The organism is Flavobacterium sp., assembly GCF_046153165.1.
Lineage (GTDB): Bacteria > Bacteroidota > Bacteroidia > Flavobacteriales > Flavobacteriaceae > Flavobacterium.
Map to the genome: position 1 here is coordinate 57,672 of NZ_JBJXEN010000001.1, position 44,405 is coordinate 102,076.

Below are 44,405 nucleotides of genomic sequence, written 5' to 3' on the forward strand. Positions count from 1 at the left end.
CCTAAGTCCAGATTGAAGAATAAGTATTATACAAATTATCCGAATATATCTTTTCCTAATAACATCACTGTTTGCAAAACTACCGTAAAGTTTTGAGTATATATTACCTAATATAAGTGTGAAAAATATAACTATTAAATTAAATATCATTATTTATAAGTATGTTAGATTGTTTCCTACAAAAAACTTAATATCATAATATTAATTTCTAGGGTGGTCTTTGTTCTCTCTTTAAATCTTAAAATAATCTTCATTAAAACGATATTCATCATTAATCTCACCAAATAAATAATCCGACATTACTAATAATTTAGAACCTTTCTCTAAAGACTGAATACTAGTAACATACCCTTTTGAAATATGAAGCAAATCAAATTTTTTATCACTTATAACAATAGAGATTATATCTAGATCCTTTGATGGATTATCCCAATTATCTATTTTAATTAATTTTATTTGGAAACTTCCTTTAGCAACAGAAAACCATCTCTGCTCAACCTTATGTCCTTGCCATGCTCGTATAAAATCTGTATCTATATTTTCAATAAAATACAACCTTTTTATTACAGTAGCATCAAAGTCGTTATTATAAGATAAAATTCCTCTACCGTCTAGGCTTGAACTTCCATTAATTATTTTAGGAGTCATAAAATTACTTATCCTAGATATTCTATTACCTCTTCATCAAAAACTTCTTTCCTAATAAGCGGTAAGTTAACTAATAAACGTTTCATCCCTTCAATATCTTGTTGCGAAGTATTATGTGAATTATAGTCTTCTATTTCTGATAGATCTTCTTCCCCCTCCGAATAATATTTTGCATAATTTAAATCTCTATTATCAGCTGGGATACGATAAAAGTCACCCATATCTTCAGCTTTCACCATTTCTTCTCTAGTACATAATGTTTCATAGAGTTTTTCACCATGTCTGGTTCCAATAATTTTTATTTCACAATCTGACTTACAAATTTCTTTTAATGCTTGAGCTAAATCTCCTATAGTTCCCGCAGGAGCTTTATTTACAAATAGATCTCCTGAATTCCCATTTTGAAAAGCGAATAACACTAATTCTACTGCTTCTTCTAATGACATTAAGAAGCGAGTCATTTTGGGGTCTGTAATTGTAATAGCCTCATTATTTTTAATTTGTTTTAAAAATAATGGTATAACAGAACCTCTAGAAGCCATTACGTTTCCATAACGTGTCAAACAAACTGTAGTTTCCACAACATTTCTAGAAGCAGCAATGGCGACTTTTTCCATCAATGCTTTAGATATTCCCATAGCATTAATAGGATATGCTGCTTTATCTGTACTCAAACAAATTACTTTTTTTACTTTACTTGCAATGGCCGCATCAATAACATTTTGAGTACCAAAAACATTGGTTTTTGTAGCCTCAATAGGGAAAAATTCACACGAAGGCACTTGTTTTAATGCAGCAGCATGAAATACATAATCGACACCACGCATAGCAGTTTCAATGCTTTTATAATCTCTTACATCACCAATATAAAATTTTAGTTTATCATTTTTTAATTGATTACGCATATCATCTTGTTTCTTCTCATCGCGAGAAAAAATTCTGATTTCTTTAAAATGTTCGCTATTAAGAAACCGTTGTAAAACTGCATTCCCAAATGAACCTGTACCACCAGTAATTAAAAGCACTTTATCTTTAAACATTTTGCCCTTCTTTTTATTTTGCTATTTTTCTCAAATAATCTGCATAACTACTTTTTCCTAAATTGGTAGCAGTTGCTGCAAATTGTTCTTTATTTATAAAACCTTTTCTGTATGCTACTTCTTCTATACAAGCAATTTTAAGACCTGTTCTTTTTTCGACAGCTTTAACGAATTCCGTCGCTTCTGTAAGTGATTCGTGTGTTCCAGTATCTAACCAAGCAAATCCTCTACCCATGAGTTGTAGATTCAGTTTCTTATCCTCTAAATACACCTGATTTACAGTCGTGATTTCTAATTCTCCTCGATGAGATGGTTTTACGTTTTTAGCAATATTTACAACTGAATTTGGGTAAAAATACAAACCAATTACTGCAAAATTAGATTTAGGTTCTGAAGGTTTTTCTTCAATACTTAAAACTTTTCCGTTTTCGTCAAATTCAGCTACACCATAACGTTCTGGATCATCTACATAATAACCAAAAACGGTAGCTTCTTTTTTCTCTGTTACGATACTTACAGCATTGTTCAATAAAGTTTGCAAACCAGCTCCATAAAAAATATTATCTCCAAGCACAAGACAAACATCGTCATTACCAATGAAATCTTTTCCTAGAATAAAGGCTTGTGCTAATCCATCTGGTGATGGCTGCTCTACATAACTCAATTTTAATCCAATTTGACTTCCATCACCAAACAACCGTTTGAAATTAGGTAAATCTTGTGGTGTAGAAATGATTAAAATTTCTTTTATTCCTGCTAACATTAATACTGATAGCGGATAATAAATCATGGGCTTATCATATATTGGCAACAATTGTTTGGATACCACTTGAGTTAATGGGTGCAAACGAGTTCCTGATCCTCCTGCTAATATTATTCCTTTCATAATTTTAAAGGTTTGAATTTTAAGGCTTAAGATTTTAACAAATGTAAAAGTGCATATTGCATAAAACTTAAACCATAAAACTAATTATATTGTTTTTCGTAATACTTTGCGTATTCTCCAGATGTTACATTATTCAACCAATCGGTATTACTTAAATACCAATCGATGGTTTGTTCCAACCCTTCTTCAAAAGTTACAGTTGGTTTCCACCCTAGTTCTTTGTTTATCTTAGAAGCATCGATGGCATAACGTAAATCATGGCCTGGACGGTCTTTTACGTACGTAATCAAATTAGCTGATTCTCCTATATTTCTACCAAGTTTTTCATCCATCACTTTACAAAGTAACTTCACTAAATCGATATTTTTCCATTCGTTGAAACCGCCAATATTATACGTTTCATGGTTTTTCCCTTCGTGAAAAACTAAATCTATTGCAATGGCATGATCTTTTACAAACAACCAATCACGGGTATAATTTCCGTCACCATATACTGGCAATGGTTTGTTGTTAATGATATTATTAATGAATAATGGTATCAGTTTTTCCGGAAAATGATAGGGTCCGTAATTATTAGAGCAATTTGTTAAAACATAAGGTAAACCATACGTTTCACCATAAGCTCGTACAAAATGATCCGAACTTGCTTTTGATGCTGAATAAGGCGAATTTGGGTCATACGAGGTAGTTTCGGTAAATAAACCTTCTGCACCAAGCGAACCATATACTTCATCTGTTGAAATATGGTAAAAACGCTTACCTCCCATCTTTCCTTTCCAAAGATTTTTGGCTGCATTTAGCAAATTCATAGTACCAATCACATTTGTTTTTACAAATGACAACGGATCTTCGATAGATCGATCTACATGAGATTCGGCTGCAAGATGCAACACTCCTTCAAAATTATATTTTGCAAACAAATCATTTATAAAGGTTTCATCTACAATATCTCCTTTTACAAAAGTATAATTTGATTCGTTTTCTATATCTTTTATATTCTCTAGATTTCCCGCATAAGTTAATGCATCTAAATTATATATATGATAATTTGGATAGTTTTGTACAAAGCGTCTAACAACGTGTGAACCTATAAATCCAGCTCCTCCTGTAATTAATATATTTTTCATTTTCTTTTATAAATTTGAACTTCCTACTGCAATATAAGTAAATCCTATTTCTATCATCTGTTTTTTATCTAGAAGATTTCTTCCGTCGAAGACAAACGCAGGTTTTAACATATTATTATATATTTTTTTCCAATCGTAAGTATTAAATTCGTCCCATTCTGTGAGGATAGCAATTGCGTGAGAATTAGAACAAGCTTCGTATGGATCTTGGCTTACATTTATTAGGTCCATTTGTTTCTCATCTAAATCTAATAGATCTAATTTAATTTGTTTTTCGGAAACTTTAGGATCGTAAACGGCAATGTTAGCTTGTTCACTAATTAAATTTTGAGCAATATTTATTGCTGCTGATTCTCTTGTATCGTTAGTATCTTTTTTGAAAGCCCAACCCAAAAGCGCAATTTTTTTTCCTGAAACGGTATTATATAATGTCTTTATAATATTCTGAGAAAAGCGATTTTTCTGGTGGTCATTCATAATGATTACTTGTTCCCAATAATCTGCAACTTCATGTAAACCGTAAGATTTTGCTATATAAACTAGATTAAGAATATCTTTTTGAAAACAAGAACCTCCAAAACCTACTGAAGCTTTGAGGAATTTTGACCCAATTCTGGCATCCATTCCAATTGCTTTTGCCACTTCCGAAACATCGGCACCAGTTTTTTCACACAATTCAGAAATTGAATTTATTGATGATACTCTTTGTGCTAAAAAAGCATTAGCTGTTAGTTTTGATAATTCTGATGACCATACATTTGTAGTTAATATTTTTTCTTTTGGAACCCAATTAGAATAAATATCAAACAAAGCACTTATTGCTTCTTCATTTTCTCCACCTATAAGTACTCTATCAGGATTATGCAAATCTTGGACAGCTGTCCCTTCGGCTAAAAATTCTGGATTAGACAAAATTTGAAATTGTACTCCATTTCCTGTATTATCTAATATATTTTTTATGGCTTCGGCGGTGCGAACTGGTAAAGTTGATTTTTCGACAACGATTTTATCATGTTTAGATACTCGCGCAATTTGACGTGCACAAAGTTCAATATATTTTAAATCGGCCGCCATTCCTTTTCCTACTCCATAGTTTTTAGTAGGTGTATTTACCGAAATAAAAATCATTTGAGCCTCATCGATTGCTTTATCAACATCAGTCGAAAAAAATAAATTTCTTCCCCGTGCATCTGTTATAACATCTGCTAATCCTGGTTCATAAATAGGTAAATTCTCTAAGTTACTATCGTTCCAAGCGGCAATTCTAGATTCGTTTAAATCGACAATTGTAACTTTTATATCTGGGCATTTTTGTGCAATAACAGCCATAGTTGGACCACCAACATATCCTGCTCCTATACAACAAATTGATTTTATTTTCATTTACTATATTATTCTAAAGTTTACAAAATTAAAGTTTTCCGTCGACATGATTGCCTAAAACACCTTTAACATCATATAATATTGAAGTTTCTTTTTGTAGAGATTTTAAATTTGCTGTTAAAAACTCTTTGTGTGCTACTCCTAAAACGATTGCATCAAACTTAATTGATGGTAACTCTCTTGTAGTTTGTAACTCATACTCATGCAAAACCTCAGCTGGATTTACCCAAGGATCGTATATTGTTACATTAATTCCATATTCTTTTAATGATGAAATTACATCGACAATTTTTGTGTTTCTTACATCAGGGCAATTTTCTTTGAAAGCAATTCCTAACATTAGTAATTCGGCATTATTTATAGTAATTCCTTTTTTACTCATTAATTTTACCACTTGCGATGCAACATACTCTCCCATACTATCATTAAGGCGTCTTCCTGCCAAAATAATTTCTGGATGATAACCCATTTCTTGGGCTTTTTGAGCTAAATAATAGGGATCAACCCCTATACAATGTCCTCCTACTAATCCTGGTTTGAATGGTAAGAAATTCCATTTTGTACCTGCAGCTTCTAAGACATCTTGTGTATCTATTCCTAGAACATTAAATATTTTAGCTAATTCATTTACAAAAGCAATATTAATATCTCTTTGAGAGTTTTCTATTACTTTAGCTGCTTCAGCAACTCTAATTGTGGGTGCCAAATGTGTTCCTGCTGTTATTACAGATTTATATAGCTCGTTTACTTTTATTCCAATTTCTGGTGTTGATCCTGAAGTAACTTTGAGAATTTTTTCGACAGTATGCTCTTTATCCCCAGGATTAATTCGTTCTGGTGAGTAGCCTGCAAAAAAATCTATATTAAATTTCAATCCACTTATTTTTTCTAAAACAGGAACACATTCTTCTTCTGTAACGCCTGGATAAACAGTAGATTCGTAAATAACAATATCTCCTTTCTTTAGAACTTTCGCCACTGTTTCACTCGACTTATAAAGTGGTGTTAAGTCTGGCTTATTATTCTTATCTACCGGAGTTGGAACTGTAACTATATAGTAATTACAATCTTTTATATCATCAATATTGGTTGAACAAAACAAACCATTTTTGATTGTATTATTTGTTTTTAAGACAGACTGAAGTAAATCTTTACTAATTTCTAAAGTAACATCTAAACCTGAATTAAGTTCCATTACTCGTTTCTGATTAATATCAAAACCTACTACATTGTATTTTGTAGCAAATAATCTTGCTAATGGCAAACCTACATATCCTAATCCTATTACTGCTATTTTCATTTTATTTAATCTGCCAATTATTTCAAATTTTCCCAATACCATTTTACAGATTCTTTCAAACCTTCTTGCATAGAGAATTTAGGATCATAACCTAAGAATTTTTTCGCTTTATCTATACTTGCGAGAGAATGCGGAATATCTCCAACACGATTTGGTCCATAAACAATTTCTACCTCTGCAATTTTTGGATCAAATTGGGACAATTCGAATTGTAGTTTTTTTATCAAATCGTTTAAAGTTGTTCTATCTCCAAAAGCAGTATTAAACACTGTATTTATGGCTCTAGAATCTTGAGTTAACATAGCTAATTCATTCATTTGAATCACATTGTCAATATATGTAAAATCCCGAGAGTAATTTCCATCTCCATTTATTATTGGACTTTCATGTTTCATGAACTGCATAACAAATTTTGGAATTACTGCTGCATAAGCGCCTTCAGGATCTTGTTTTCTTCCAAAGACGTTAAAGTATCTTAGTCCAATGGTTTCTATTCCGTATGTTTTGCTAAAAATATCAGCATACAATTCGTTTACGTACTTAGTTATTGCATAAGGAGAAAGTGGTTTTCCTATAATTTCTTCTATTTTAGGTAATGATTCAGAATCTCCATAAGTCGATGAACTTGCAGCAAATATAAATCGTTTTACATTAGCTTGTTTTGCTGCTGATAACACGTTTAAAAAACCCGAAACATTAACATCATTTGTAGTAATTGGGTCAATGATAGATCTTGGTACTGAACCTAATGCTGCTTGATGCAAAACATAATCCACTCCTTTTACAGCTTTTTGACAATCTGAAAAATCACGAATATCTCCTTCAATTAATGTATAATTAATATTATTTAATAAATGCTCTATATTATAACGATGACCCGTTGCAAAATTGTCAAGACATATTACTTCGTGTCCTTTATCTAAAAAATATTCAGATAAATTAGAACCAATGAATCCAGCTCCCCCAGTAATAAGTATTTTAAACTTTGGTGATTGCATTAGTTATCTATTAAATATTTTTTTTAATAATCTGGCAATAAAATTAGTCGATTTTTCAACTTCATGATAACCATTAGAATAATTTCCGTAACCATAACCATAACCGTAACCGTAGTTATAACCGTATTTTGCTTTGTTCTCAAAACCGTTAAAAACAATACTAATATTACTTAATTCTCCTCTTTTGTGTTTGTTATTTACTAAACTCAACATTTCTTTTCTTGTTACATTTTGCCTAACAACATACAATGTTGCATCACAATAAGGCGTAAGCTCCATTGCATCAGAAACTAAACCTACTGGAGGTGTATCTAAAATAATATAATCATATTTTAACTTTAACTCATCTATCATTTCCTTCATACTTTCTCCTTGTATTAATTCTCCAGGATTAGGAGGAACAGGTCCAGAAGGAATAAAATCCAGAAAAGGGACAAGCGTTTTATAAGTAATCTCTTCTAAAGTCTTTTGTCCAATTAAATAGTTTACTACTCCAACAGTATTTTCTACATGAAAATCTTGAAAAATCTTAGGCTTTCTTAAATCTAATCCTACAATGACTGTTTTCTTTTCGCTTAATGCAAAAATGGTAGCTATATTTATAGAACAAAATGTTTTTCCTTCTCCACTAATAGATGAAGTTAGCATTAATGTTTTTGCGCCAGCTTGTTGTTTTTTGTACAAAAACTGTAATGATGATCTAACTGCTCTAAAACTTTCTGCTAATGCTGATTTTGGCTTTTCAAAAACTGCTAAATTATTTTTTGATGTTTTCTTTCCTACAACTCCTAAAATAGGAATTTTAGTCATTTTAGTTATATCATCGGTATTTTTAATTGTGCTATCAAGAATAGTGACACTAAAAACCATAATAAGCGGAATTAGAAGTCCTAAAAACAATGCCAAAATATAATTTATATTAGTTTTTGGGCCTAATAAACCTCCTCCTGTATCTTTTGCAGGATCTATAAATTGTATGTCCGATAAATTTGCTGCTCTAACAATATCTGCTTCACTTCTTTTTTCGAGAAATGAATTATAAACGTTTTTGTTTAAATCGTATTTTCTATTAATTTTCACTAGTTCTTGTTGTTGTTCTGGTAGTTTTCTTATAGAATTTTCAGCAAGAGCAATTTTTTTATTAACCGTATTTAAATCATATTGTATTGCTCCTTTTGCAGAAGAAATGTTTTCTAACAAAACATTTCTCAAAGCGTCCATCTGACTATCAAAATCTTTAAATTTCTTGTCATTTTTAACTGCGTAAGACATCTCTGAGCGCTCTGCGGACAAAGTTGTTAATTTAGATACATTCAATACAATATTAGGATCTTCAATACCTGCAACTGACGGTGCTGGAAGTTTAGAATAATCTACACTATTTATTAGATATGCTTTTAGAGTATTGTAATAAGCAATTTTCCTTTCTATTAAATCTTTTTCAAGATCAAGATCACTTACTTTTTCAGTAATTTTTGCCCCACCCATTTCAACTTCAAAAATATTTTTGTCCTTACTGAAATTTTTCAATTCATCTTCAGTATTTTTCAGTTGACCTTCCATAGACACTAAAGTACTATCAATAAACCGAATTGTATTCGTTGCAAATTGATTTTTATCTCTCAATTGTCTATTAATCAGAGTTTTTATTGTTCCATTAAGATAGTCGACCATCCTAGCCTTATTTGTACCTTGCAAATTAAGAATCAAAATCGCACCTCCTTTGGCATCTGTTTCTATTTCAATACCCATAAAGTCTTTAACCGTTTGATTAAAATTAGCAAATCTTACTAAATGGCTAGAACCTTCGTATATTCCTGGATTATTTGTTAATTCAAGCTTCCAATGCAAAAAAGGCAATGAAACTTGTTCTCCTATTTTATATCTTTTTTTAAATTCCCCAACAGGAACATTTGTTTTACTAGCGACTTCTGTAGTATAATTTAATAATGCAACACTAGATTCTTCAAATTTTATTGAAATCTCGTATTCGTTTGGGGTGATAAATTTTATATTAATTAACTGTTCTGTTAATTGTGGAAGATTTTTATCGATATTAACATAAAAAGGAACCTCTCCGTAAGCATCTTCGAGATTGTATTTTCCTTGTCGTAAATACTCAACATAATAATTTAAATTTCTAACAACCATTTCGTTATGTGAACGAGACTTTATAGTTGTCATGAGTGTTTGAACCTGATCTGATGTGCCTCCCCAATTAAAAACTAAACTTGTATTTGCTGTAAAAAAAGGATTATTCTCTTCCTTATAAGCGATTGTTGTAGAGACTCCGTATATTTTTTGTTTTCTTACATTTATCTGATACGCAATCGTAAAAGCTATAATTAAACTTATTAAAAACCAGCTCCAATGTCCAAGTATTTTTGTAAAAAAAGCCTTGAAATCGAAATTATTTTGAGTCTCAAAAAATGAAAAATCTTTAGTATCAAGCATTATTGTAAGTTATTTTTTTAACAATAAAAATATCGTTAGTAGCAATGAAACAGATGACAATATTGTCGTAAACGACTGTAAACCATTAGTCCCTGTTCCCCATGATTTTTGTTTAAGTGGTTTTATATAAATAAAATCATTTGGCTGTATGTAATAATATGGTGATTTTAATGCTTCACTACTCGTTAAATCTATAGTATGCATTTCGGTTCCGTGAGGATATTGTCTAACTACCATAACATCTTTTCTATTTCCTGTAATTGTAATATCTCCACAATTTGCAATTGCTTCAAGAATAGTAACTTTATCTTGAAAAAGCACCTTTGTTCCTGGATTAACAATCTCTCCATTTACAGTATAACGCATACCTGCTAACTTTACTGTTACAAAAATATCTGCTGATTTATTAAAATATTCTTCTAGCAACTGCTTTTCTATTTTTAATCTAATTTCGTCTAATGTTAGTCCAATTACATTTACAATTCCTAAAACGGGTACGCGAATATCTCCGTGATCATTTACAGAAAACCCATCAAAATAAAGCGAATCTGTAGTATTCACTTGTGTTCCAGGAACAATAGCCGCATTAAACATCTCTACAAGTTTCTGATCTAATGCTTTTATTCTAATACTTAGAACATCATTTACTTGGGCTCGATAAGGTTTCAAAACTACTGGTGTTATCGCTGACTCTTGATCTGAGTTATTTTTATTTTGAAGGTAAAGCAAATCTTTATTTGGTATGCAAGAAGCAAACAAAAAAAGAACTGCAAAAGCACAAAATCTATATATTTTATTCATTTTTAAACATAATTTTTGAAACAAATATAGTTTTTCATTTGATAAAATAAAACCCTATATACTTTTTAATTCAATTAATTATTTTTAAAAGAATTTTCGAAAGGAATTCTGTTCAGAATACTCCTACCAAGCGTCACTTCATCGGCGTATTCTAGCTCATCTCCTACCGAAATCCCCCTGGCAATAGACGAGGTAATTATCTCACAATCTTTTATTTGTTTATAAATGTAAAAATTGGTTGTATCACCTTCCATTGTGGAGCTTAATGCAAAAATAATCTCACGAACACTTCCTGATTTTACCTTTTCTACCAATGATGTGATATTTAACTGACTTGGACCAACACCATCAATAGGAGAAATTTTCCCTCCTAAAACATGATAAATTCCTCGAAATTGCCCTGTATTTTCTATTGCCATGACATCACGAACATCTTCTACCACACAAACAATTTGATGGTTTCTATTATGATTGGAGCATATCTCACAAACTTCTAAATCGGAAATATTATGACAGTTTTTACAAAACCTAATTTCCTCACGCATAGTAAGCAACGATTGTGCTAAAAAATCTGTTCTTTCTTTGGGTTGTTTTAGCAAATGTAAAACCAATCGCAAGGCAGTTCTCTTACCAATACCTGGTAATTGGGCCATTTCGTTTACTGCTTTTTCTAATAATTTAGATGAAAATTCCATACCACAAAAGTAGTGTTTTTTGTTTATTTGGTAATTCCGTTATCTTTTAAAAAGACAATAATCTTATTGTTGTTTTCAAATAAACAAATAACAAATCTACAAATAAACATTTTTTTGTATTTTGCAACAAATAAAACTACCACAATGACGCCATTTGCCATTCTATCACTTATTATAGTTTACTTCGGAATCTTATTTTTTATCTCTCATGTAGTGAGTAAAAAAGACAGCGGGAATGATGCTTTTTTTAAAGCCAATAAAAACTCAAAATGGCATCTCGTTGCTTTCGGAATGATAGGAACAGCATTATCTGGCGTAACTTTTATATCGGTTCCGGGAGAAGTTGGAAATCCTGATTTGCAATTCAAATATTTTCAGTTTGTATTAGGAAATGCCATTGGGTTTATCATCATTGCAAAAGTATTGCTCCCATTATATTACCGAATGAATCTGACTTCTATTTACGGATATATAGAACAACGATTGGGTATTGTGAGTTATAAAACTGCCGCAACTATTTTCTTAATCAGTCGCACGATTGGTTCTTCTTTTAGATTGTATCTCGTTGTTATTGTTTTACAACGTTATGTGTTTGATTATTATAAAATTCCATTCGCTTTTACTGTTATGGTGTCGTTATTATTAATTTTTGCGTACACCTATCGTGGTGGACTAAAAACCATTATTATTACCGACACTTTACAAACTTTTTTCTTGGTTTCATCAGTATTTCTAACAATATTTTTTATTTGTAGAAGTTTAGATTTTAATGTTTTTACTGCTTTTGAAGAAGTAAAAAACAGTAATTATTCTAAAATATTTTTCTTTGACGATTACAATAAAGGCAACTATTTCTGGAAACAAATTCTTGGCGGAATTTTTGTAACTATTGCCATGGTTGGACTAGATCAGGATTTAATGCAAAAGAATTTAAGTTGCAAAAACATTGGTGAAGCACAAAAAAACATGTTTACTTTTACAGGCATTTTTGTCATCATAAATATTTTCTTTCTAAGTGTTGGTGCCTTACTTTATTTGTATGCCGAGAAAAACGGAATTGCCGTTCCTAATGATTTAATCACGGGAAAACCAAGAACCGATTTGTTATTTCCCGAAATTGCCTTTCATCATTTAAGTATTGTTCCCGCAGTTGTTTTTTTACTTGGACTCACAGCCGCAACATTTGCCACTACCGATTCTGCTCTAACTGCTTTAACAACTTCGTTTTGTGTCGATTTTTTAGGAATGGATAAAACCGAAAACTTAAACAAACCTAATATTGTAAGAACACGCCATTTGGTTCATATTGGATTTTCTTTTTTGATGTTTTTAGTGATTATCGTTTTCAATTCCTTAAACGACAAATCTGTAGTTACTATGATATTTAAGGTAGCCAGTTATACTTACGGACCGCTTTTAGGACTGTATACTTTTGGATTATTTATGAAAACAAAAACGGTTCATGACAAATTAGTTCCTTTTATTTGCGTCATTTCTCCCTTAATTTGTTTTTTTATTAGTACCAATTCCTCCCTATTATTTGGCGATTACGTGATAGACAATGAACTTATTATTATAAATGGATTAATCACTTTTATTGGATTATTATTAATTAGTAAACCGGCTACGAAGGAGACGAGATTTTAAACAAAAATACCTGTCAGGTTTTGAAAACCTGACAGGTATTTTTTATATACTGACTTTCTTAGAAATCAATTCAAACCTAAAACTATCGATAAACTTAGCCCTGATAGTAGTGGAAATACTTTTCCTTTTTTCTTTAAAAAGGAAAAGATTGCAACGGATAGCAGGAATAGCTCCTGAAAAAAATTAATACTGATTTGTAGCCAATAAAACTAACGTGCAAGCTTCCTCTACTTTGATCCCATTTGCTTTTAGCAACTGATAAAACTCAGGATTTTCGGTTCCTGGATTAAAAATAACACGCTTAGGTTTGGTTTCTAATATATAATTGTAATAATCGCGCTGACGTGTTGGATTAAGATAAAGTGTTACGGTATGAATATTGGCTAACGGAATATTTTTTGTCCTAATATTTATTCCCGCAACTTCTCCTGCATTCTGACCTATAGCCATTACCGAATGCCCTTTTTCGACCAACATCGTAATTGCCTTAAAAGCGTATCTATCTGGTTTTGTTGAAGCACCAAGTACCAATGTTTTTTTATTACTCATTTATATTTTTTTTTTACAAAAGTACTCAAAATTGTGGCTTTCCCTAAAAATATATACCTTTATACAATATTGATGTTTTCGTAATAACCGAAAAAATCTAAACATTTACCTTTACAAAAAAACAATGGAATTATTTATCTACCTCTTCTTCGCTTTATTTTCTGTACTAAATCCAATAGGAACAATACCCATTTTTGTAGGACTTACGCAACATGACGAGAAAAAAGAACGTTCTAGAATCTCTCTTTGGACATCGATAAATGTTTGTATTATTTTGATAATTTCTTTTTTTGTAGGTCAATATATTCTTTCCTTTTTTGGGATTACAATAAATGCGCTGCGAATTACTGGTGGAATTATAATTGCGAGTTCTGGTTTTTCTTTACTTTCTGGAAAATTTAGCAAAAAAAGAGGTATCGGCAAAAAAGTTAAATCTGATGTTGAAAATAGAAATGATATTGCACTAACACCTCTAGCCATGCCTATGCTTGCTGGTCCAGGATCTATATCATTATTAATAGCTTTTTACCAAGAGCATCACACAAGTAATGAAATGATTATCTCATCGATATCAATTATAGCAGTGTCCTTAAGTATTTATTTGGTTTTAAGAAGCGCACATTATCTTTCTAAAATACTAGGTGCATCAGGAATTGTAGCTATTTCTAGAATTGTAGGATTCTTAACTATTGCTATTGGAGTTCAATACATTATTAGTTCTATATTGAGTATCGTAAGAGGAATTTAGTTTAATTTTCAAATTACGAATTACGAGAAAATCATAATTCGTAATTTGAAACTCATAATTTACTTATTCTTTTGGCAAGAAAATTTCAGCCATCATGCAGCGTGCACTTCCTCCGCCACAAGCTTCAATAGTATCTAAACTTGAGCTAAGAATTGTAATATGTTCTTCTAATTGTGAAATTTGCTTTTTAGTTAAACTTTTATGTGCCGATGCGCTCATAATTAGATAACGACGTTCGTCTGCTCCTTGTAATTCGAGCATATTACCTGCAAAATTATTCATTTGATCTTCTGTGATTAGAATAATTTCTTTCCCATCAGATTTCAAACTATCAAGAACCATTTTTCGTTCTTTCTTGTCATCTATACAATCCGCACAAATAACTGCAAAAGTATCCGCTACACACATCATAACATTTGTATGATAAATGAGTTTTCTTTCGTTTCCTACTGTTTGAAAAGCTTCGAAAATAACAGGTGTATATTCGAAATCTTCACAAAATTCTATAAATAATTCCTCATCTGCACGAGGTGATAGCGCACAATACGCTTTGTCATTTTCTCTATCTAAAACAATACTACCTGTTCCTTCTAAGAAAAAACCATCTTCTTCTGCCGAAGAATAATCCATAATTTCATTAACTACAAAACCTTTATCTTCAAGAATATCTAAAATTTCTTCACGACGTTCTAATCTTCTGTTTTCGGCAAACATTGGATATAAAGCTACATCTCCATTTTCGTGAAAAGAAATCCAATTGTTTGGAAAAATTGAATCTGGAGTGCTTGGTTCTAGTGTATCATCAACCACAGTCACATCGACACCAACCATTCGTAATTTATTCACGAAAGTATCAAATTCTTCTTGTGCTTTTGTATTTACAGTTTCTGACGACAAACCATCTATTACTTTTTGGTAATAATTATTTACAGCCGTTTGTTCGTTCATACGAAACGCAACTGGGCGAATCATTAGTATGGAGTTTGTAGTTTGTTTCATTTTTATATTTTATTTAAAAGTTTAAAGTTTAAGGTCATTTTGTAAACCTTAATCTTTAAACAAAATCTAATCTCTAATTAATGGCAAAGTTGAGCAACGCAACAATCCTTCTTGTTTGGCAATTTCAGCATACGGAATTTCTTCGACCGTAAATCCGTTATCACGAAGCCAATTATTTAATCTTGTGAAGCTTTTCTCGGAAACAACAACATCCAGCGCAATAGAAAACACATTCGAATTCATACTATACATCTCATCTCGAGTGATATGAAATAGGTTTTCTTTTCCAAAAAGATTCACTAAAAACATATAATCTGCCTCTTCACGGAAACCGCTTTTATAAATAATCCCTTTGTTTTTTCCTACTGGCTGAAAACAACAATCTAAATGCAAAGCATTATCACGAGCTTCAATTTTAGATTTTACGAGGTCAAATTCTTTAACTATTTTATTTGGAAATAAATTTTTAATATAATTTACTCCAGCCATATTTGTACGTGCGGTAATGTAGTCTTTATAATCTGAACCCTTGTAAGTCCCTATAAAAATATAATCATTATACAATATAACATCACCACCTTCAATATGCACCTCTTCTGGTGGACGAACCACTTTTGCAGGATCTATTTGATCAATTATATACTGAATTGCATCTAACTCTCTTTCTCTATCAGGAAGAATATTGGCTTTAATAAAAATATCATCTATAACAAAACCTATATCTCTGGCAAAGATTTGATTATAGTTTTCAATCATTTCAGGGCGATACACTTTTACATCGTATTTTTGAAAAACCTGATTAAAAGCTTCCATTTCGGCAATCATATCTTTTTCAATAGGATATGTTCCTGCTAGAATATGCTCTAGCGATTTGGGATCATAAGCTTCATCAGCTGTTGGTGTTGGTCCATTATTTATTGCAGACCCTAATACAACTGTTCTTAATCTTGAAGATTCGTTTTTTACATTTAATTGTAGCATAAAATAGCTTTTGGCTTGTGAGCAAATATAAAAAAAGCTTCTCGATTAAGAGAAGCTTTTTATTTAAATTATTAAGAAATTATCGTTTTTCTACAGGAACAAAATCTCTTAATGGATGACCTGTATAAACTTGACGAGGACGACCAATAGGCTCTTTGTTTTCGCGCATTTCTTTCCATTGCGCTATCCAACCTGGAAGACGACCAATTGCGAATAATACTGTAAACATATCCGTAGGAATTCCTAAAGCTCTGTATATAATTCCAGAATAGAAATCGACATTTGGATATAATTTTCTTGATACAAAATATTCGTCTACTAGAGCTGCTTCTTCTAATTTTTTCGCAATTTGAAGAATTGGATCATCAACACCTAAAGTTCTTAAAACTTCATCGGCTGCTTTTTTGATAATTTTTGCTCTTGGGTCAAAATTTTTGTACACTCTATGTCCGAATCCCATCAAACGGAATGGATCTTCTTTATCTTTTGCTTTTGCTAAATATTTATCTGCATCACCTCCATCTTTCTGAATATCTTCTAACATTTCTAGCACAGCTTGATTTGCTCCACCATGAAGTGGCCCCCAAAGTGCCGAAACACCTGCTGATATTGAAGCAAATAATCCTGCATGTGAAGAACCTACCATTCTTACTGTTGAAGTAGAACAATTTTGTTCATGATCTGCATGAAGTATAAATAATTTATCTAATGCTGCTACCACAACTGGATTTGCAGAATAAGGTCCTGTAGGCAATCTAAACATTAATTGCATAAAATTCTCTACATATCCTATTGTATTATCATAATAATTTAAAGGATAACCCATACTTTTTCTAAATGTCCATGTTGCAAGAACTAAGAATTTACCCATAGTTTTACAAACAGCTTCGTACATTTCTTTTTCATTATCTACATTAACTACTTTTGGATTAAATGCTGTTAATGCGCTTGTTAATGAAGACAAAACACCCATTGGATGTGCTGTTTTAGGAAAACCATCTATGATGTTTTTCATTTCTTCATTTACCAAAGTATATTTATGAATATTAGTTTCAAAACGTTCTAACTCTGCTTTTGTAGGTAATTCACCAAAAATAACAAGGTAAGAAACTTCAAGAAAATCAGCTTTGTCAGCTAAATCTTCGATTGAATATCCTCTGTAACGAAGAATTCCTTCCTCTCCATCTAGGAAAGTTATTTCTGATTTACAAACACCCGAGTTTTTATAACCTGGATCCATAGTAATGGCTCCTGTTAAATCTCTTAGTTTGCTAATATCTATAGCTACTTCGTTTTCACTTCCTGTTATTGTTGGGAATTCGTACTTTTTGCCATCAATTTCTATTGTTGCTGTATTTGACATAATATAATTTGGGAATTTATCTAAAATATTTAATTTAACAAAGCTATGAAATTCCTTACTAAATAAAAAAGATTTACGGTAACGTTTTCGTTAAATAATTAATAAAAATCATTTTATTTTAAAATCGACAGCTTAATTAAACTGATTTTAGAAGATTTAGAACTCTAAAAGCTCATTTTTAGTTCATTTCATCTAGCCCAGATTGAGGCGGAAAGCTACGAAATGAAAAAAAACTAGTTTTTCTTGCAACAACAGAGCGACCATAGGAAGCTCCTGTTGTTGTTTAGAAAAATAGTTTTTTTTTTTAATGAGTACCTGAAGCGAAAAGCGGGATTAGCTTCAAATTGCAATAATTTTATTTTTTGAATGCTCTTTCTCCTGGGAAAAATGCCACTTCGTTTAACTCCTCTTCGATACGCAATAATTGATTGTATTTTGCCATACGATCAGAACGAGAAGCAGAACCTGTTTTTATTTGTCCGCAATTTAATGCTACTGCCAGATCAGCAATTGTGTTGTCTTCAGTTTCTCCAGAACGGTGAGACATTACTGAAGTATAACCAGCGTTGTGCGCCATATTTACTGCCGAAATAGTTTCTGTTAATGTTCCTATTTGATTTACTTTTACCAAGATAGAATTTGCAATTCCTTCTGAAATTCCTCTTGACAAACGAGTTACATTGGTTACAAATAAATCATCTCCAACGAGTTGTATTTTGTGTCCGATTTTTTCAGTTAGGTATTTCCAACCTTTCCAATCATCTTCGTACATTCCGTCTTCGATAGAAATAATTGGATATTTTGAAGCCAATTCGGCTAAATAATCTGCTTGTTCTTCTGATGTTCTGATTTTTCCTGTCGCTCCTTCAAACTTTGTATAATCATATTTTCCGTCTACATAAAATTCTGAAGCGGCACAGTCTAAAGCAATCATAACGTCGCTTCCAAAAGTATACCCTGCACTTTCAACAGCTTTTTTGATTGTATCTAAAGCGTCTTCGGTTCCACCAGCTAAATTAGGTGCAAAACCCCCTTCGTCACCTACTGCTGTAGATAAGCCACGATCATGAAGTACTTTCTTTAAATGATGAAAAATTTCTGTTCCCATTTGCATGGCTTGTGTAAAAGAAGTCGCTTTTACTGGTATGATCATAAATTCTTGGAATGCAATTGGTGCATCAGAATGCGAACCCCCATTGATGATATTCATCATAGGAACAGGTAATGTATTTGCAGAAACTCCACCTATATATCTATATAAAGGCAATCCTAATTCATTTGCAGCAGCTTTTGCAGCAGCAAGCGAAACTCCTAGAATAGCATTTGCTCCAAGATTAGATTTATTAGGCGTTCCGTCTAAATCGATCATTATTTTATCAATTAGATTTTGCTCAAAAACAGAAGTCCCAAGCAATTCTAATGCAATTTTTGTATTTACATTTTCAACTGCTTTCAAAACTCCTTTTCCAAGATATGCTTTTCCGCCATCACGCAATTCCATAGCTTCATGTTCGCCAGTTGATGCTCCAGATGGAACTGCTGCGCGTCCTAAAACACCATTTTCAGTTACTACATCAACCTCGATAGTTGGATTTCCTCTTGAATCGAAAATTTGTCTTGCGTGAATTTTGATAATTATGCTCATTATTTTTATTTTAAATGTTGAATTACAAATATATTCTAACTTTTATATTGATTTTAATAAAATAACTAATCTTATTAACGATAACGTTTTAGTTTTTTGAAAGTTTTATATTTTCGATAAAATCATCAAATAAATAACTAGAATCATGTGGTCCAGGACTTGCCTCTGGATGATATTGTACTGAAAAACAGTTTTTGCTTTTCATGCGCATACCTGCAACTGTTAAATCATTAATATGCAAATGTGTAATTTCTAAATCAGGATGATTATCTAATTCTTCTTTATTAACAGCAAATCCGTGGTTTTGAGAAGTTATTTCACCTTTACCTGTTACTAGATTTTTAACTGGATGATTTATACCTCTATGTCCGTTGAACATTTTATAAGTTGAAACACCATTTGCTAAGGCAATTACCTGATGTCCTAAACATATTCCGAAAAGCGGGTTGTTATTTGAAATAATTTCTTTAGCAACAGAAATTGCACTTTCAAGAGGATCTGGATCTCCAGGTCCATTAGATAAAAAATAACCATCTGGATTAAATTCCTTTAAATCTTGATAAGTTGCATTGTATGGAAATATTTTGATGTAACAATCTCTTTTAGCTAGATTACGGAGAATATTGGTTTTAATTCCTAAATCTAAAGCTGAGATTTTATATTTTGCATTTTCATTTCCATAAAAATAAGGAGTTGTAGTAGATACTTTTGAAGCTAATTCTAATCCTTTCATGTCAGGAATTTGCGCTAATTTCTTTTTTAGTTCTTCTACAGAAGTTCCGCCGGTAGATATTACAGCATTCATTGCTCCGTTGTCACGAATGTAACTTACAAGTGCTCGAGTATCGACATCGGAAATACAAACTAAATTTTGCTTTTTGAAATAATCAAATAAGTTACTTTCGGAATTTGGTCGAGAATGAAAATCAGAGAAATTTTTGCAAACCAATCCTGAAATCATGATTTTGTCTGATTCTGTTTCATCAATATTCACACCATAATTTCCTATGTGTGCATTAGTGGCAACCATTATTTGTCCAAAATAAGACGGATCAGTGAATATTTCTTGGTAGCCTGTTGTTCCTGTATTAAAGCATACTTCTCCAAACGTGGTACCGCTTATTCCGATAGATTTTCCGTGAAAGATAGTTCCATCACTTAGTAATAAAATTGCTGTTTGTTTTGTTGTGTGTTGCATTGTATTGTTTAGTTGTGGTGCAAAAATAAAGTTTTTTTTCTTAAACTGTATGGAATCGATTGAGGAAATATAATATTCAAGCATTCGAAAATTCTTTTAACTCTGATATCCCGATAGCTATCGGGAGTTAAAATCCTTTATATATCTTCAGGTTTATAAAACCTTCGAGACGTATAAAGATTATAACGTCAGTAGGAATGTGATTTGCTTGTAAGCTCAAAGAATTCAATCCAAAAAAAAAGGATAAACTAGTAAAAGTTTATCCTTAAATATTTATGAACTGAATGTCATATTATTCTGCACTATCAGTAGTTTCTTCAGCAGTTGCAACTGGAGCATCAGTAGCAGGCTCAGCTTTTTTAGCTTTTCCACCACGACGGCTTTTAGTTTTCACTTCTTCTTTCTTACCACCGTTGTATAGTTCGTTGAAGTCTACTAGTTCGATCATTGCCATATCAGCATTATCTCCTAAACGATTACCTAATTTGATAATACGTGTGTATCCTCCTGGACGATCACCTACTTTAGCTGCTACATCTCTGAACAAGTCAGTTACTGCATATTTGCTACGTAAGTAAGCGAAACATATACGACGATTGTGAGTTGTATCGTCTTTAGATTTTGTTATAAGCGGCTCAACAAATTGTTTAAGCGCTTTTGCTTTAGCAACAGTAGTGTTAATACGTTTGTGCTCTATTAGAGAACAAGCCATATTGGCTAACATAGCTTTTCTATGTCCAGTTTGTCTGCTTAAGTGATTGAATTTCTTTCCGTGTCTCATGACTATTTTTTTAAACCTTCATCTTGCTTCAATCCTCTTTGGAGAGCAAAATATGAAGTAATTTATTCTTTATCTAATTTGTATTTCGCTAAATCCATTCCGAAAGTTAAATTTTTAATAGCTACTAGTTCGTCTAGTTCTGTTAAAGATTTTTTACCAAAATTACGGAATTTCATTAAGTCATTTTTATTGAATGATACTAAGTCTCCTAATGTATCAACTTCAGCTGCTTTTAAGCAATTTAATGCTCTTACAGAAAGATCCATATCAACAAGCTTAGTTTTAAGCAATTGTCTCATATGCAATGACTCTTCGTCATAAGATTCTGTTTGAGCTATTTCATCAGCTTCAAGTGTAATTCTTTCGTCAGAAAACAACATGAAATGGTGAATTAGTACTTTTGCAGCTTCAGTAAGAGCGTCTTTAGGATTAATAGATCCGTCAGTTTTTATTTCAAAAACTAATTTTTCATAATCTGTTTTTTGCTCAACACGGAAGTTTTCAATTGCATACTTCACATTCTTTACTGGTGTAAAGATAGAATCGGTAAAAATTGTACCAATTGCAGCATTTTGTTTTTTGTTTTCCTCAGCTGGAACATATCCTCTACCTTTTTCGATAGTCATTTCCATGTTAAGGTTCACTTTACTGTCCAAGTTACAAATTACCAATTCTGGATTTAATACTTGAAAACCAGAAATATATTTTTGGAAATCACCAGCAGTAATTTGATTTTTTCCTGAGATTGCAAGTGTAACAGATTCGTTATCGATATCTTCAATTTGACGTTTGAAACGTACTTGTTTAAGATTAAGGATAATTTCTGTAACATCTTCAACAACTCCAGAAATAGTTGAGAATTCGTGATCTACACCTTCTATACGAATAGATGTGATTGCGTAACCTTCTAAAGCAGAAAGTAAAACTCTTCTAAGTGCGTTACCAACTGTCAATCCGTAACCAGGTTCTAAAGGTCTGAATTCAAACTTACCTTCAAAATCGGTTGAATCGATCATGATAACTTTATCGGGCTTCTGAAAATTAAATAATGCCATAAATTATAAGACTGATGTCAATTATTATTTGTTGTACAATTCGACGATTAGTTGTTCTTTAATATTTTCTGGAATTTGCAATCTTGCAGGAACAGAAACAAAAGTTCCTTCCATTTGAGCATTATTCCATGTAATCCACTCATAAACATGACTTGAATTTGATAAAGAACGGTCGATAGCTTCTAATGATTTAGATTTTTCACGAACAGCAACTTTGTCACCAGGTTTTAAATGGTATGAAGGTACATTTACAAGTTCACCATTTACAGTCACGTGTCTGTGAGAAACGATTTGTCTTGCTGCTCTTCTAGTTGGAGCAATACCCATTCTAAAAACTACGTTATCTAAACGCGCTTCACATAATTGCAAAAGGATTTCACCAGTTACACCTTTTGAAGCTGCAGCTTTTTTGAATAAACCTCTAAATTGTTTTTCTAAAATTCCGTAAGAATATTTAGCTTTTTGCTTTTCCATTAACTGGATAGCAAATTCAGATTTTTTTCCTCTTTTTTTAGCCATCCCGTGTTGTCCAGGTGGATAATTTCTTTTTTCGAATGATTTATCATCTCCGAAAATAGCTTCGCCAAATTTACGAGCTATTCTTGTACTTGGACCAGTATATCTTGCCATTTCTAAAAATTAATTAAGGTAGAGATTATGAATTCAGGTCATATCCTTCGATAATCTAAAATTCTACCTAGTTATACTTATTACTATAAAATTATACTCTACGTCTTTTAGGAGGACGACATCCGTTGTGAGGAAGAGGTGTAACATCGATAATCTCTGTTACTTCAATTCCAGCATTGTGTAAAGATCTGATAGCAGACTCACGTCCGTTTCCTGGTCCTTTTACATATACTTTCACTTTTTTCATCCCAGCTTCCATCGCTACTTTAGAACAATCTTCAGCAGCCATTTGAGCAGCATACGGAGTGTTCTTTTTAGAACCTCTAAAGCCCATTTTACCAGCTGACGACCAAGAAACAACTTCACCTTTTTTGTTTGTCAAAGAAATGATGATGTTATTAAAAGTTGCACTAATATGAGCTTCGCCTGTTGACTCTACTATAACTTTACGTTTTTTTGTACTTGCCTTAGCCATACTACTTATTATTTAGTTGCTTTTTTCTTGTTCGCAACAGTTTTTCTTTTACCTTTTCTAGTTCTAGAATTGTTCTTAGTTCTTTGACCTCTTAATGGAAGTCCAGATCTATGACGAATTCCTCTGTAACATCCAATATCCATTAAACGTTTAATGTTTAATGAAACTTCTGAACGCAATTCTCCTTCAATTTTGAAAAAAGATACTGCCTCACGGATACCACCGATCTCGTCATCATTCCAATCTTGTACTTTTTTGTCTTGACTAACTTGAGCTTTTTCTAAAATCTCAATAGCTCTGCTTCTACCTATTCCGAAGATATAAGTTAATGCAATGACACCTCTCTTATTTTTGGGAATATCTACCCCTGCTATTCTTGCCATAATTATCCTTGTCTTTGTTTAAATCTAGGATTCTTTTTGTTAATAACGTACAATCTCCCTTTTCTACGTACAATCTTGCACTCGGGGCTTCTCTTTTTTACTGATGCTCTTACTTTCATTTTTTAGTATCTATAAGTAATTCTTGCTTTTGACAAATCGTAAGGACTCATTTCAAGTTTCACTTTATCACCAGGTAATAATTTGATGTAATGCATTCGCATTTTTCCTGAAATGTGAGCGATAACGATATGCCCATTTTCTAATTCAACACGGAACATCGCATTTGATAATGCTTCGATGATAGCTCCGTCTTGCTCTATTGCTGATTGTTTTGCCATATTAAGCTATTGCTTTTCTGTTTTTACCACTTTTCATTAAACCATCATAATGCTTATTTAACAAATATGAATTAATTTGTTGAACTGTGTCTATTACAACACCAACCATAATTAATAATGATGTACCTCCAAAAAAATGTGCCCATTGCGACTGAACACCCATTAAACTTACCACAATAGCTGGGAACACAGCAAGTAAAGCAAGGCATAATGAACCTGGAAATGTTATCAAAGACATAATATGATCTAAAAAATCTGCAGTTTCAACACCTGGCTTAACACCCGGTATGAATCCACCACTTCTTTTTAAATCATCTGCCATTTTATTAGTAGGAACTGTAATTGCGGTGTAAAAGTACGTAAAAATAACGATTAACAAAGCAAATAATAAATTATACTCCCAACCAAATACATTTTGAAATCTTGAAGCTAATGATTGCGCAGTTTCAGATTTTGACAATCCTGCAACTGCAGCTGGTATAAACATAATTGCTTGCGCAAAAATGATTGGCATAACTCCCGAAGCATTTAGCTTTAATGGAATAAATTGTCTGTCCCCACCTAGTAAATCTTGTTCTAAATCTCCTGTTACAGAACGACGAGCGTATTGAACTGGAATTTTACGAACCGCCATAACTATAAGAATACAACCAATAATTACCAGTAACCAAAGAATAATTTCAAGAACAATTAACATTATTCCTCCAGTATTATTTGTTGTTACAGATGAAAACTCTTGAATAAATGCTTGAGGCATTCTAGCAAGAATTCCGGCCATAATCAGTAATGATATACCGTTACCTATTCCTTTATCAGTTATTTTTTCACCTAACCACATGGCAAATATTGTACCTGTAGTTAATATTACAACTGAAGAGAATAAAAATGAAAAAGAATTAAATCCTAATAAGAAAGCATCTGCTGGCAAAGTTCTGTACAAGTTATAAATATAACCTGGTCCTTGAACTAATGTAATTCCAATAGTTAACCATCTTGTAATTTGATTCATTTTTTTTCTTCCACTCTCTCCTTCTTTTTGAAGTTTTTGCAAATAAGGAATAGCAATTCCCATTAACTGAACTACAATAGAAGCTGAAATATAAGGCATAATTCCCAAAGCAAAAATTGATGCTTTAGAAAAAGAACCTCCTGTGAAAACATCAATTAACCAACCAATACCTTTATCAGTTTGTGATGTTAAATTAGCTAATTTAGCTACGTCAATTCCAGGTAATGGAATTTGTGCACCAAAACGATAAACTAACAGAAATCCTAATGTAATTAGGATTCTGTTTTTTAGTTCCTCAATTTTCCAAATGCTTTGAAACGATTCAATAAATTTTTTCATCGTTTAGAAAATTACAATTCTATAGCTTCTCCTCCAGCAGCTTCAATAGCAGCTTTTGCAGTAGCAGTAAATTTATGTGCACTAACTTTTAATTTTGCTTTGAGCTCACCTCTACCTAAAATTTTAACAACTTCAGTTTTAGTAGCTAAACGGTTTGTAATAAATACTGTCATATCAACAGTATCAGTGACAATACCATTATCAACAAGTAATTGAAGATTATCAAGATTCACACCTTGATATTCAATTCTGTTAATATTTGTGAAACCAAACTTAGGAACACGTCTTTGAAGTGGCATTTGCCCTCCTTCAAAACCAATCTTTTTAGAATACCCAGAACGAGATTTTGCTCCTTTGTGACCTCTTGCAGAAGTACCACCTTTTCCAGAACCTTCTCCTCTACCTAATCTTTTATTTTGATTATGTGTTGAACCTTCAGCTGGTTGTAAATTACTTAAATTCATAACAGTGTTTGGTTATTTAGCTTCTTCTACAGAAACTAAGTGTTTAACTTTGTTTATCATCCCAAGGATAGTTGGATTTGAATCATGCTCTACAACTTGACCCATTTTACGTAGACCCAAAGCTTCCAAACCTCTTTTTTGAGTAAGAGGACAGTTGATTTTGCTTCTAACTTGTTTTACTAATAATTTAGCCATAATTTCCTTGAATTAACCTTTAAATACTTTCTCTAATGAAATTCCTCTTTGTCTAGACACTGTATAAGCGCTTCTCATTTGCAATAATGCATCGAAAGTTGCTTTTACAACGTTGTGTGGATTAGAAGATCCTTGAGATTTTGATAATACATCGTGAATTCCTACAGATTCAAGTACCGAACGAACGGCACCACCTGCAATTACTCCAGTACCATGAGAAGCCGGCATTAAAAACACACGTGCTCCACCAAATTTACCTTTTTGTTCGTGAGGAACTGATTGTCCACTTAAAGGAATTTTCACTAGATTTTTCTTAGCATCTTCTACTGCTTTCGCAATTGCTTCAGAAACATCTTTAGATTTTCCCAATCCGTGTCCTACCACTCCATTTTCGTCTCCTACGACTACAATTGCAGAAAAACCGAAAGCTCTACCACCTTTTGTAACTTTAGTAACACGATTTACACTTACCAAACGATCTTTTAATTCAAGACCACTTGGTTTTACTAACTCTACGTTTTTGTATTTATGATACATAATTTCTTAGAATTTTAATCCGGCTGCTCTCGCACCTTCTGCTAATGATTTCACACGACCGTGGTATAAATAACCACCTCTATCGAAAGTAACTGTATCAATACCTGCTTTTAAAGCTGTTTCTCCAATTAGTTTCCCAACCGCAATTGCAACTTCAATTTTAGTACCTGTATTTACACCTTTTTCACGTGATGATGCTGTAGCCAGTGTTACACCGTTTACATCGTCAATAAGTTGAGCGTAAATTTCTTTGTTACTTCTGAATACAGATAAACGAGGTCTTGCAGCGGTTCCGCTAACAATTTTTCTAATTCTGTACTGTATTCTCTGTCTTCTATCAGATTTTGTTAATGACATAATCTTAATTTTTAAGCTGATTTACCTGCTTTTCTTCTTAATACTTCACCTACGAATTTAACACCTTTTCCTTTGTATGGTTCTGGTTTGCGGAAACCTCTGATTTTCGCAGCCACTTGACCTAAAAGTTGTTTATCGAATGAAGTTAATTTTACAATTGGGTTTTTACCTTTTTCAGATATTGTTTCTAAAGTAACTTCAGAAGCAATTTCTAAAACGATATTGTGAGAATATCCTAAAGCTAAATCAAGTTTTTGACCTTGATTAGATGCTCTATAACCTACTCCAACAAGTTCCAACTCTTTTGTAAAACCAGTAGATACACCAGCAACCATGTTATTGATTAAAGCTCTATACAATCCGTGTTGAGCTCTTTCTTGTTTGCTATCAGCAGCTCTTTCAACAATAACTTGACCTTCTTCAACTTTTACAGTTACATTGTTGGTATAGTTTTGTGTAAGTTGCCCTAATTTTCCTTTTACAGTAACGATAGAGTTATTAACTTCTACTGTTACTCCTGCTGGAATTGCAATTGGATTTTTACCTATTCTTGACATTTCTAGTAGTCTATTATTAGTATACGTAACAAATTACTTCTCCACCAACATTGAGTTGCTTAGCTTGTTTCCCAGTCATAAGACCTTTTGAAGTTGAAACTATAGCAATTCCTAATCCGTTAAGGATTCTTGGTATTGTAGAAGAACCTGAATACTTACGTAAACCTGGTTTACTAATTCTTTGGATATCTCTAATTACTGACTCTTTAGTAACTTTATCGTACTTTAGAGCAATTTTGATTGAACCCTGAACGGCGTTGTCTTCAAATTTGTAACTTAAGATATATCCTTGATCGAATAAAATCTTTGTGATTTCTTTTTTCATGTTAGATGCTGGAATCTCAACCACTTTGTGGTTTGCTTTCGTTGCATTTCTAACTCTCGTAAGATAATCTGCAATTGGATCTGTATACATTATGTATCAATTTGCGGTTATGGTTTTCACTTGACACTCATCAAACGAACCTTTAACCAGTTTATACTTGTTTAATTAAAAATCTCAAATTACAAATTTAAATAAATTTGTAATTTGAAACTCATAATTGAATTTTACCAAGAAGCTTTTTTAACTCCAGGTATCAATCCATTGTTTGCCATTTCACGAAATGTAACACGTGAAATACCGAATTGACGCATATACCCTCTTGGTCTTCCTGTTAATTTGCAACGATTATGCAAACGAACTGGTGAAGCATTCTTCGGTAATTTTTGCAAACCTACGAAATCTCCAGCTTCTAACAAAGCTTTTCTTTTCTCAGCGTATTTAGCTACCGTTTTTTCTCTTTTAACCTCGCGGGCTTTCATTGATTCTTTAGCCATGTCTTAATTCTTTTTAAAAGGTAAACCTAATTCAGTTAATAATGACTTTGCTTCTTTGTCTGTAGCAGCAGATGTTACGAAAGTAATATCCATACCTGAGATTTTATTCACTTTATCAATATCAATTTCTGGAAAGATAATTTGCTCAAGAACTCCTAAGTTATAATTTCCTCTTCCGTCGAAACCTGTAGCTTTAATTCCACTAAAATCTCTTACACGTGGTAAAGATGAAGTAACTAATCTATCTAAGAATTCATACATTCTTTCTCCACGAAGTGTTACTTTAGCTCCAATTGGCATTCCTTTTCTCAATTTGAAAGACGCAACGTCTTTCTTAGAGATAGTAGCTACCGCTTTTTGCCCAGTAATTTTCGTTAACTCTTCTACAGCATAATCGATCAATTTCTTGTCAGATACTGCTGCACCAACTCCTTTACTAATCACGATTTTTTCAAGTTTTGGAACTTGCATTACGTTTTTGTAACCGAATTCTTCCGTAAGAGCAGAGATAACTCTACTCTTATATTCTTCTTTTAGTCTAGGTATATAAGCCATTACTATAGTACTTGATTAGATTTTTTTGAAAATCTTACTTTCTTATCTCCTTCAACTCTAATTCCTACTCTTGTAGTTTCCTTAGTTTTAGGATCTATAAGAGAAATGTTAGATATTTGGATAGGAGCTTCTTTCTTAACGATACCACCTTGAGGGCTTTTCGCACTTGGTTTAGTATGTTTCGAAACCATGTTTACACCTTCAACTATCGCTTTATTTTTCTCACGATCTACCTTTACAACTTTACCTTCAGCACCTTTGTGGTCTCCAGCAATAACTCTAACGATATCTCCTGTTTTTATTTTTAACTTTATCATCTTAATAAATAATTAAAGCACCTCTGGCGCTAATGATACAATTTTCATGAATTGTTTTTCACGAAGCTCTCTTGCTACAGGACCAAAAACACGAGTTCCTCTCATTTCTCCAGCAGCATTTAACAATACACAAGCGTTATCGTCAAATCTGATGTAAGAACCGTCGGCTCTTCTCACTTCTTTTTTGGTACGTACAACAACTGCAGTTGAAACAGACCCTTTTTTAACGCTTCCGTTAGGGGTTGTATCTTTGATTGAAACTACAATTTTATCTCCAACAGATGCATACCTTCTTTTGGTACCACCTAATACACGGATAGTCAAAACTTCTTTTGCTCCTGTGTTATCTGCGACTCTTAGTCTTGATTCTTGTTGTACCATAATTATTTAGCTCTTTCAATGATTTCAACTAGTCTCCAACATTTAGATTTAGATAAAGGTCTTGTTTCCATGATCTTTACTGTATCTCCAACGTTACAGTCGTTTGTTTCGTCGTGCGCTACAAATTTCTTTGTTTTTAACACGAACTTACCGTATAATGGGTGTTTTACTTTGGTTACTTGTGCAACAACAATAGATTTATCCATTTTGTCTGAAGTAACAACACCAATTCTTTCTTTTCTTAAATTTCTTTTATCTTCCATCTTTCAGCAGAATACAATTTATAGTAGCTCTCTTTTGCTAATTTCAGTCGCAATTCTTGCTACTGAACGTCTTAAACTTCTTATTTGAAGTGGGTTCTCGATTGGCGAAATTGCATGAGCGATTTTTATATCGTTATACGTTTTCTTTAACTGAACTAATTTAGCTTGTAACTCAGCAGCAGATAGATCTTTAATTTCTGATTGTTTCATAATTATATTTATTATGCTTCGAAATCTCTAGCAACGACGAATTTAGTTTTACATGGAAGTTTTTGCGCTGCAAGACGTAACGCCTCTTTTGCAACTGACAAAGGTACTCCTCCAACTTCAAACATAATTCTTCCTGGTTTAACAACAGCAGCCCAGTATTCAACTGCACCTTTACCTTTACCCATACGTACTTCAAGAGGCTTCTTTGTTATTGGTTTGTCTGGGAATATTTTGATCCATAATTGACCTTCTCTTTTCATAAAACGAGTTGCAGCGATACGTGCAGCTTCGATTTGACGTGATGTTAAAAACATTCCATCTTCATGAACAGATTTAATTCCAAACATTCCATTTGAAAGTTCATGTCCTCTTTGAGAATTTCCTTTCATTTTACCTTTCTGTACCTTACGGTATTTTGTTCTTTTAGGCTGTAACATTTTTCTTTAATTTTAAAAATTACTTTCTTTTACGAGCGTCTGGTTTTCCACCTTTATTAAAAGGTTTTCTATCTCCTCTTGGAGAATCTCCACCTTTTCCACCACCAGTACCAGATTGTTTTTTATCCATACCTGCAAGCGGAGAAAGATCTCTTTTCCCATAAACTTCACCTTTCATGATCCATACTTTGATACCCATTCTACCATAAGTAGTATGTGCTTCAGCCAAAGCATAATCAATATCGGCTCTGAAAGTTGATAAAGGAACTCTTCCTTCTTTGAAACCCTCTGAACGTGCCATTTCAGCACCATTCAAACGACCAGAAATTAAAACTTTAATTCCTTCTGCATTCATACGCATAGAGGCTGCGATTGCCATTTTGATTGCTCTTCTGTATGAGATACGGCTTTCAATTTGACGACAAATGCTAGTAGCAACTAAAAATGCATCTAGTTCAGGTCTTTTGATTTCAAAGATGTTAATTTGAACCTCTTTGTCAGTAACTTTCTTAAGTTCTTCTTTCAACTTGTCTACCTCTTGTCCGCCTTTTCCAATAATAATACCAGGTCTAGCAGTAGTGATAGTAACGGTTACAAGTTTCAAAGTTCTCTCGATGATTACTTTTGATACACTAGCTTTTGATAAACGAGCGTGGATATACTTTCTGATTTTGTAGTCTTCAGCGATTTTATCACCGTAGTCATTACCACCATACCAGTTAGAGTCCCATCCTCTGATGATACCAAGTCTATTTCCAATTGGATTTGTCTTTTGTCCCATCTTTATTAATTTGCTTGTGTGTTATTAATAGATCCTAACACGATTGTTACGTGGTTAGAACGTTTTCTAATTCTGTGTGCTCTACCTTGTGGAGCTGGACGAAGTCTTTTCAACATCATTCCACCATCAACAGTGATAGTTTTTACAAATAAGCCTGCTTCTTCCATATTAGCATCAGGGTTTTTTGCTTGCCAGTTAGCAATAACAGATAAAACCAATTTTTCTAATTTTCTTGAAGCTTCTTTAGAGCTAAATCTTAATATATTAAGTGCTCTATCCACTTTCTGACCTCTTACCAAGTCCGCAACTAAGCGCATTTTTCTAGGTGAAGTAGGGCAGTTATTTAACTTTGCGAAGGCTAAAGACTTATTAGCCTCTTTTCTTGCGTCTGCTGTTTCTCTTTTACGAACTCCCATTGCTTCTTATTTTTTACCTTTATTTTTTGCTCCAGCGTGACCTCTAAACGATCTTGTTGGTGAAAATTCTCCTAATTTGTGACCTACCATATTTTCAGTAACATAAACAGGTACGAATTGACGACCGTTGTGAACTGCAATAGTTTGACCTACGAAATCTGGAGTAATCATAGATGCGCGAGACCAAGTCTTTACAACACCTTTGTTTCCACCTGCAATATTTTCTTGAACTTTCTTGTCTAATTTATAGTGTACGAAAGGTCCTTTTTTTAATGAACGTGCCATATCTTATTATTTCTTTCTACGTTCTACAATATACTTGTTACTTGGGTTTTTCTTAGAACGAGTTCTATAACCTTTAGCTGGGATACCATTTCTAGAACGTGGGTGACCTCCTGAAGAACGTCCTTCACCACCACCCATTGGGTGATCGACAGGGTTCATTGCAACTGGTCTTGTTCTTGGTCTTCTACCTAACCATCTTGTTCTACCTGCTTTACCAGATACAATTAATTGATGATCAGAGTTAGATACAGCTCCAATAGTTGCTGAACAAGTAAGCAAGATTAATCTTGTTTCACCTGAAGGCATTTTAATTGTTGCGTATTTCCCATCTCTTGCCATTAACTGAGCAAATGTTCCAGCTGAACGAGCAATAACTGCTCCTTGACCCGGACGTAACTCGATACAAGATATTACAGTTCCTAATGGAATTTTGCTTAATGGTAATGTATTTCCAATTTCTGGCGCTGAACCTTCTCCTGAAACTACTTTTTGACCAACTTGCAATCCATTTTGAGCAATAATATATGTTTTCTCTCCATCAGCGTAAGCTAATAAAGCGATAAATGCAGTTCTGTTTGGATCGTACTCGATAGATTTTACTGAAGCTGGAATTCCATCTTTAGTTCTTTTGAAATCGATAATACGATAACGCTGCTTGTGACCACCACCCGTATAACGCATGGTCATCTTTCCTTGACTATTTCTACCGCCTGAGTTTTTTATCGGTGCGATCAATGAACGCTCCGGCTTATCAGTCGTAATGGCGTCAAAACCATTAACAACTCTAAAACGCTGACCCGGGGTAATAGGTTTTAATTTTCTTACTGACATCTTATTTTATTAGATATTGTTGTAAAAATCGATTGTTTCTCCTTCTTGTACTTGAACAATAGCTTTTTTATAAGCATTTGTTTTACCAGTAATCAATCCACTTTTTGTGTATTTAGTAGATCTATCTGGACGCACATTCATTGTATTTATAGTAACAACTTTAACACCATAAGCAGCCTCAACAGCTTTCTTAATTTGTACTTTATTTGCTTTTTTGTCTACAACGAAGCCAAAACGGTTGAATACTTCACCTGCTTTGGTCATTTTTTCTGTTACGATAGGTTTAATTATGATACTCATGGCCTATTATTTGCTTAAATTTTCTTCAATTCCTTCTAAAGATCCTTCTAAAAGAACTAAATTATTTGCGTTTAATATCGCATAAGTACTTAATTCTGAGTTAGTTAACACATTAGACGCTTTTAAATTACGTGACGACAAATATACATTTTTATTTGAATCACCCAACACGAATAAAGATTTTTTATCTTCTAACCCTAACGCTTTCAAAACATTAATAAAATTTTTAGTGTTTGGAGCTTCAAATGTAAAGTCTTCTACTACTATAATATTTGCTTCTTGTGCTTTGATCGAGAAAGCTGATCTTCTGGCCAAACGTTTTACAGTTTTATTCAATTTGAATGAATAACTTCTTGGACGTGGACCAAAAACTCTACCTCCACCTTTAAACAATGGATTCTTTGCACTACCCGCACGAGCAGTACCAGTTCCTTTTTGTTTTTTTATCTTACGAGTACTTCCAGCAACTTCAGCTCTTTCTTTAGCTTTATGAGTTCCTTGTCTTTGATTTGCTAAGTATTGCTTAACATCAAGATATACCGCGTGCTTATTAGGCTCGATTGCGAAAACTGAATCAGAAAGTTGAACTTTTCTGCCAGTTTCTTTTCCGTTGATATTTAAAACTTTTACTTCCATTACTTCTGAATGATTACGTAAGAGTCTTTACATCCAGGAATACATCCTTTGATAACAAGTAGGTTCTTTTCAGCCACCACTTTTAAAACTCTTAGATTTTGTACTTTTACATTATCTCCACCCATTCTTCCAGCCATACGCATTCCTTTGAATACTCTAGATGGATAAGAAGAAGCTCCTACAGAACCTGGCGCTCTCAAACGGTTATGCTGACCATGAGTTGCTTGTCCAACACCACCAAAACCGTGACGTTTTACAACCCCTTGAAAACCTTTACCTTTTGATACACCCTGAACATCCACGAACTCTCCTTCAGAGAATAGATCTACAGAGATTACATCTCCTAATTTGTGCTCATTTTCGAATCCTTGGAATTCAACGACTTTTTTCTTAGCAACAGTTCCAGCTTTTTTAGCGTGACCTAAGTCAGCTTTAGTGGAGTGTTTCTCGTTTTTGTCATCGAAACCAAGTTGTAGAGCTTCATACCCGTCAACACCTTTGGTTCTGACTTGGGTAACTACGCATGGTCCAGCCTCAATAACAGTACAAGGAATGTTTTTCCCGTTCTCGTCAAAGATACTTGTCATGCCAATTTTTCTTCCGATTAACCCAGACATATTTAATTAATTATAATTACTACTTATTTTTTGAGTGTGCAAAAGTAGGGATTAAGTTTTGATTATCAAAACTTAATCCCTAAATACTTTTTTATCTAACTAATTAGACTTTTATTTCCACTTCAACTCCACTTGGCAACTCTAATTTCATTAAAGCATCAATAGTTTTTGATGAAGAAGAATAAATATCAATTAATCTCTTATATGACATCACTTCAAATTGTTCTCTCGCTTTTTTGTTAACGTGTGGAGAACGTAATACAGTGAAAAGTTTTTTGTGAGTTGGTAACGGAATTGGACCAGTTACAACAGCACCTGTACTTTTTACAGTTTTTACAATCTTTTCAGCAGACTTATCTACCAACATATGATCGTAAGATTTCAATTTTATTCTGATTTTTTGACTCATTTTTCTTAAGAATTAAGCGTTACCTTTTGCTTTTTTAATTACCGCTTCTGAAATATTAGCAGGCGTTTCTGCATAGTGTGAAAACTCCATAGTTGAAGTTGCTCTACCAGATGACAATGTTCTTAATGTTGTTACATATCCAAACATCTCTGACAAAGGCACATCAGCCTTGATTGTTTTAGCACCATTTCTGTCGCCCATGTCATTTACCTGACCTCTACGACGGTTAATATCACCTACGATATCTCCCATGTTTTCTTCTGGTGTAATAACTTCCATTTTCATGATTGGCTCAAGAACAATTGCTCCAGCAGCTTTAGCTACTTCTCTATAACCCATTCTAGCTGCAAGTTCGAAAGAAAGCGCATCTGAATCGACTGGGTGAAAAGATCCGTCAGTTAAAGTTACTTTCAAACTATCCACTTGGTATCCTGCTAAAGGACCAGTTTTCATAGCTTCACGGAAACCTTTTTCTACAGATGGAATATATTCTTTAGGAACGTTACCACCTTTTACTGCATTAATAAACTGTAATCCAACAGGAGCTTTACCGTCAACTAAATCAGCAGGCTCTAATGTAAATACGATATCACCGAATTTACCACGACCTCCAGATTGTTTTTTGTAAGTTTCTCTGTGTGTTGCAGATCTTGTAAACGCTTCTTTATATTCAACTTGAGGCTCACCTTGGTTTACTTCAACTTTAAATTCACGTTTCATTCTATCAACCAAGATATCCAAGTGAAGCTCACCCATTCCTGATATAATAGTTTGTCCCGAAGCCTCATCAGTTCTCACTGTAAATGTTGGATCTTCTTCAGCTAATTTAGCCAAAGCCATACCCATTTTATCTACATCAGCTTTAGTTTTTGGCTCAATAGCGATACCAATTACTGGCGCAGGGAATTTCATAGACTCAAGAATAATTGGGTGTTTTTCATCACACAATGTATCTCCAGTTTTAATATCTTTAAATCCAACTGCCGCTCCAATATCTCCAGCTTCGATGTACTCGATTGGATTTTGTTTGTTAGCGTGCATTTGGTAGATACGAGAAATTCTTTCTTTGTTACCAGAACGTGTATTCAAAACATAAGAACCAGCATCAAGTCTTCCAGAATAAGCACGGAAGAAAGCTAAACGACCTACGAATGGGTCAGTAGCGATTTTAAATGCTAAAGCAGCAAATGGCTCTTTAACATCTGGCTTACGCAAAATTGGAGTTTGATCTTCTTCTAATAATTCAGCATCATCAGGATGAATCCCCACGATACCTTCTTTATCCATAGGAGAAGGTAAATATTTACAAACTGCATCTAACATGAATTGAACTCCTTTGTTTTTGAAAGAAGATCCAGCAATCATAGGAATGATAGCCATATCCATAGTAGCAGCTCTTAATGCATTATTGATTTCTTCCTCAGTAATTGAGTTTTCATCTTCCATGAATTTTTCAAGCAAATTCTCATCATAATCAGCAACCGCCTCAATAAGAATTGATCTATATTCTTTTACTTCTGCAAGCATATCCTCTGGAATAGGAATAATATCAAAAGTAGCTCCTTGAGTAGCATCATGCCAAACAATCGCTTGGTTTTTTACTAAATCAACAACTCCTCTAAAATCATTCTCTTCACCAATTGGCAAAGTGATTGCAACAGCATTAGATTTTAACATATCACGAACTTGTTGACATACCATCAAAAAGTTAGATCCTTGTCTGTCCATTTTATTAACAAATCCCATACGTGGCACTCTGTATTGGTCAGCTAATCTCCAGTTAGTTTCTGATTGTGGTTCAACACCATCAACAGCACTAAATAAGAACACCAAACCATCAAGTACACGCAAAGAACGGTTTACTTCAACTGTAAAGTCAACGTGTCCTGGGGTATCAATAATATTAAAGTGATATGGTAATGATTCAGGTAAAATTTTACCTTGCTCAGTTGGAAAATTCCATTCACAAGTTGTAGCTGCAGAAGTAATTGTAATACCTCTTTCTTGCTCTTGTGCCATCCAGTCCATTGTTGCTGCACCATCGTGCACTTCACCAATTTTGTGTGATTTCCCAGTATAAAATAAGATACGCTCTGTTGTTGTTGTTTTACCAGCATCAATATGAGCAGCAATTCCTATATTTCTTGTGTATTTTAGATCTCTAGCCATTTCTTAAGAATTAAAATCTAAAGTGAGAGAAAGCTTTGTTAGCTTCTGCCATTTTGTGAGTATCCATTCTCTTTTTTACCGCAGCCCCTTCTTCTTTAGCCGCAGCTAAAACTTCTGAAGCTAACTTTTGAGCCATAGATTTTTCATTTCTTCTTCTTGAATAAAGAATCATCCATTTCATCGCCATAGAAATTTTTCTATCTGGACGAATTTGCATAGGAATTTGGAATGTTGCCCCACCTACTCTACGACTACGTACTTCTACGTGAGGCATAACATTTGTAAGTGCATCTTTCCAGATTTCTACTGACGATTTTTCTGCATCTTGTTTCTTAGCTTCTACGATATCCATTGCATCATAAAACACTTTGAAAGCTGTTGATTTCTTACCATCCCACATTAAGTTGTTCACAAAACGCGTTACCAGTTGGTCATTAAACCTTGGATCTGGTAAAAGTGGTCTTTTCTTTGCCGCTCTTTTTCTCATTTCTTTTTCTTAAAAGTTTTTAAAAATTACTTTTTAGCCTCTTTTGGGCGTTTTGCTCCGTACTTAGATCTTCTTTGTGTTCTTCCTGCTACACCTGATGTATCAAGCGCACCACGAACAATGTGATACCTAACTCCTGGCAAATCTTTTACCCTTCCTCCTCTAACTAATACTATCGAGTGCTCTTGTAGATTATGTCCTTCTCCAGGGATGTAAGCATTTACTTCGTTACCGTTTGTCAAACGTACACGCGCTACTTTACGCATTGCAGAGTTTGGTTTTTTTGGAGTCGTAGTGTAAACACGCGTACAAACACCTCTTCTTTGAGGACAAGAATCTAGGGCAACCGATTTAGACTTCTTAGTCATTTTGGTTCTTCCTATTCTTACTAATTGTTGAATTGTTGGCATAATTAAATACTAAAAATTACTTGTTTATAAAATTCCCGCTTTTTACGGGGTTGCAAATGTATAAAATATTTTTGATGAAACAAATCATAATTCATTAATTTTCAATGTTATTTTATACTTTTGAGATTTAATAAGAAACACTGCGATTTTTTCGTTACTTTAAATAAAAATATAATTTGAAATTTATCTTATCTATTCTTACGCTATTAATTTGTCAAAATTTTTTGGCACAAAATTTTTATTTACAACTAAAAGGAAGTAACGAAAGTAAAAACAAAACAATCGATTCCCTAACTTATGTTAAGAAACACGCCAATACAAAATCACTTATTGATGAAGTAAATTCTTTTTCTGATAAATTATTAAAAAACGGCTATTTGTCTTCTGAACATGACGAAGCAATTAAGATAAATGATTCTACATTCCTATTTAATTACACTATTGGATTAAATAATAAATTTATACATATATATATAGGTGAAAAATTTGAATTATTAAATTTAAAAAATGACACATTAAAAATACCGCTTTCTGAAACCGAAAATTTCATGAATACAACTCTACTTTTATTAGAAAAGAAAGGATATTCGTTAGCGAAGTTGCAACTCATTAATTTTAAAAAAGAAAATAACGAACTTTTTGCCGATTTGAGTTTAGCCGCAGAAAAAATTAGAACGCTCGATGATATTGTGATTAATGGTTATGAAAAATTCCCTGCAGGGCACAAAAAACAAATCAAAAGATTATATAGAAACAAAGTTTTTAATCAAGAGAATTTAAAAAAAATATATACCGATTTTGGAAAATTTAGATTTGTAAGTCAACCTAAATATCCTGAAATTTTATTTACCAAAGACTCTACGAAAGTGTATGTATATCTCGAAAAAACAAAACCAAATACCTTTGATGGTTTTATAGGATTTACCAATGACGAACAAAAAAAAATAGTTATAAATGGGTATCTTGATTTACAATTACAAAACATTTTGAATGGTGGTGAGAAAATTTCTCTTTATTGGAAAAGCGACGGAAAGAATCAAAAAACCTTCAATGGCGCTATTGAAATTCCTTATATTTTTAAAAGTCCATTGGGTTTAAAAGCGCAATTAAACATCTTTAAACAAGACAGTTTGTTTCAAAACACACAGACTTCAATCGATTTGGGTTATTATTTTAATTACAATACCAAAGTTTTTTTAGGTTATCAAAGTGCTGAATCTAGCGACATTCAAAACACAAATAGCTCGACAATAAGTGATTACAAAAATTCATTTATAACCACACATTTAGATTTTTCAATTTACAATCCAGACGATTATTTATTTCCTGATAAAACCCAAATTTATTTTAAGCTTGGAACAGGAAAAAGAGATTTAGAACTCAGTAGCAACAATCAATTTTTTGCTACATTAAATCTGAGTCATAATTTTTATTTGAACAAGAAAAACATAGTCAATATAAGAAGTTTGAATCATTATTTAAATAGTGATTCTTATATTATTAATGAATTGCATCGATTTGGAGGCATAAATTCCATCCGTGGTTTTAATGAAAATAGCTTACAAGGCAATACTTTTACCTCTATTTTGACTGAATATAGATATGTTGCCAACGCTAATGTTTACATTCATTCGATTATAGATTACGGATATTATCAAGACAAATCTTCAAATACATCAAATAGTTTAGTTGGACTAGGTTTCGGATTTGGGTTACTCACAAAAAATGGGCTTTTCAATTTAGTATATGCTAACGGAAGTACAAAAGAGCAGGCTATTAAGTTATCTAATTCGATAGTTCATATTAGTTTTAAAGCTCGTTTCTAGAAATCTATTTTTATACTATCTTTGCCACATGGAAAAAGAAAACCAAATATTTGGAATACGTGCAATTATCGAAGCTATAAATGCTAAAAAAGAAATTGATAAAGTCTTTATACAAAGTGATGCACAAAGTGAATTGATGCAAGAATTACAAAAATTGATGAAAAAAAATAGCATCAATTTCTCGTATGTTCCTGTCGAAAAATTAAACAGATTAACACCTAATAACCATCAAGGTGCCGTGGCAACCATTGCTCCTATTATGTTTCAAGATCTAGAGAAATTAATAGATAGCGTTGTAGAAAGTGGCAAAAAACCATTATTTCTTATTCTAGACCAATTGTCTGATGCGAGAAACTTTGGTGCTATTATTCGTACTGCCGAATGTACTGGTGTCGATGGAATTATTGTTCAAAAACAAGGTTCTGCTCCTGTAAATGGAGATACAGTAAAAACTTCTGCTGGTGCTGTTTTTAATGTGCCTATTTGCAAAGTAGATCACATAAAAGATGCTATATTTTTATTACAAGCTTCAGGTATAAAAACTGTTGCTGCTACCGAAAAAACAGAAAGCAATATTTATGACATTTCACTAAACGAAGGTGTTGCCATTATTATGGGAAGCGAAGATCGTGGTGTAAATCCGTCTGTTTTAAAAATCGTAGACGAAAAAGCCAAATTACCAATGTTCGGAACTATTGGTTCACTAAATGTTTCTGTAGCCTGCGGCGCATTCCTTTATGAAACTGTTCGCCAACGTTCATAAAACTAATTTATGGCTCAAAAAGATGTCAAAATAAAGTTTAGAAAAGAAAATTATCCTATTTCCGATGAATTATTTCATTATTTAGAAAAATATGGTCGTATCACAAAAACCAGCGTTTTTTACGATGATTTACTTCGTTTTTCTGGCTTTATTAACCTAGAAGACAAAGATGGAAATGACACTTTATGGCATCGGGTTTATTACTCAGAATTTGAACAACAAGAGCTTGAAGCAAATATAAATAAGATATATACTTTGCTTCATTCTGATGGTGACGTGAAGACACTTCCGTATCTCCATGTTGACTCTATCGATTATTGCACTTTTGGGAATTCAAACCCATTTAGAGTAAAAGTAAGGAATATCCTAAATGATAATTTTACCAATTTTTATATCAAAAAAGCAGATGCTTCTCGTATATATGGCTTAGAACTTGAAGAAATATTATCTCCTAATCGAATAAATTATTTAGTTTATAAGGACACACTTATTGAGGAACACATTATTGGGATTCCTGGAGATATTTTTATAAAAAAAATACTTCCAACTTGTACCGAACACGAAAAAGCACAAATTGCAAAAGAGTTTGTTAAGTTTAACGAACGTTGTATTATAGGCTTATTAGGAGATATGCGATCCTATAATTATGTCATAATCCCGATTCATGATTTTGATCATGTCGAATTCCGTATTCGTCCCATCGATTTCGACCAACAATCTTATGAAGGCAATATAAAAATATACTTTCCGCAGTTTTACAAAGAAAATTTTCAGATGGTAAAACTAGTTATCGACAAGCTTAAACCAAACTCGATAGAACAATATAGGAAAGAAGTTCGCTCGGCAACAGTAAAACGAATTAATGGTCAAGAAATTAGATTCGAAGAATTAATTTCTATCATGAAAAAAGAACATCTGGCTCCTAATGAACATGTAGAATCATTAAAAAAATCACTTCAAAAATTCACGCATGATATGAAGTTTAAAAAATGTAAAACTATGGGAGATATTGTAGAAACTGGACTGAACTATGTTTTAAAGAATTACAAAAATTCATTTTAAGTTATCTTATTAATTTCATTAAAGAAATAAACTACAGAGCTATTATTTGAAGTAGTATTAGTCCTATTTAAATCTTCATCAGAAATTACATCTTCTATAATTGTTGCAGGAATAGGTGCGAAATTTCCATTTTCATCAAAATGCTTCATAAACTCATCTTGACTTGGGTCGAAATCTGGACGCTCCCAATCATATCTTATTGGTTTCTGATATTCATCAGTTTTAGTGTAAAAAGCCAACAAATAACCCGCAATAAATCCTGAAAGATGCCCTTCCCAAGAAATATTTTCCTCCGCCGAAGGAAACACAAACCAGATCATTCCTCCGTAAACAACTACTATTGCTAATGACAAAGCAACTAATCTAAAATATTTAGATTTTATTCCTTTAAAAAAAATAAAACTCACCAATACATAAATTAATCCGCTGGCTCCAATGTGATAACTTTCTCTTCCTATAAGCCAAGTTCCAAATCCAGAGAGCAAAACACCCAAAACCAAAACTTTTAGCGACTCCTTCCGATAAAAAAATCGCAAAGCGGCTACTAAAATAAATAACGGAATCGAATTGTTAAATAGATGCCCTATATTACCGTGCAAAAACGGACTAAATACTATTCCTTTAAGGCCTGAAACTGTTCTTGGCAAGATTCCGAAATGAGAAAAATCACCTGGAAAAATAATTTCGATAGTATAAACCAACCAAAGTGACAACACCAGATATAATGGCCATGCTAACACTGATACGGAAAATTTGAAATCGGTTTCTTTCATATAATATTGGTGTATTAAACTAAATAAAAATACACAATGTCAAATATTTAGCCAAACCTCAATTTAGTGATATTTTGTCATGCTTGTCTTTAAAAATCGACCTTATTCTGTATTGCCCAAACATTTAATGAATACTTTTCTTTAGGAAGTCCTAATTTTTCAATAATATTTCTGCGATGACCTTCAACTGTTTTTATAGATATAAAAAGTAAATCAGCAATTTGTTGAGATGATTTTTGATGTCCAATCAATTCTAAAATTTTCTTTTCGGAAACAGTTAATTCTTTTGAATTAAAAGTTTTTAAATTAGAATCAAACGTTAATTCGCTATCTAAAATTGGGTTTTTATAACTCGTGTTTTTAGAAATTGCTATTAAACATTTTTCTAATTCTATTTCAGCTTGTTCTTTTAAAATATATCCAGAAACACCAAACTCCATTGCTTTATTGTACACACTTTTTTCTTTGTGCATAGTGAGCAAAATAATTTTTGTTTTTAATTTTTGTTCATATACTTTTTGCAAAATTTCTAATCCATCAAGTCCTGGCATATTAATATCTAAAATTGCAACCGTAGGATTATGAGCCAGTATCAAATTAAATGCGGTAATACCGTTGTTACATGTTTCTAAAACTTTAAAACCAATTGATGCAACAAACGCCTTTGTCCCTTGAATAGTAAACGAATGGTCATCGGCAATAATTATTGTTTGCATTGCATGGGGATTTTTAAAGTAATTACTGTTCCTAAAGAATCAGAAAATATAGTTGTTTTTCCGCCAACTACATTTCCTCTTTCTATTAAGCTATGCAGTCCAAAGGAGGTTTTATTATTAAGTTTTTCTTCTACATTAAACCCTTTTCCATTGTCTTTTATCTCTAAAATTAAAAAATTATTTACTTCTTTCAAACTTACACTTGCTGAATGAGCATCTGCATATTTAATAATATTAGACAGCGATTCTTGAACAATTCTGTACAATTGCAATTCATTTTCGGGAGATAACTTTTTATTATAATCAATATCGTAAGTTATCATAAATTGATTTTTTAATTCTAAATAATCTATCAATTGTTTGATGCTAAACTCTAACCCTACTCTATCAAACATAGCAGGATGAAGGTTTCTGCTTATTTGACGTATTTCGTTTATTATAACATCGATCTTATTATTCAAACCTAAAAAATTTTCTATTGTAACCGACTTTAAACTCAACAATTCATGACTAATACCATCATGCAAATCGTTTGCTATTCGCTTTCGTTCATTTTCCGTATTTTGAAGTAATTCTTTAGCAAACATTGTTTTAAGTGTTTTTTCTTTGATTAATTTCTTTTTACTCTGCCAAAAAACCACACTAATAATGGCCAAAATCAGCGTTGAAAGTATTGTGGCTAAAATTGCTATTATTTTTTTGTTTTTTTCAATACTTAACTCTTTTAATGTTATTTGCTGCTCCTTTTGTTTAGTTTTATATTTTGTGTCAATGTCAATAACTTTTGTTTTAATCGCTTCATTAGCCAGATTTTCGCTAGCTATTTGCTTTTTTTCCGAATAAAACAAAGCGTTTTTGAAATTATTTTTAGACAGTGCATCCTCTTTCAATAATGAATAAACAATTTCTAAATTCTGATAATTTTCGTTTTCTATAAATATTGGAATTACCTTTGTGTAAGTCGAAATGTCCGAAATCCCTTTATTATTTTTAATTTCATAATAAGCTAAAGCAGCACTATAATCTTCCAACGAGCTTTTAGAATTAAGCATTAATGCGATGGGTTTTATTTCTTCTAATTTTTGTTTTGCTTGTTTAAAATCACCTTCATCGACTAATTTTTGAACATAAAAAGTTGTTATAATAATTTTTAGAACTGAGTTAGACGATTTACTTTTTATATAAGAATGATATACTGAATCTATTAACGAATAAAATCGTTTGTCTTTTTTGACATCAAACAAAACAATTTTGTTGTGCAAACTCATATAAGTATTATCAATATCTTTCTCTTTTTGATAATATTTTATCGATTTATTTATATTTTGTTCCGCCTTTTTAAACTGGTGTGTAAAAATAT

57 protein-coding genes (1 of these 57 only partly in view) are annotated in these 44,405 nt (G+C 32.6%); 5 read left to right on the forward strand and 52 right to left on the reverse strand.

Features of this window, described 5'->3' with window-relative positions; all coding sequences use genetic code 11:
* From ACKVOV_RS00260 to recR, 11 genes are all read right to left on the reverse strand, one after another.
* Positions 1–150, reverse strand: the 5' end (the start) of a protein-coding gene (locus tag ACKVOV_RS00260) for an EpsG family protein (protein WP_409204786.1). The gene continues 981 nt to the left of window position 1, outside the view; the window shows 150 of its 1,131 coding nt (coding positions 1–150); the start codon lies at positions 148–150; its stop codon lies off the left edge, out of view.
* An 81-nt stretch (positions 151–231) separates the two neighbouring features.
* The gene (locus ACKVOV_RS00265; protein WP_409204787.1) at positions 232–648 is read right to left on the reverse strand and encodes a sugar epimerase; all 417 of its coding nucleotides are present in this window, start codon (positions 646–648) and stop codon (positions 232–234) included.
* A gap of 8 nt (positions 649–656) precedes the next feature.
* Positions 657–1,688: a polysaccharide biosynthesis protein gene (locus ACKVOV_RS00270; RefSeq protein ID WP_409204788.1), complete on the reverse strand. Its 1,032-nt coding sequence runs from the start codon at positions 1,686–1,688 to the stop codon at positions 657–659.
* Positions 1,689–1,701: 13 nt separating this feature from the next.
* Entirely contained in the window at positions 1,702–2,574 is an 873-nt protein-coding gene (rfbA, locus tag ACKVOV_RS00275; protein WP_409204789.1) for a glucose-1-phosphate thymidylyltransferase RfbA, read from the reverse strand.
* Between the two features lie 80 nt (positions 2,575–2,654).
* Positions 2,655–3,701 (reverse strand): dTDP-glucose 4,6-dehydratase, encoded by a 1,047-nt coding sequence (gene rfbB / locus ACKVOV_RS00280; protein WP_409204790.1) that lies wholly within the window; start codon positions 3,699–3,701, stop codon positions 2,655–2,657.
* Between the two features lie 6 nt (positions 3,702–3,707).
* A complete protein-coding gene (locus tag ACKVOV_RS00285; protein WP_409204791.1) occupies positions 3,708–5,084 on the reverse strand; it encodes a UDP-glucose 6-dehydrogenase in 1,377 nt (458 codons plus the stop codon).
* Positions 5,085–5,112: 28 nt separating this feature from the next.
* Positions 5,113–6,384 carry a nucleotide sugar dehydrogenase gene (locus tag ACKVOV_RS00290; protein ID WP_409204792.1) on the reverse strand — a complete coding sequence of 424 codons (1,272 nt, stop codon included), beginning with the start codon at positions 6,382–6,384 and terminating at the stop codon, positions 5,113–5,115.
* 17 nt (positions 6,385–6,401) lie between these two features.
* Positions 6,402–7,382 (reverse strand): SDR family oxidoreductase, encoded by a 981-nt coding sequence (locus ACKVOV_RS00295; protein ID WP_409204793.1) that lies wholly within the window; start codon positions 7,380–7,382, stop codon positions 6,402–6,404.
* Between the two features lie 3 nt (positions 7,383–7,385).
* A complete protein-coding gene (locus tag ACKVOV_RS00300) occupies positions 7,386–9,836 on the reverse strand; it encodes a polysaccharide biosynthesis tyrosine autokinase (protein ID WP_409204794.1) in 2,451 nt (816 codons plus the stop codon).
* A 9-nt stretch (positions 9,837–9,845) separates the two neighbouring features.
* Positions 9,846–10,637 carry a polysaccharide biosynthesis/export family protein gene (locus tag ACKVOV_RS00305; protein ID WP_409204795.1) on the reverse strand — a complete coding sequence of 264 codons (792 nt, stop codon included), beginning with the start codon at positions 10,635–10,637 and terminating at the stop codon, positions 9,846–9,848.
* A gap of 74 nt (positions 10,638–10,711) precedes the next feature.
* On the reverse strand, positions 10,712–11,332 hold the full coding sequence (recR, locus tag ACKVOV_RS00310) for a recombination mediator RecR (RefSeq protein ID WP_409204796.1): 621 nt from the start codon (positions 11,330–11,332) through the stop codon (positions 10,712–10,714).
* A 144-nt stretch (positions 11,333–11,476) separates the two neighbouring features.
* Here recR and ACKVOV_RS00315 point away from each other — a divergent pair, with 144 nt between their 5' ends.
* Positions 11,477–12,979 carry a sodium:solute symporter gene (locus ACKVOV_RS00315; protein WP_409204797.1) on the forward strand — a complete coding sequence of 501 codons (1,503 nt, stop codon included), beginning with the start codon at positions 11,477–11,479 and terminating at the stop codon, positions 12,977–12,979.
* Positions 12,980–13,162: 183 nt separating this feature from the next.
* Here the strand turns inward: ACKVOV_RS00315 and ACKVOV_RS00320 are convergent, their stop codons facing one another.
* The gene (locus tag ACKVOV_RS00320; RefSeq protein WP_409204798.1) at positions 13,163–13,528 is read right to left on the reverse strand and encodes a CoA-binding protein; all 366 of its coding nucleotides are present in this window, start codon (positions 13,526–13,528) and stop codon (positions 13,163–13,165) included.
* Positions 13,529–13,652: 124 nt separating this feature from the next.
* On the opposite strand from ACKVOV_RS00320, the gene ACKVOV_RS00325 reads away from it, so the two are divergent.
* A complete protein-coding gene (locus ACKVOV_RS00325) occupies positions 13,653–14,276 on the forward strand; it encodes a MarC family NAAT transporter (protein WP_409204799.1) in 624 nt (207 codons plus the stop codon).
* Positions 14,277–14,339: 63 nt separating this feature from the next.
* Here the strand turns inward: ACKVOV_RS00325 and ctlX are convergent, their stop codons facing one another.
* From ctlX to rpsL, 37 genes are all read right to left on the reverse strand, one after another.
* Positions 14,340–15,275, reverse strand: coding sequence for a citrulline utilization hydrolase CtlX (ctlX, locus tag ACKVOV_RS00330; RefSeq protein ID WP_409204800.1), 936 nt, complete (start codon positions 15,273–15,275; stop codon positions 14,340–14,342).
* 66 nt (positions 15,276–15,341) lie between these two features.
* The gene (locus ACKVOV_RS00335; RefSeq protein ID WP_409204801.1) at positions 15,342–16,256 is read right to left on the reverse strand and encodes a dimethylarginine dimethylaminohydrolase family protein; all 915 of its coding nucleotides are present in this window, start codon (positions 16,254–16,256) and stop codon (positions 15,342–15,344) included.
* A 79-nt stretch (positions 16,257–16,335) separates the two neighbouring features.
* Positions 16,336–17,619: a citrate synthase gene (locus tag ACKVOV_RS00340; RefSeq protein WP_409204802.1), complete on the reverse strand. Its 1,284-nt coding sequence runs from the start codon at positions 17,617–17,619 to the stop codon at positions 16,336–16,338.
* 355 nt (positions 17,620–17,974) lie between these two features.
* The gene (gene eno / locus ACKVOV_RS00345) at positions 17,975–19,264 is read right to left on the reverse strand and encodes a phosphopyruvate hydratase (protein WP_409204803.1); all 1,290 of its coding nucleotides are present in this window, start codon (positions 19,262–19,264) and stop codon (positions 17,975–17,977) included.
* Positions 19,265–19,352: 88 nt separating this feature from the next.
* Complete coding sequence (carA, locus tag ACKVOV_RS00350; protein ID WP_409204827.1) at positions 19,353–20,462, reverse strand: glutamine-hydrolyzing carbamoyl-phosphate synthase small subunit; 1,110 nt, start codon at positions 20,460–20,462, stop codon at positions 19,353–19,355.
* Between the two features lie 292 nt (positions 20,463–20,754).
* Positions 20,755–21,243: a 50S ribosomal protein L17 gene (gene rplQ, locus ACKVOV_RS00355; RefSeq protein WP_409204804.1), complete on the reverse strand. Its 489-nt coding sequence runs from the start codon at positions 21,241–21,243 to the stop codon at positions 20,755–20,757.
* 62 nt (positions 21,244–21,305) lie between these two features.
* Entirely contained in the window at positions 21,306–22,298 is a 993-nt protein-coding gene (locus ACKVOV_RS00360; RefSeq protein ID WP_091476831.1) for a DNA-directed RNA polymerase subunit alpha, read from the reverse strand.
* A gap of 24 nt (positions 22,299–22,322) precedes the next feature.
* Positions 22,323–22,928, reverse strand: a complete 606-nt coding sequence (gene rpsD / locus ACKVOV_RS00365) for a 30S ribosomal protein S4 (protein ID WP_409204805.1) — start codon at positions 22,926–22,928, stop codon at positions 22,323–22,325.
* Between the two features lie 91 nt (positions 22,929–23,019).
* Complete coding sequence (gene rpsK / locus ACKVOV_RS00370; RefSeq protein WP_091476829.1) at positions 23,020–23,403, reverse strand: 30S ribosomal protein S11; 384 nt, start codon at positions 23,401–23,403, stop codon at positions 23,020–23,022.
* 8 nt (positions 23,404–23,411) lie between these two features.
* Positions 23,412–23,786: a 30S ribosomal protein S13 gene (gene rpsM, locus ACKVOV_RS00375; protein ID WP_026706258.1), complete on the reverse strand. Its 375-nt coding sequence runs from the start codon at positions 23,784–23,786 to the stop codon at positions 23,412–23,414.
* A 2-nt stretch (positions 23,787–23,788) separates the two neighbouring features.
* Positions 23,789–23,905: a type B 50S ribosomal protein L36 gene (gene ykgO / locus ACKVOV_RS00380; protein WP_008992256.1), complete on the reverse strand. Its 117-nt coding sequence runs from the start codon at positions 23,903–23,905 to the stop codon at positions 23,789–23,791.
* A gap of 3 nt (positions 23,906–23,908) precedes the next feature.
* Positions 23,909–24,124 carry a translation initiation factor IF-1 gene (gene infA, locus ACKVOV_RS00385; RefSeq protein ID WP_011963449.1) on the reverse strand — a complete coding sequence of 72 codons (216 nt, stop codon included), beginning with the start codon at positions 24,122–24,124 and terminating at the stop codon, positions 23,909–23,911.
* A 1-nt stretch (position 24,125) separates the two neighbouring features.
* A complete protein-coding gene (gene secY / locus ACKVOV_RS00390) occupies positions 24,126–25,472 on the reverse strand; it encodes a preprotein translocase subunit SecY (protein ID WP_409204806.1) in 1,347 nt (448 codons plus the stop codon).
* A gap of 11 nt (positions 25,473–25,483) precedes the next feature.
* On the reverse strand, positions 25,484–25,936 hold the full coding sequence (gene rplO / locus ACKVOV_RS00395) for a 50S ribosomal protein L15 (RefSeq protein ID WP_409204807.1): 453 nt from the start codon (positions 25,934–25,936) through the stop codon (positions 25,484–25,486).
* 12 nt (positions 25,937–25,948) lie between these two features.
* Entirely contained in the window at positions 25,949–26,131 is a 183-nt protein-coding gene (gene rpmD, locus ACKVOV_RS00400; protein WP_027310825.1) for a 50S ribosomal protein L30, read from the reverse strand.
* 12 nt (positions 26,132–26,143) lie between these two features.
* Positions 26,144–26,668, reverse strand: a complete 525-nt coding sequence (rpsE, locus tag ACKVOV_RS00405; protein WP_091476826.1) for a 30S ribosomal protein S5 — start codon at positions 26,666–26,668, stop codon at positions 26,144–26,146.
* 6 nt (positions 26,669–26,674) lie between these two features.
* Positions 26,675–27,025, reverse strand: coding sequence for a 50S ribosomal protein L18 (gene rplR / locus ACKVOV_RS00410; protein WP_011963454.1), 351 nt, complete (start codon positions 27,023–27,025; stop codon positions 26,675–26,677).
* 11 nt (positions 27,026–27,036) lie between these two features.
* On the reverse strand, positions 27,037–27,582 hold the full coding sequence (gene rplF / locus ACKVOV_RS00415; RefSeq protein WP_409204808.1) for a 50S ribosomal protein L6: 546 nt from the start codon (positions 27,580–27,582) through the stop codon (positions 27,037–27,039).
* A gap of 16 nt (positions 27,583–27,598) precedes the next feature.
* Complete coding sequence (gene rpsH, locus ACKVOV_RS00420; RefSeq protein ID WP_409204809.1) at positions 27,599–27,997, reverse strand: 30S ribosomal protein S8; 399 nt, start codon at positions 27,995–27,997, stop codon at positions 27,599–27,601.
* Between the two features lie 134 nt (positions 27,998–28,131).
* Positions 28,132–28,401 carry a 30S ribosomal protein S14 gene (rpsN, locus tag ACKVOV_RS00425; protein WP_026707007.1) on the reverse strand — a complete coding sequence of 90 codons (270 nt, stop codon included), beginning with the start codon at positions 28,399–28,401 and terminating at the stop codon, positions 28,132–28,134.
* A 3-nt stretch (positions 28,402–28,404) separates the two neighbouring features.
* Positions 28,405–28,956: a 50S ribosomal protein L5 gene (gene rplE / locus ACKVOV_RS00430; RefSeq protein WP_091476818.1), complete on the reverse strand. Its 552-nt coding sequence runs from the start codon at positions 28,954–28,956 to the stop codon at positions 28,405–28,407.
* A 2-nt stretch (positions 28,957–28,958) separates the two neighbouring features.
* Positions 28,959–29,273 (reverse strand): 50S ribosomal protein L24, encoded by a 315-nt coding sequence (gene rplX / locus ACKVOV_RS00435; RefSeq protein WP_409204810.1) that lies wholly within the window; start codon positions 29,271–29,273, stop codon positions 28,959–28,961.
* Positions 29,274–29,285: 12 nt separating this feature from the next.
* Complete coding sequence (rplN, locus tag ACKVOV_RS00440; protein WP_409204811.1) at positions 29,286–29,654, reverse strand: 50S ribosomal protein L14; 369 nt, start codon at positions 29,652–29,654, stop codon at positions 29,286–29,288.
* A gap of 2 nt (positions 29,655–29,656) precedes the next feature.
* A complete protein-coding gene (gene rpsQ, locus ACKVOV_RS00445) occupies positions 29,657–29,917 on the reverse strand; it encodes a 30S ribosomal protein S17 (protein ID WP_409204812.1) in 261 nt (86 codons plus the stop codon).
* Between the two features lie 18 nt (positions 29,918–29,935).
* On the reverse strand, positions 29,936–30,127 hold the full coding sequence (gene rpmC / locus ACKVOV_RS00450; RefSeq protein ID WP_409204813.1) for a 50S ribosomal protein L29: 192 nt from the start codon (positions 30,125–30,127) through the stop codon (positions 29,936–29,938).
* 11 nt (positions 30,128–30,138) lie between these two features.
* A complete protein-coding gene (gene rplP, locus ACKVOV_RS00455; RefSeq protein WP_011963463.1) occupies positions 30,139–30,564 on the reverse strand; it encodes a 50S ribosomal protein L16 in 426 nt (141 codons plus the stop codon).
* A 19-nt stretch (positions 30,565–30,583) separates the two neighbouring features.
* On the reverse strand, positions 30,584–31,345 hold the full coding sequence (rpsC, locus tag ACKVOV_RS00460; protein ID WP_409204814.1) for a 30S ribosomal protein S3: 762 nt from the start codon (positions 31,343–31,345) through the stop codon (positions 30,584–30,586).
* A 5-nt stretch (positions 31,346–31,350) separates the two neighbouring features.
* On the reverse strand, positions 31,351–31,761 hold the full coding sequence (gene rplV, locus ACKVOV_RS00465; RefSeq protein ID WP_091476813.1) for a 50S ribosomal protein L22: 411 nt from the start codon (positions 31,759–31,761) through the stop codon (positions 31,351–31,353).
* 6 nt (positions 31,762–31,767) lie between these two features.
* Positions 31,768–32,046 (reverse strand): 30S ribosomal protein S19, encoded by a 279-nt coding sequence (gene rpsS / locus ACKVOV_RS00470; RefSeq protein WP_007136562.1) that lies wholly within the window; start codon positions 32,044–32,046, stop codon positions 31,768–31,770.
* Positions 32,047–32,052: 6 nt separating this feature from the next.
* On the reverse strand, positions 32,053–32,877 hold the full coding sequence (rplB, locus tag ACKVOV_RS00475; protein WP_011963466.1) for a 50S ribosomal protein L2: 825 nt from the start codon (positions 32,875–32,877) through the stop codon (positions 32,053–32,055).
* A gap of 9 nt (positions 32,878–32,886) precedes the next feature.
* On the reverse strand, positions 32,887–33,177 hold the full coding sequence (rplW, locus tag ACKVOV_RS00480; RefSeq protein ID WP_409204815.1) for a 50S ribosomal protein L23: 291 nt from the start codon (positions 33,175–33,177) through the stop codon (positions 32,887–32,889).
* A gap of 6 nt (positions 33,178–33,183) precedes the next feature.
* Entirely contained in the window at positions 33,184–33,813 is a 630-nt protein-coding gene (rplD, locus tag ACKVOV_RS00485; RefSeq protein WP_409204816.1) for a 50S ribosomal protein L4, read from the reverse strand.
* Positions 33,813–34,430, reverse strand: a complete 618-nt coding sequence (gene rplC / locus ACKVOV_RS00490; protein ID WP_409204817.1) for a 50S ribosomal protein L3 — start codon at positions 34,428–34,430, stop codon at positions 33,813–33,815. Before rplC ends, rplD begins: the two co-directional genes overlap by 1 nt.
* A 103-nt stretch (positions 34,431–34,533) precedes the next feature.
* Entirely contained in the window at positions 34,534–34,839 is a 306-nt protein-coding gene (gene rpsJ / locus ACKVOV_RS00495; RefSeq protein WP_011963470.1) for a 30S ribosomal protein S10, read from the reverse strand.
* Between the two features lie 12 nt (positions 34,840–34,851).
* On the reverse strand, positions 34,852–37,008 hold the full coding sequence (gene fusA, locus ACKVOV_RS00500) for an elongation factor G (protein WP_409204818.1): 2,157 nt from the start codon (positions 37,006–37,008) through the stop codon (positions 34,852–34,854).
* A gap of 10 nt (positions 37,009–37,018) precedes the next feature.
* Entirely contained in the window at positions 37,019–37,495 is a 477-nt protein-coding gene (gene rpsG, locus ACKVOV_RS00505; RefSeq protein WP_409204819.1) for a 30S ribosomal protein S7, read from the reverse strand.
* Positions 37,496–37,521: 26 nt separating this feature from the next.
* Positions 37,522–37,905, reverse strand: a complete 384-nt coding sequence (rpsL, locus tag ACKVOV_RS00510) for a 30S ribosomal protein S12 (protein WP_011963473.1) — start codon at positions 37,903–37,905, stop codon at positions 37,522–37,524.
* Between the two features lie 224 nt (positions 37,906–38,129).
* On the opposite strand from rpsL, the gene ACKVOV_RS00515 reads away from it, so the two are divergent.
* From ACKVOV_RS00515 to ACKVOV_RS00525, 3 genes are read left to right on the forward strand one after another with little or no spacing between them, the layout of a single operon-like run.
* Positions 38,130–39,731, forward strand: coding sequence for a ShlB/FhaC/HecB family hemolysin secretion/activation protein (locus ACKVOV_RS00515; protein WP_409204820.1), 1,602 nt, complete (start codon positions 38,130–38,132; stop codon positions 39,729–39,731).
* Positions 39,732–39,759: 28 nt separating this feature from the next.
* Positions 39,760–40,494, forward strand: a complete 735-nt coding sequence (gene rlmB, locus ACKVOV_RS00520) for a 23S rRNA (guanosine(2251)-2'-O)-methyltransferase RlmB (RefSeq protein ID WP_409204821.1) — start codon at positions 39,760–39,762, stop codon at positions 40,492–40,494.
* 9 nt (positions 40,495–40,503) lie between these two features.
* Entirely contained in the window at positions 40,504–41,556 is a 1,053-nt protein-coding gene (locus tag ACKVOV_RS00525; protein WP_409204822.1) for a hypothetical protein, read from the forward strand.
* On the opposite strand, the gene ACKVOV_RS00530 is transcribed toward ACKVOV_RS00525, so the two are convergent.
* The 3 genes from ACKVOV_RS00530 to ACKVOV_RS00540 form a co-directional block, all read right to left on the reverse strand.
* Positions 41,553–42,329, reverse strand: coding sequence for a rhomboid family intramembrane serine protease (locus ACKVOV_RS00530; protein WP_409204823.1), 777 nt, complete (start codon positions 42,327–42,329; stop codon positions 41,553–41,555). The genes ACKVOV_RS00525 and ACKVOV_RS00530 overlap by 4 nt on opposite strands.
* Positions 42,330–42,418: 89 nt before the next feature.
* Positions 42,419–43,045: a response regulator gene (locus ACKVOV_RS00535; protein ID WP_409204824.1), complete on the reverse strand. Its 627-nt coding sequence runs from the start codon at positions 43,043–43,045 to the stop codon at positions 42,419–42,421.
* Positions 43,033–44,405: sensor histidine kinase (locus tag ACKVOV_RS00540; protein WP_409204825.1), on the reverse strand; the 1,373-nt coding region annotated here is incomplete at its 5' end. The genes ACKVOV_RS00540 and ACKVOV_RS00535, both read right to left, overlap by 13 nt.

What these genes read in the sequence shown, in the direction of transcription:
- ACKVOV_RS00525 (WP_409204822.1), top strand. Translation starts at nt 40,504, where the DNA reads ATGGCTCAAAAAGATGTCAAAATAAAGTTTAGAAAAGAAAATTATCCT.
- ACKVOV_RS00535 (WP_409204824.1), bottom strand. Translation starts at nt 43,045, where the DNA reads ATGCAAACAATAATTATTGCCGATGACCATTCGTTTACTATTCAAGGG.
- rfbA (WP_409204789.1), bottom strand. Translation starts at nt 2,574, where the DNA reads ATGAAAGGAATAATATTAGCAGGAGGATCAGGAACTCGTTTGCACCCA.
- carA (WP_409204827.1), bottom strand. Translation starts at nt 20,462, where the DNA reads ATGCAACACACAACAAAACAAACAGCAATTTTATTACTAAGTGATGGA.
- rpsD (WP_409204805.1), bottom strand. Translation starts at nt 22,928, where the DNA reads ATGGCAAGATATACTGGTCCAAGTACAAGAATAGCTCGTAAATTTGGC.
- ykgO (WP_008992256.1), bottom strand. Translation starts at nt 23,905, where the DNA reads ATGAAAGTAAGAGCATCAGTAAAAAAGAGAAGCCCCGAGTGCAAGATT.
- rpsJ (WP_011963470.1), bottom strand. Translation starts at nt 34,839, where the DNA reads ATGAGTCAAAAAATCAGAATAAAATTGAAATCTTACGATCATATGTTG.
- ACKVOV_RS00290 (WP_409204792.1), bottom strand. Translation starts at nt 6,384, where the DNA reads ATGAAAATAGCAGTAATAGGATTAGGATATGTAGGTTTGCCATTAGCA.
- rfbB (WP_409204790.1), bottom strand. Translation starts at nt 3,701, where the DNA reads ATGAAAAATATATTAATTACAGGAGGAGCTGGATTTATAGGTTCACAC.
- ACKVOV_RS00305 (WP_409204795.1), bottom strand. Translation starts at nt 10,637, where the DNA reads ATGAATAAAATATATAGATTTTGTGCTTTTGCAGTTCTTTTTTTGTTT.
- rpsM (WP_026706258.1), bottom strand. Translation starts at nt 23,786, where the DNA reads ATGGCAAGAATAGCAGGGGTAGATATTCCCAAAAATAAGAGAGGTGTC.
- ACKVOV_RS00360 (WP_091476831.1), bottom strand. Translation starts at nt 22,298, where the DNA reads ATGGCATTATTTAATTTTCAGAAGCCCGATAAAGTTATCATGATCGAT.
- rplX (WP_409204810.1), bottom strand. Translation starts at nt 29,273, where the DNA reads ATGATAAAGTTAAAAATAAAAACAGGAGATATCGTTAGAGTTATTGCT.
- rplV (WP_091476813.1), bottom strand. Translation starts at nt 31,761, where the DNA reads ATGGGAGTTCGTAAAAGAGAAACAGCAGACGCAAGAAAAGAGGCTAAT.
- rpsE (WP_091476826.1), bottom strand. Translation starts at nt 26,668, where the DNA reads ATGTATCATAAATACAAAAACGTAGAGTTAGTAAAACCAAGTGGTCTT.
- rplD (WP_409204816.1), bottom strand. Translation starts at nt 33,813, where the DNA reads ATGGAAGTAAAAGTTTTAAATATCAACGGAAAAGAAACTGGCAGAAAA.
- ACKVOV_RS00340 (WP_409204802.1), bottom strand. Translation starts at nt 17,619, where the DNA reads ATGTCAAATACAGCAACAATAGAAATTGATGGCAAAAAGTACGAATTC.
- rplQ (WP_409204804.1), bottom strand. Translation starts at nt 21,243, where the DNA reads ATGAGACACGGAAAGAAATTCAATCACTTAAGCAGACAAACTGGACAT.
- rplP (WP_011963463.1), bottom strand. Translation starts at nt 30,564, where the DNA reads ATGTTACAGCCTAAAAGAACAAAATACCGTAAGGTACAGAAAGGTAAA.
- rplB (WP_011963466.1), bottom strand. Translation starts at nt 32,877, where the DNA reads ATGTCAGTAAGAAAATTAAAACCTATTACCCCGGGTCAGCGTTTTAGA.
- rpsN (WP_026707007.1), bottom strand. Translation starts at nt 28,401, where the DNA reads ATGGCTAAAGAATCAATGAAAGCCCGCGAGGTTAAAAGAGAAAAAACG.
- recR (WP_409204796.1), bottom strand. Translation starts at nt 11,332, where the DNA reads ATGGAATTTTCATCTAAATTATTAGAAAAAGCAGTAAACGAAATGGCC.
- secY (WP_409204806.1), bottom strand. Translation starts at nt 25,472, where the DNA reads ATGAAAAAATTTATTGAATCGTTTCAAAGCATTTGGAAAATTGAGGAA.
- eno (WP_409204803.1), bottom strand. Translation starts at nt 19,264, where the DNA reads ATGAGCATAATTATCAAAATTCACGCAAGACAAATTTTCGATTCAAGA.
- rpsG (WP_409204819.1), bottom strand. Translation starts at nt 37,495, where the DNA reads ATGAGAAAAAGAGCGGCAAAGAAAAGACCACTTTTACCAGATCCAAGG.
- rplO (WP_409204807.1), bottom strand. Translation starts at nt 25,936, where the DNA reads ATGAATTTAAGTAATTTACAACCAGCTGAAGGTTCAACACATAATCAA.
- rpsC (WP_409204814.1), bottom strand. Translation starts at nt 31,345, where the DNA reads ATGGGACAAAAGACAAATCCAATTGGAAATAGACTTGGTATCATCAGA.
- rplE (WP_091476818.1), bottom strand. Translation starts at nt 28,956, where the DNA reads ATGGCTTATATACCTAGACTAAAAGAAGAATATAAGAGTAGAGTTATC.
- ACKVOV_RS00530 (WP_409204823.1), bottom strand. Translation starts at nt 42,329, where the DNA reads ATGAAAGAAACCGATTTCAAATTTTCCGTATCAGTGTTAGCATGGCCA.
- ACKVOV_RS00285 (WP_409204791.1), bottom strand. Translation starts at nt 5,084, where the DNA reads ATGAAAATAAAATCAATTTGTTGTATAGGAGCAGGATATGTTGGTGGT.
- infA (WP_011963449.1), bottom strand. Translation starts at nt 24,124, where the DNA reads ATGGCAAAACAATCAGCAATAGAGCAAGACGGAGCTATCATCGAAGCA.
- rpsL (WP_011963473.1), bottom strand. Translation starts at nt 37,905, where the DNA reads ATGCCAACAATTCAACAATTAGTAAGAATAGGAAGAACCAAAATGACT.
- rpmC (WP_409204813.1), bottom strand. Translation starts at nt 30,127, where the DNA reads ATGAAACAATCAGAAATTAAAGATCTATCTGCTGCTGAGTTACAAGCT.
- rpsS (WP_007136562.1), bottom strand. Translation starts at nt 32,046, where the DNA reads ATGGCACGTTCATTAAAAAAAGGACCTTTCGTACACTATAAATTAGAC.
- rplR (WP_011963454.1), bottom strand. Translation starts at nt 27,025, where the DNA reads ATGTCATTAACAAAATCTGATAGAAGACAGAGAATACAGTACAGAATT.
- rpsH (WP_409204809.1), bottom strand. Translation starts at nt 27,997, where the DNA reads ATGTATACAGATCCAATTGCAGATTATCTTACGAGAGTTAGAAATGCA.
- rplC (WP_409204817.1), bottom strand. Translation starts at nt 34,430, where the DNA reads ATGTCTGGGTTAATCGGAAGAAAAATTGGCATGACAAGTATCTTTGAC.
- ACKVOV_RS00295 (WP_409204793.1), bottom strand. Translation starts at nt 7,382, where the DNA reads ATGCAATCACCAAAGTTTAAAATACTTATTACTGGGGGAGCTGGATTC.
- rpsK (WP_091476829.1), bottom strand. Translation starts at nt 23,403, where the DNA reads ATGGCTAAGGCAAGTACAAAAAAACGTAAAGTTATAGTAGAGTCAACA.
- rpmD (WP_027310825.1), bottom strand. Translation starts at nt 26,131, where the DNA reads ATGGCTAAATTATTAGTAAAACAAGTTAGAAGCAAAATCAACTGTCCT.
- rplW (WP_409204815.1), bottom strand. Translation starts at nt 33,177, where the DNA reads ATGAGTATCATAATTAAACCTATCGTAACAGAAAAAATGACCAAAGCA.
- ACKVOV_RS00315 (WP_409204797.1), top strand. Translation starts at nt 11,477, where the DNA reads ATGACGCCATTTGCCATTCTATCACTTATTATAGTTTACTTCGGAATC.
- rplN (WP_409204811.1), bottom strand. Translation starts at nt 29,654, where the DNA reads ATGGTACAACAAGAATCAAGACTAAGAGTCGCAGATAACACAGGAGCA.
- ACKVOV_RS00270 (WP_409204788.1), bottom strand. Translation starts at nt 1,688, where the DNA reads ATGTTTAAAGATAAAGTGCTTTTAATTACTGGTGGTACAGGTTCATTT.
- ACKVOV_RS00320 (WP_409204798.1), bottom strand. Translation starts at nt 13,528, where the DNA reads ATGAGTAATAAAAAAACATTGGTACTTGGTGCTTCAACAAAACCAGAT.
- ACKVOV_RS00325 (WP_409204799.1), top strand. Translation starts at nt 13,653, where the DNA reads ATGGAATTATTTATCTACCTCTTCTTCGCTTTATTTTCTGTACTAAAT.
- ACKVOV_RS00300 (WP_409204794.1), bottom strand. Translation starts at nt 9,836, where the DNA reads ATGCTTGATACTAAAGATTTTTCATTTTTTGAGACTCAAAATAATTTC.
- ACKVOV_RS00335 (WP_409204801.1), bottom strand. Translation starts at nt 16,256, where the DNA reads ATGCTACAATTAAATGTAAAAAACGAATCTTCAAGATTAAGAACAGTT.
- ACKVOV_RS00265 (WP_409204787.1), bottom strand. Translation starts at nt 648, where the DNA reads ATGACTCCTAAAATAATTAATGGAAGTTCAAGCCTAGACGGTAGAGGA.
- rpsQ (WP_409204812.1), bottom strand. Translation starts at nt 29,917, where the DNA reads ATGGAAGATAAAAGAAATTTAAGAAAAGAAAGAATTGGTGTTGTTACT.
- fusA (WP_409204818.1), bottom strand. Translation starts at nt 37,008, where the DNA reads ATGGCTAGAGATCTAAAATACACAAGAAATATAGGAATTGCTGCTCAT.
- rplF (WP_409204808.1), bottom strand. Translation starts at nt 27,582, where the DNA reads ATGTCAAGAATAGGTAAAAATCCAATTGCAATTCCAGCAGGAGTAACA.
- ctlX (WP_409204800.1), bottom strand. Translation starts at nt 15,275, where the DNA reads ATGAAACAAACTACAAACTCCATACTAATGATTCGCCCAGTTGCGTTT.
- rlmB (WP_409204821.1), top strand. Translation starts at nt 39,760, where the DNA reads ATGGAAAAAGAAAACCAAATATTTGGAATACGTGCAATTATCGAAGCT.